This window comes from Malonomonas rubra, from assembly GCF_003247215.1.
Lineage (GTDB): Bacteria > Desulfobacterota > Desulfuromonadia > Desulfuromonadales > Geopsychrobacteraceae > Malonomonas > Malonomonas rubra_A.
In genome coordinates this window covers 1-46,686 of record NZ_QKAP01000006.1, presented here as the reverse complement: position 1 = coordinate 46,686, position 46,686 = coordinate 1, and the positions used below count along the sequence as shown (strand labels likewise).

Genomic DNA, 46,686 nt, shown 5'->3' with positions numbered 1-46,686 from the left:
CGCAAAGTCTATGGTGCGATTGCTGTAGGGTTGCTTATTATTGCCGGGTTTATTCTATTATTGATGCGCAAGACGTACGAGGAGGAAGAGTAGCGCGTTCGTACCAAGATTGCGGTTGCAATTTGCCGGGAGATAGTTTATATAGAACAGCCCGTGCGCGATTAGCTCAGATGGATAGAGCGTTGGCCTCCGGAGCCAAAGGTCACAAGTTCGAATCTTGTATCGCGCGCCAATGAATTCAAAGGGTTACGGTTTTTGCCGTAACCCTTTTTTGCGTCTGTGCCCAAATTGTGCCCGCCCGGTGCCCACCTTTTTAAAATCTGACCTTTGGCTTGTTGAAATCTACCTGCTTTGGATGTCCAACGGTCAATTTGTCATGCACCAATTATAAGAACTCGAGCTTTGATGACTGATAAATCAGGGATGTATAACAGAAATAAAATCGTGCCAAATTGATTTTTGAGTTTTTCAAGCCTAAGACTAGCTGTAAATGACCGTTGGCCGTATCCTTTACTTATTCTGATTAAATCTAAGCATTCTTGGTCGAATGCCATCCACCAATTATCACGACTGCTGACTACCAGTGTTGGGGTTCTCGCATTTCAGGATTAGTGGGAATGGTTTACGTACAGCCCCAGTAGGCCCCCAAATCAATCCAGAACATAATTTAGGATACCATCAAAGTGACCTCCTCCCATTAAGGGTCATTTTGCCCGAAATCTCTACTTTTGGCTTGTCCAATTTTCCGGGGGGAGGTCAAACGTCAACACTCCCCATTTTTCGGTCATTCACTCCTTTAGATACACAGAAATGCCTCGGTCGATTGGCCGAGGCATTTTCTTATGACCCAGGCAATACAGGATTGTTTGCCCAAATACCGCCATCAAGGTAACTCTCTACTGGAAATTGAGTATCAATGATTGCTTCATCAAAATATGTCGGTGCGGCAGAGGATGCCAATGCTGCTCCTACAGCAGATATTGATGTAAATGCCGTGCGGTCGAGGGTATGAGCAGTAGCAATAGCTTAGACCCATGGCGAGAATCGTACCTGTCGATGTTCCTGCAACAAGATCGAAATGTTTTACTAATTGATTTCCGCCGCCACTCTTAATCATTTCGTCCCATTTGGCAAGGACGGCAGCTGTAAAGGCGCCTCTGAGGCCACCCCCAGCAAGCGACAAAATTCGGAATAAACGACCATTCGAAATATTGTGACGGACAAGTGGTGCCCATTTTATTAGAAAGCTCTTATTGTCCTAAAATGAAAATCCGCGAGACGGTGGAAAACGACCATATTTCACGTTGTTATCAGTTGTGTGGTGCTGTTTACCGCTTTTTTATCCCAAAAGAAGACGTTGTGCTCTTTCTGTTGTGCCTGAAAAGCTCAGTGATAACAGGTACCTATGCTGCTCTTTTGCTTTTGGTTGGTTGGTATGCAAGTTGCGATTAAGCCGCCGAAATGGGGTGTTGTCGGGTGTTTTTGTGCAGAAAGCATCCTGCTAACCAAGATGATGGTTTCTGTAAACCATCCTAATCCATCACCAGAAGCAAGGAGGAAGGTTCGTATGAGAAAGATTGTTGTTGGTTTGTTGCTGCTCTGCCTGTCCACACCGGCCATGGCTGCTGACAGCGTGAAGGAAATGTTTGCCAGCGGGAAATTCAAGGGGAAAATCGAACTGATGCATTATACCCGGGATTTCAACAAGGGAGTCACAGACAACCAGGATCAGGCGATTGGTGGAGTTTTTTACTACAAGACCGACAGTTTCAAAGGGATCAGCCTAGGGGCCGCATTTGCGACCACAAACGACCTTGATAGTGATGACGAGAAAGGTACCTATGGTTTGCTCGCCGCTAATCATGAAAGCGTGACCCGGATACAGGAGTATTACGTTCAAGGCGACTATTTCGATACCACGGTTAAGGTCGGTGGGCAGGAGGTTTTTACTCCATTTTTGTTTATCCATCCTGTCCGCATGATGCCCAGAACTTTCCGTGGGACGTCCGTTGTTAACAAGAGTGTTGAAAACCTTAAGTTGATGGCTTTCTACCTCGATGCCGCAGCAGATTGGGACGATGAGAATTTTGTCAACATCTCGAAAATTGCAGGTCCAATTTATGCTAACGATGGCTCCGTGCGGGATGAAGCCGCAATCATTTTAGGTGCTAGCTACAAGCTTCCAATTGAAGGCTTAGATGCGGATGTCGAAGCTTGGGGCTTCAAAATGGACAAAGTTATTGATCAGTACTATCTCAAGGCTAAGTTGTGTAAAAAAATCAATGACGTTATGCTTTTTGGCTGCATGATGTACGCTGATCAAAAAGATGATGGCGATGCTTTGAGAATTCGTTCCACTGGTAAAACAGGTATCGATACATACCAGTTTGGTGTCGACGCAGGTGTTGCGGCCTATGGCTTTACTTTTGTGGCAACATACTCAAAGACCGGTGACGATCCTGTGTATGACCCATGGGGATACAGTAAAGCCATTGTTCAGCAAGTTTTAAACGCAGGTTTGCTCGCTGATGAAGATGCATATGCTGCGAGACTTTCTTATGATTTTAGCGGTTTGGGCGCCAAAGGATTGAGTACTTATGTCTTCTATGCTGAATATGACGGTGTTGCAACTCATTCGCTTGAATCGGTTGACTCGAATGAAACAAACTTTGATGTCCAGTATGCTTTTTCGGGAAGCCTCGAAGGGCTTGGATTGCGTGTAAGGCATGCCATTGTTGACAACTACTATGGTAGAGGTTTTGACGCAAAAGATACGCGTTTCATTGTAACGTATAAATTCTAGGATTTTCCAAACACAGACTAGCCGGATGTGTTTGGACTTGGTACCCCTCCCGAGATTTGCCTCTCCGGGAGGGGCTTTTTTACCTCGATTTTTGTTGATGTTTTAGAAACGTATGCTGACTTAGTTTTTTAACAGGCGTGCATTTATACTGATTTAAGCAGGATGGAAGATATTCAATGGAATTAAGTCTTTTTGTCGCTGTTCGATCGGTCCACTATTGCGGGTCGACTGAACAGTTGGATGGGGCCCCAAAAAGACCAGGCAGATAACGTGAAAAGTCGGTATGAACAATTGATATTAACAGCAGTGGGTAGGTGTCAGTGCAGATCACAGGTGCATCCCATCTCTACGGCCATCTCCTGCCAGTGGTCCATGCGCCGCTGTAGCTCCGCCTTGCTTTCCGCGTCCTCGCGTAAGGCAATGGTTGTCCAATCCATCTCGTCCAACGCAGTCACCACCTCATCGATTTTGTTGAAGGGGATGGAGATCATGCGCAGACCGGCTTTAAAAATATTGCGGCGCTTTAGTCCGTGATAAAAGCCGGTTGTAATGTGGTTGACCTTGCCGGAAATCAGCGGGTAGGCATACATCCAACTACAGCTGATAACCGGTGTCGATTTTGATTCCCAAAAATCACCGGAAATATAGCTGGTCGCACGCATGACAATATCTGCTTGCGGGATATCGGCAAAAAGGACAATGAGGTCCGGATCGAAGTCGCAGTTAGCTACCGGGGCAAAAACAACGTAATTGATCGCCCCGGGCACCAGAACCGGCAGGTTCTGGTAGAGCTTGCGGCAGCCGGCAAGGGTTTTGTAAACACCGAAATCCAGTCCGGCCTGGCCGCTGGCTGTCACCGGTGGCTTGGGGATCATTCCCAAAGCCATCTTGCCGTAGCAGACATCGTTCTCTTTTGTGACGTAAAACTTTTTGCCGCTGTCTTGCGCCTCTTTCACGTACTGACAGAACGCCAGCTGCTTGTCGCAGTGTTCAATCCCTTCCGGTTTGACCGGCAGATACTGTACGGCAACCGCGGGAATTTCCAGTTTCAACTGGGCAAACATCTTTTTTGCTTTGTCGCTTAACATGATAGTTCCATCGGACGGGGGTATTCTCAACGTATTGATAAGTAGATATTTTGCACGAGCAGGGGAAAAATATTTTGGAGATTGTGCAATTTGATTTCGTTATTTATTTTTCAGCCATGGCAGCAATCGTTTGGATCGGACGATGTTGATCAATAAAATCAACCACCTGTATTGCCAATCCCCCGACGATTAATGCAATGAGCAGGGATGGCAGGATGTCCCTGAACCAGTGGAACGAAATTTTGCACCATATGTTTTGAGGGGAGGGCTGGGTTTCCTCTTTGGATAAAACATGCTCTGCAGGGTTTGTTTCCAGTCGCATTGTCATGTTTCACCGCCTTCCATTCTTCCCCGCTTGCCTGGTCTGCAAGTTCCAGCGTTGTTATAGATTGCTTTTTAAAGGTCGAGGGCCGCGTGGTGGCCTTGGTAAATTGCCGTGGTAATGGTTGAGGCTTTGACGCAGTCGCCGATAGTCGCGATCTCTGGAGCAGCATCAAGCAACGTGTCAACAACCTCTCGGCGTGGTTTCTGGCCCAGTGCGAAAATGACGGTTTTCCCCGGTACGAGTATCTGGTTACCATCCTGATCCTCACAGAGAACTCCATCTGCCGTAACTTCACGGCCTCTATGAGAAGTTTTGACCACAACGCCCTGTTTTTTAATTTCTTCAAGCAGGAGAGGGCGGTGGCGGATGTTGGCGTCCGGTGCAAGCTCTTCTCTCATCTCGACCAGTTGGACTAATTTGCCTTCCATCGCCAGATGAACAGCCGCTTCACAGCCAGCTTGACCGCCACCAAGGATAACGACGGTTTCGGCAACCTGATCTTTTTTCAGATAATAATCGTTGACGATAATAACCTGTTCGTTGTCCAGACCGGGGATGGCTGGCACGATTGGTTCCGATCCTGCTGCAATGATGATTGCGTCAGCGTTGACTTGCGCTGCAAACTCCTTGTCCACTTCCGTATTGCAGCGGATTTCGACACCGGCGTCCTGTGCCAGCTTCGTCAGGGTCGTTCCGAGTTTGTACATCTCCTGTTTGAAGAGGATGGCTTGTTCGCTGACGAGAATGCCGCCGGTCTGCGCTGCTTTTTCACAAAGAATGACCTGATGTCCGCGTTGGGCGGCGGTCAGTGCCGCCTGTAGCCCGCCAGGACCGCCACCGACAACCAGGACTTTTTTCGAAACTGCTGCAGGGCTGATCTCCATTCCGTCCAGTTCGCGTCCGATGACCGGATTGACTGCACAGCGGCGGGTTGCAGTCATCGCTCTTTCAGCCATGCAGGTGAAACACCTCAGGCAGTGAACAATGTCGTCAGCGCGGTTTGCCATCACTTTTTTCGGTAGTTTCGGGTCTGCTAGCAGCGCCCTGGCCATCTCGACGATATCTGCTTTTCCGGAAGCGATGATCTCTTCCATCATCTCCGGATCGTTGAGGCCGCCGACGGTGGCGACCGGTACCTTGACATGTCTCTTTATCTCGGCTGCCAGATAAACATTGCTTCCATGTGGCAGGAACATCGAGGGGTGGGTTTGGCCAAACCCTCGTTGATAGGTACCGGCGGAAACATGCAGCAGGTCTATTCTAGATTCCAGCAATTTGGCAATTTCAATGCCTTCGTCCAGATCATAGCCGCCTTCGAAAAGTTCGGAGCCGCTGAGCCTGAATTCAATTGGAAAACCCGGTCCGACAGCGTTGCGGATGTTGTCGAGAACTTCCTGGGCAAATCTGCCCCGGTTTTCCAGTGATCCACCGTATTGATCTGTTCTGTGGTTGAAATAGGGGGACAAAAACTGGTTGATCAGCCAACCATGACCGCCATGAACCATGATCATCTCGAAGCCGGCTCTTTTGGCCAGGCCTGCTGTTTCGCCGTAAGCTTTAACGATGTCCTGAATCAGTTTTTCAGTCAGCGCTTTTACTTCAAGACCGTCCGGCCGTGTCCAGTCGCTTGGTCCCCACTGGTTGAGGCTGCCTTTTATGGTTTTATCGGTCAGGTAGGTTCCCGCGTACTGGCCGGAATGCGAAAGCTCAACACTGGGAATGGCGCCGTGACGACGGATGGCATCCGCCGTGTAGGCAAAGCTTGATAATGCCCCGACGGTCTTCAGGTCGAGATGGAACATGTGCGAGCCTTCAGTTTCAGGATGAACGACAAGCTCACTGACGGTCACCGTGGCGGCTCCGCCTTTGGCGCGATTCTCGTAAAAAGCTGTCGAAGCCCTGCCGATGGTGCAGTCAGCGGTAATGTCGGTACCTCCCATCGGAGCGCCGAACATCCTGTTTCTATAGTAGGTATTCCCGATCTTAATCGGCTTGCACAGATTGGGATATTTTTTTTCCATTGTCTTTCCCTCAATCCAGCCGGACAATCAAGGAAATTTTATGCCAGCTCGCTCCGCATGATTGCCCGGTAACGCAATTCGTGGATTCTGTTCGCGGTAGCAAGGCCCCTGGTGTCTGGATTGGAGTGGAGCCGGTAGTTGTTGGTGCCCATTGAACTGCTTGTTGTGCCGTAAAAATTGAGTGCCGACTCTTCCAGCGGAGATACGCCGTATTCTTTGCACATTTCTTCATACTCATCCCTGGACAGGGGAGTTGGAGGAATGGTTCTGAAGCGGCGCATGTGGGCAATGAAATCTTCCGGGTCATCTACATTGATACAGCGTAGCCAGTTTTCAGGTTCGGTTGTATGAAAGCCGGACTCTACATACCGACCGTTTTCCGCCTTTTCCATTGTTGTCCAAACGGTAGCCATTGTTTCTCCTTTTTGTCGAAATCCCCAGATATTTCGTGAGCGTCACGTCTTGAGGTTTATACAAAAGCCAAGGTAAATAAAATTTCTGCCGGCATTGGCTGGATGCGCGAGCAACGACTGCTGCTGCTAGCGCCGCTCTTCCAGGACTCGAACCGGCTCTTCTTCACTCAGGGTCGCTTTGTCGATAATGTAATCGGTTGCCTTTGTCAGCCGGATCGAGTGGATAAGTTGCTCTTTGGCTCCAGGGGTCTTTTCCAGACGCTTGAGGCGCGCATCGAAATTGAGAGCCATATCCATGATGGAGTTTTCCTGCTGCAAAAGAGCCTTTTTGATGTCTTCTTCCGTGACTTCAAGTTGCAGGCTGTCCGCTATCGCCGACAACAGCAGATTTTTCCTGACGGTTGCCTCGGCTTCCGGGCGAATTTCCTTTTTCGCGTCCTCCAGGGTCCGATTTGTCGTTTTGAGGTAATCGTCGAACTTTTTTCCGCCGACATGCTGGCGGAACTGGTTGATCTGCAGCATGATCTGCTGCTCGACCGCCTCTTCCCTGAGCGGGCAGGGGTTTTCTTCGATTAATTTTTTAATGACCGCTTGTTTGATGTTCCGTTCGGTACTTTCTTGCGCCAGTGTCAACAGGGACGTATGCACTTCGGCCGTGAACGCCTCGATCGAATCGAAAGGGAGGTTGGCGAGCAGTTTTTCATCATTGGCAGCACCTCGTTGCTGTTTTATCCCCTTAACCTGTTGATTCACATCCTCTTCCGTGACGACTACCGGGACATAGCTCGCTTCCAGCCCCTCGTATTTCACCAGAGCGATTTTGGGTTCCAGGGCAACCTGGATTTTGACGACACAGGGCGCTCCCAGCTTGGTTTCCTGCGGCATGATTTTCGGGTAGGTCATCGGAGCCAGGTCGAGCGTCTTGAGGGCGCTCATGTAGTAGGAAGGCAAAATATTGTTCAGAGCCTTCGCTGCAATCCTCTCCAGATCCGGGTGCTTGGCCATCATGGCACGGATGCTTAATGGCAAACCCTGTGGCGGTTTGTTCTCTTTCTCCGTCGCTTTCACGAATTCCGCTGTGATCGCTTTTTCGATCGTATCGGCGTCGATTTCAATTTTGAAGAGAGCTTCTTCTTCGCTCGATTTCAACATTGTGACCGTCATGGTTATTCTCCTGTTCTTTATGTGGAGTCTCTCAGAGAGCAGCGCTTTGACGAAAATCTTTAAACAAGGTCTCCTGCACATAGCAATCCGCGGAACTTTTGCTTCTGTTTACTACAAAAAACAAGCCAAACCTTACTTGGGACACGGTTCCCTGCATTCTAACGCCGTCATGTCTTGGTTTGTCGCTTATAGACTGCGGAGATGCGGCGCAGCGCTCGAAATTCATGGACTTTTCAGTGGACGGATACTGTCTCGTTTTGGGATTCCCTGTCTCATGACTGGAATAAGAGTCGTCAGATATGCGACCAGGGAAAGAAAATGCCCCATAAGTCTGTGCTGACTTATGGGGCATAAGATTCTAGGAACTGATTTGGTTTTGGATCAAACCTCGCCGCTTGCCGACGCGCGCATATAGCGTTGCAAGATGATAACGATCACGGCAATGACCAGAGCGCTTGAGCCGTTAATTGCGCAAATCTTGAAAACACTCCAGTTGCGCGACAAATAGAGACCGCCGATAACCGGAGCGATGAGGGAGCCGATCTTACCGATTCCGTAAGCCCAGCCGATCCCGGTTGCACGTGCTTCTGATGGATAGACGGCTGAGGCCAGTCCCATCAGTGAAGAGTTGCCTCCATTGACCAGCATCCCGGTGAAAATCGAAACCACGATGACGATGTAGAAACTGTGGGATGAGAAATAGCCGAAGGCAAGCATCGCGATAAAGGCACCGATAAATAGATACTTAACAACGTTGAGCTTGTTAAATTTACTCATACAGCGGCCAATGCAGAAGCAGGCGATGACCGAGCCCATGTGGATAAAGGCAAAGCCCATGCTGTATTGCTGAACCGTTGCGCCGCTCTGTTTGAGCAGGGTCGGGACCCAGGAGAACAGAATCCAGAGCAGATAGAAGCTTAAGTAGAAAAGCAGCCAGATCAGCAGGGTTGTCACCATGCGATCGCCGGTAAAGAGGGTCTTGACCGATCCTTTGCTTTCTTTGGTTGTGGTCGGCATGGTCAGTTTGACATTGTTGGCGCTCGGCAGATTCTGGTTGATACGGCTGAGAATTCCATAAGCCTTGTCCATTGCTTTCTTGGAACCGCTACCAACCAGGTGCTGGAGGGATTCTGGGAGAAACAGCAAGATTATAAAGGCGATGATCACCGGGACCAAGCCACCAATAAAATAGACGGACTGCCAACCGTAGTTGGGTAGCAGATAGGACGCTGAAAAGGCGGCGATCATGGCGCCGGTCGGCATCCCCGCCCACATGTAAAGCGACAGTGAAGCACGCAACCTGGAGGGAGCATACTCGCTGCCGAAAGCCAGTGCGTTGGGAATGGCGCCACCCATGCCGAGTCCGGCCAGGAAACGGTACAGGGCCAGCTCCTCGACACTGGAAATGTGGGAAATCATGAATGTGAAGAAGCCGAAGACCAGTGCGCAGAAAAACATGGTCTTTTTACGTCCGACACGGTCAGCCAACATGCCGATGATAACTGCGCCGAGCATCGGCCCCAGTTGGCCGGCGCTGACGGCCAGTCCTAATTCTGCCGGACTGGCATTAAGATGGGTGGCAATCTTCGGGATGGTGACCCCAATGACTGTCAGGTCGAAGCCGTCGAAAAAGACGACGGAGAAGCAGAGCAGGCAGACCCAAATCTGATAAAAGGAAAAGGGTAGATCGTCAAATGCTTCATTGACGTTAATTACTTTTTCCACTTTGGAACCTCCATTAAAGTCACGTTGACCATTGTTGATCAGAGGTAGCCGGGACAATATGACAAACGGCTAGCAGCCTTGTTCGATTTGTCGCTTTTCATGGGAGATGACACCATAGATGAGCATGTCAGTCGCCGCCACAATTGCATTATGAAACGTCTGGTTGCATCGGGTTAAATATTGATATTCAATGAGCTCATTGATCGCGCCGCGGTAGATCTGTTGTAAAATTGTCAGGTCGACCGGTCTAAATAGCCCTTGCTGAACACCTTGTTCAACGAGGTTTTGGATTTCCTGCCACCTGTCGTCAAAAAAAATCTCGAAGCTGATCCATTGCTCCGGCAGCAGCCGTTTGACATCAGCGATCAACCGCGAACTGAGCGGTCCGAGGGCTTTGGGTGACATGGTCATCAGTGCTTTCAGTTTATCGATTGTCTCCATCTGTCGTGACCGAACGATTTTCCGTACCTGCAATTGCAGGTCGGCGAGAATCTCGTCGAGTACGGATACGACAAGGTCTGTTTTAGACGCAAAGCGTTCGTAGATACAGCGCTTGCTGACGGCCAGTTGGGTTGCCAGTTCTGCGACGGTAAAATTCATCCCTTTTTCGTTCATCAAGCGCAGGGTTTCTATCTGAATACGTTCCAGCATAGTTTGTAAGCCGTTCTGCCGGTACCCGCACGGTTTCACGGGTACCGGCAAAAAGAAAATCTGATCGGGACCACCCTTGGTAGGAGGTCCCGTCAGACGCTTATTTAACTGGCAAGCGATTTTTTAGCATAGGCAGCTTTTGCTGCGGTACTTTTATTGTCCATTGTTCTGTAGATAAGAGCAAAAACAAGGCCGACTATATTCACGCCCAGAGCAATCCAGAAGGCCTGATTGTAGTCGCCGGTGGCAACTCGGACTTTTGCAGCCAGCAGCGGACCTGTTAGGGCGGCGAGGCTGAAGCCGATGAAGGTCACACCGTAGTTGACACCAAAGTTTTTCAAACCGTAACGCTCGCCGATAATCGGCGGCACCAGGCAGAGGAATCCACCGAAAACCGCACCAACACCCATACCGGAAATCGCAAAACCAGCTACGGAACTGGTGAAGGTCAGGTTAAGCATGGAGAGAGCCGAAACAACGTACATCAGCATAATGGTATTGGAACGACCGATTTTGTCGGAAAGGGCACCGAACCCAACTCGGCCGATTGCATTTGCCAAAGTAATGATACTGACAAAGAATGCAGCTTTAATCGGTGACAGGTTGAACATCAACTGACCGATCGGAGAGGCGTGGGCAACAACCATCAGGCCGGACATGGCACCACAATAGAGCATGATCATGATAACCCACCAGATTCCCTGGCTGATCATCTGGGTCCAAGTGTTATCGTTGGTGTTTGTTTGGACCTTAGAGGTTGCTGGTGGAATCCAGCCGGCAGGTTTGTAATTTGCGGGTGCTCTCTTGGTTACTGTCAGAGCAAGAGCAATGACTAAAAAGAATACGGAACCGAGGATCTGGAAGCAGGTCAGAATACCGTATTTTTCGATCAGGTAACTGGCGATAGGGGCCATGAGCATGGCACCGCAACCATAACCGGCAGCGCAGATACCTGCTGCCAAGCCGCGCTTGTCGGGGAAAAATTTAACTGTGTTGCCCATAGTGCCGGCGTAAACAACGCCGCCACCAACACCTGCCAAGGTGCTGTAGGACAGGTACAGCATGCTGATTGACGAACCTTCAGCTATGAAACCAGTTAGAATAAGACCGGCTGTGAACATCAGGCCACCGATAACGATGGTGGTTTTTGAACCTAACTTGTCTTGGATAAAGCCGCCACCGATCATGGAAACAGGACTGAGGCCATGGTTAATGGTAAAGGCCAGGGCGAGAGCCGGGGGAGCCCAGGAAAACAGGGCGCCAAGGGGTTTTGCAAAAACACTCCAGGCGTACAATGTGCCGATACAGAGATTCATGATCACGGCAGCAGCCAGTATCAACCAACGATTATAGTTTTGATCTGACATTCTCATTATCCTTCGCTTGAGAGCGGCGCAAATGTGCCTGTCGGGGGAGGCTTAAACGGAGGCGTGTTTCACCCCCGACAGGCACCGACCTTTGTTGTTTTGGGGTCGAAATGTACACCGGGCTAACTATCCCAGTGGTTTCAATATCGCTCTATTTAAGGAGCTTCCTCAGTCAGAGGAGTTTTGCAGAACGGGCAGGCCTTTTGTTTGACACCACCGATGGCTACCAGTTTTTTGCCGCATTTCGGGCATTCTTGCGGTTTTTCAACACCGCCAGGTCTAAAACACATAATACTCTCCTTTCGTTTGACACAAATACATACTACGAATAGATCTAAAGTTATTTGTGTCTATATTGTTTAATTACTTTTTTTCGTCTTTTTCTTCGTCAAAGGTGATTTCACCACCTTTGTATTCTTTAGAAGGCTTAAACTTGGTAGAGCCATAGTTCTGGCCAGGTTTTGCTGCGAGCGGATTCAGAGGCTTTTGAATCTTCTTTTTTTCGTCTGCCATGATTAAATTCCTTTCCGTTGTTAATGCGTTATTTATAAAAAGACTTCTTGGTGCTACAGTTTATTCTGTAGTAACTTCATTTTATAAATAATCTACAAACTAAACTTTTTAGAGAAACATTTATGTGTTGGACCTGCAACCCTTATTGTGGCGGTTGTAAACCACCAAAACCAAAACCCAGCAAATGCGAAAATTGCGGTACATTTAACTTTCACGATCTGACTACTTGTAGAAAGTGTAAGCAAGTTTTGCCTATAAGGTCGGGACCAGAACCTGTCTACTGTCGGTACATCGAAGAAGTTTGTGCAAAGCCTTGTCAGCGACATAAAAAAGAACCTGATAAACTGGCTGTTAGCGATTGTAAGTTTCACACACCTGTTGATTGACTCTAACGCCAGACTTTAATCTGTGGTTCATCCGTCCCGAACAACTTAGCCAACTTCAACTAACACGAATGTTTCACCTGCTTTTTCCTGGGAACCCCATCAGTAATCAGGGTTCCCAGGTTTTTTTTGCTTAAACGGTAAAGATTGCTACTCGGTTGCCCAGTTCGGCAGCCTTTTTGGCCAATTCATCCAGCGGGCCGTACTCCATGCACTTAGCGTTACAGTGCTTGACTGCGAATTTGACGTCCTCGCCCGGAGCCAGCTCAGGGTTGGAACCGACAAGCTGAGTCGGTACGGGGAGATAATCCCACTCAAATTTACCCGGAGTAACCTCCCAAGGGCCGTGCTCGAGCATTTTGATGCCGTGCTTGCCTACAGGCAGGTTCAGGATTTTTTTGATTGCCACCTCGCATGCGTGGCAGCCGGTGCACCATTGATAGTGAATCAACAGTCCGTTTTTGGTTTCTTTTTCGGACATTTTTTCCTCCAGTTCTATTCGGTTTCGTCCGCGATTATTATCGCGGGCCACGTCTGGCCGGCGACGCGCGTGAGTCTGTTGCAGTCGTCACCGGCCATGTCTCCTACGCTTAGTTTTAGACTTCGATGTTGTAGCTATCGAAGCTATCCAGACGCGAAGCTTTACAAATCATCTGCTTCATTGGACAACCGAAACCAAGCTTACCGATGTGCTTATGCGGGACCAGGGTGTTGATGTTCGACTGCCATACACCGAACAGGCTCGGCTCTTCTGCATCCTTCTCCGGGAACCACCAGCCGTGAGTCGCATGCACAACCTTCGGGTGGATGGTCGGAGTAACCTTGGCTCTGAGTTTTGCTTTGCCGAACATGTTTTCGAGCAGGACCCAGTCGCCATGGTTGATGCCGAGGGTTTTAGCTGTACTAGGATGCAATTCGACTTCCGGATCCGGATCGATCTCGCGCAATACGGCAATCTGACGGTGCTCGGAGTGGAACGAGGTGACTTTCCGTGCACCGGTGGTGAGAATCAGCGGGTACTCCTTGAACAGTTCCGGGGTGCTGATCGGGCTGTACGGCGGCTCCTTGAAGTACGGCAGGGCATCGTCACCCCAGGCTTCGAACAGGGTCGAGGAGAGCTCGACCATACCGGTAACGGTATTGAAGCCAGGCTCGCCGTCACCACGCAGCAGACCTTTTTCGTACTTTTTGTAGATGTACTTCGGCTGGAATACGCCCATCTCACGCAGCTTGTCAAAGTTGACACCGAGCTCCGGCTCAAGCTGCTGGGTGAAAAAGTCAGGAACGTCTTTGTAATCCCACATGTCCGGGTGCAACTTCTTGCCGAGTTCGATACAAACTTCGATATCGGACTTGGTATCGCCGACGCGCAGAGCCTCGTTGATGGGGCCGAGGGTGACAGCGTTACGGCCGAAGTGGGTAACGACGACGCCGTCTTGCTCGGCGAAAGTAGACACCGGCAGGAAGATATCGCCGAAAGCCATAGCGGTCGGAGTCATGAAGATATCCTGAACAACGTTGAACTCCAGGGACTTCAGAGCATGGTACCAACGGTCAGGCTGTGCCGAACAGGTCGGCGTAATGAAGTTACTACTGTTGAACCAACCCATGCGCAACTTGTACGGCTTGCCGCTTTCCAGAGTGTCCAGAGTTTCGTCCGGGTGGGTGGTTGCCATGGCAGTACTGAGGGCCGGCCATTCTGCAGCGCCGATTCGCTTTTCCCAGAGTTCTTCCGACAGGTTCCGCCGGGTTTCAACCCGCCACTTACCGAGCAGTGCAGCGGGGGGACCGATGGTCACGCCGCCGGGAACGTCGAGGTTGCCGGTGATGGCCATCAGCGACAGGATAGCGTGGCCCATCTGAACACCGTTCGGGTTCTCGTCGGTTGCCAGACCCCACTGGATCGAGCAAGGCTTAGCAGTTGCCATCCGACGAGCGCAACGACGGATCTGGTCAGCCGGAACCCAGGTGATACCAGCAACTTTTTCCGGCGAATACTCTTGAACGCGCTCTTTGAGCTCATCGAAGCCGTAAGTCCAGTTTTCGACGAAGTCCTTGTCGTACAGTTCCTCGTTGATGATGACGTTGAGGAAGCCGAGGCCCAGGGCGCTGTCGGTTCCGGGACGCAGCTGGCAAACTTCTTCGCAACGGGTACCCAGCCAGGTGATACGCGGGTCGATGTGAATCATCTTGGTGCCGCGCTTCATCATGTCGATCAGGGCGTGACCAAAGAAGCCGTCCGGGTTGGAGTAGAGAGCGTTCTTACCCCACTCGACGATCAGTTCCGGCAAGGTGAATCTCGGGTCGTCGTAACGATCTTCGTAGAAACCGGCGTAGTCGATTTCCGGATAGCCGGCGCCGAGAACGTAGTCGGTGATCGAGCAGCGCGGACCGTAGCAGGACCAGCCGCTCAGCGGGTAGCAGACGTTCGGAGTGCCGATTGAGGCAAAGCCGAGGGGGTAGTAGTAGATACAAGCCTGACGACCGGTACCACCGAAGACGATGATCGACTCGGCGCCGTGCTTTTCTTTAAATTCTTTGATTTTCGGAACAATGATGTCCCAGGCTTCATCCCAGGAGATCTTGGTCCACTTGTTCTTACCACGATCTTCCAGCTTACGCTTCATCGGGGTCAGAATACGGGAGGGGTGGTGGACGTAGTCAGCCAGAGTCAGGTTACGAACACAGAGGCGACCTTGGCTGATCGGGTGCTCTTCGTCACCTTCAACCTTAATCAGTTTCCCACCTTTGACGGTCAGCTTCATGCCGTAGCCGACCGGATGGTCTCCAGGAGGGGACCACGCAGAGGTCCTCACTGTTATGGAGCCATCCTCATTTTCTGTTTTCCATTCTTTACTCATTGCCATTGTCGTGTACCTTCCTTTCATTCTCTAATCGTTAATTACACAAACTTTCCTCGAAAATCCTTTTTCGCACCTCCTTTACGTTTTGTTGCATGAGGCTGCAGCACTGCATGCAGGCTGTATGAAAATGATTTTGAATCTGACATAGACAATTGCTATGAGTGTGCCAATCTGAAATTAAAGTTAGTGCGTCATAACTTATTGTAATAAAAGGGAAAATTAGAATTAACAAAAAGCTAAGTAAATTCTTATTTTGAGATAGGACGGACAGGTAGGATCTGGTTTTTGATAGCTAACTTATTGAAATTAAATATGTAAAGCTTTTGTCCCAAGTGGTATCAATTTAAGAACGCTGGCGATGGTCGCAAATTGGTGTTTTTGTGTTTACAAATAAACTTAAAAAACATTCGTCATAACGGGATGTTGAGTCACTAACTTGGGTGATTTGAGAGGGTTTGGGAATTGTTTTGCGATGGATCAAGAAAGGGGTGTTCTCCGGAGCGCCGAGGGGCAATCCGGAGAACAGTAAAATACGTTTATACGCGCTGGGAGCGTTTCAGGCCGTCGATATTAGTCAACTGATAAGAACAGAACGGAATCTGGCTACCGTCCTCGCCAGCCACCGTCATGCTGCACTGGCGGAGACGTTTCAAGTCCATACTCATCGCATCCATATAGTTCATGATCAGGATCGACAAGCCAGGTTCCTGGCCCGGGAACATTTTTTGCGCGATATCGGGCAGCGCGGAACCCTGCGGGCTGGACGGGTCGAAGTGGTGCAGGTAATCATGAACGCTGATGATCCGGCTCATCGGCTGAAAGCCTTGGGGTTTTGGGACAAGGTAAGTGGTCGCGTCGCAGAGCGGGTGCGAGCAGCCGGTTGGCCAGAAATCGTAGGGGGAGAGCAAGTTGCTGCTCTGCTCCGACAGTTCGTAGATGACATCCCCCATAGTCAGGGGTTTTTGGTTGCTGACCTCGAAGCGACCGGAACCGAACGCGGGCTGATAAGCTATGCCGACAATGACGTCACGATTTTCCAGGCCGAATTCAAGGACTCTGCCCATCTGGTTGTCGTTGATTCCCCTGATCACCGCCATTGCCAGAACAATCTGCATGCCGATGGCACGGCAGTTTTCAATCGCCTGTAATTTGAGTTTCAGCAGGTTGGCGCCCCGGATCTGTTTGAACACCTGATCGTCCAAGCCGTCAAACTGCATGTAGATACCGGTGGCGCCGGATGCCGCGAGCCGCTCAAGGTAGTTGCGGTCGCGACTGATGACGACACCGTTGGTGTTGACTTCAATTGCGCTGAAACCGATCTCTCGACAAAGTGCGATGATGTCAGGCAGGTCTTCGCGCACGGTCGGCTCTCCGCCGGTCAGCTGGATGCTGGTTTGCGGGCCACACTGATTCATGATGCTGATAAGCTGGCGTTCAATTTCCGCCAGCGTGAGATCGGTGGCAAGGTTCGCCTGGTTGTCGTCTGCAGCCATGAAGCAGACCGGGCAACGTAAATTGCAGCGCTGCGTCAGTTCGAGTTCGACCAGGCGCGGGCGATGTAAGTGAGATTTACAAGGCCCACAGTCCTCGGGGCAGCCCTTGGTGGTCGGTTTTGCTGTGTTCGGATGGATCTGGGGAAATTTAAAGTTTTTCAGCCAGCGATAATGCTCCTCGTCCGGCCAGAGATAAATTGAATAAGTACCGTGTTGTGAGCAGGATTTTTCCATATAGACGGCATCGTCTTTGACGACAATGCGCGCATCAATGACTTCCAGGCAGACCGGGCAAACACTTTGCGTGACTTCCAAAAGTATTTTATTTGTGATTGTATCAGCGTTGTTTGCCACGGCTGCCTGTGTCATCTGAAACCTCAGTCTTCTATGTCTGTCGGCATGAATATCGCGCTACCTTTACACGGGCTCTGCCAAAACCTTTTTCGGTGATGCCGAAAGAGAGATGTGAGTGCCGGTTTCGGCAGAGCCCAACAGTCGTGCCGCTAAATCCAATTCTTCTTCAAGAATCTTTCGTGCCCATGAGGCAGGCGGGAACGATACTGCAGTTCCCCCGGCAGGAAAGTGCGGTCGTTACCGCTGGTGACAGTCATCATCCGCATCGTCACTCCGCCGAACAGAACCAGCAGTGTTGCAAGCCCCTGGAACAAACTTACCGGAATCAGGAACATGACCAGCGGCAGCAGCGTGCCGAGGAGCATAAAGGAAATTTTGAACCTTTTCGAAAGATCACCACTGATCCAACGCTGCGCGCTGGCGGCTTCGGCTGCCGTGGTTCCGCTGGCTTTGATCCAGAGGTAGCCCGCCCACAGCAGCCCCTGGGCCAGCAGCAGGGCGGCTAGCAGCTTCGGCAGGTTATTCAGCACGGAGCCTTCAACCGGCGCGATCATTGCGCAGAGCAGATGCAGCGCCAGCGCGGTCACCAGGGAGGAGAGCAGGAACAGTCCCATGATGGCCGGGCCGACCCAGAACGGCCGCCCTTTGTGGCGTCCCAGCAGAACGCCCGGATAGGTGGCGACAACCAGGCCGGTGACCAGGTTGACCAAGGCCAGCAGCTGCCGCAGAAAGCCCCAGTCACGCCAGAAAAACAGGCCGAAATCGATGCCGAAAGAGGCATAGACAAAACCGGAAATAATGGCAAACGTCATCATCCAGGCGCCGAAGGTCAGGATCGCCTTGGGGTTCATGAAGACGCGCCAGGCCTGCAACGGGCGCCCCAGTTCAAGAATCAGAAAGCCGCAACCGACACTCATGCACAGCGGGCCGACAATGTTGGCCAGCACGGAAATCTGATTTTTACCGATAAACAGGTCGATGATGGCGGCGACGATCAGCATGGCGCCGCCCATGCCGGCGAAAAAGAAATCGACGGCGAGCATCCAACCCCAGGTTTGATGTTTTTCACTCATTTCTCAACGCCTCCATCAATAGATGTAAAAGACACAGGGGTCGGTGTTAAGTTCCTGCAGCAGCTGGAAGGAGCGGTTTTCACTGATCAGCTTGCTGACTTCACTGTTCGGGTCATCCAGGTCACCGAAGATGCGCGCTTTCTGGTGACAGGTTTCGACGCAGTGCGGGCGCATGCCTTCTTCAACCCGGTCCAGGCAGAAGTTACACTTGTTGACCGCACCGGTCTCATGATTGTGATAGCGTGCGCCGTAGGGGCAGGCCATGATACAGGAGAGGCAGCCGACGCACTTTTTGTCGACGACGTGAACGATGCCGTTCTCCGTCTGAACCGAAGCCCCGGTCGGACATGCATCGACACAGGGTGAATTGTCGCAATGCATGCAGAGCAGCGGCAAAAAGAGCATGTTCAGGTGCGGAAACGTGCCGTGCGGGCCATCCGTAGTGACCGGGTTGTAAATCATGTAGGTCGGCAGTTCATTGCGAATTTTGCAGGCAATCGTACAGGAATGACAGCCTATACAGTGCCTGGTGTCCATGACCATTGCATAACGAGCCATATCACATTACCTCCTTCAAGTCCGCTTCCTCTACTTTGTAAACCCGGCAGAGCAATCCGCGGTTCGCCCAGGATCCACTGTAGGGGTCACAATAATCATCCGCTGTACTGGTCAAGACGTTTCCGTTCGACTCCAGTGCCCCGCCGAGTTCGCCACCGAGATCGAAATCGCGCATATCCTTTTCCGGGTACCACCAGCAGCGCTGGGTATAGATCACTTTCGGGTGGATCGCTTCGGTCAGATTGGCGCGTTGCCGCATGCGCCCGCGTGCGGTTTCGATCCAGACCCAGTCGCCGTCTGTGATGCCCATTTCCTTTGCCGTTGCCGGATTGATGTCCATGAACGGCGAATGCCGCAGGAAGCGCATATCCTTGATCTGGAAGTGCTCCGAGTGGTGGAAGGGCATGAAGCCGCCGCCGGTGGTCAACACCAGAGGGAATTTCGCCGCCAGTTCCGGGTTGTCGATTTCGTTTTCCGAAGGTCCGACATACTGCGGCAGCGGTGGCAGGCCGAGTTCCTTGAGGGTGGTCGAGTAGAGTTCGACCTTGCCCGAAGGGGTGGCAAAACCCTGGCGTTTGTACTTGTAGTATTCCCGCTCCGGGAAGTGGAAGCGGATTTTCTCGACGAACTCATCAAAGCTGCTGACCGCGTGGCCGATCGGCGCAATTGCGCTGAAATATGCCTCCTCAACGGTCTTCCAGGGCCAGTTTGCTTCCTGCCCCAGGGCTACGCCCAGGTCGCGCCAGAAATTGAAGTCGTTGCGGCGCTCGTACATCGGTTGGATCGCGCGCTGCGAGGTCAGCATGAAGTCGGCGCAGCCGTAGCTGTTGGTGATGATCGGCCGCTCCAGGGCGCCGGCGATCGGCATGATGTAATCGGCGAACATGGCGGATGGCGTGACCCAGTACTCGCAGGCGACCATGAAGTCCACCTTGCGCAGGGCTTCCAGCACGACGCTGGTTTCGCCGTAGGAGGCCAGCGGGTTGGTTGCCGAGATCAGCAGGGCCTTGACCGGGTAGGGGTCGCTGCTGGCGATGGCGCGGAACACGGACGGCGGGTGCGCTTCGCACATCCACTCCGCGGTCGGGGCCTTGCCCCAGGTTTTTTTCGTCAGCTCGCTGATCTTGCTGTAACCGGGCCAGGTGACCATCGGGAACTTGTCGGCGCCGATCTGCTTGGCCTTTTGCTCGTCCGACAGGAATTCATTCCCTTCCAGTTCCTCGTCCGTTAGATAGTCTTGCGAGGGGCCGGTCAGCAGGTCGGCGCCGGGGCGATCGAGGTTGCCGGTCAGGGCGCGCAGGAGGGCGCGGGCATGCATGGTGGCGCCGGCCGGTTTGCCGATCTGGTCGACCGAGGTGCCCCACTGGATGTTGCCCGGTTTGTTGTTGGCGTACATATAGGCGCCGGCGCGGATCTGATCGGGGGTCAGCCAGGTCAGTTCGGCAGCCCACTCCGGTGAAAAATCAACGACATGTTCAGCCAGTTCGTTGAATCCTTCACAGTACTCCAAGACGAATTCCTGATCCATCAGGCCTTCATAAATGATGACATGAATCCAGGCCAGGGCCAGGGCCAGGTCGGAACCGGGGCGCAGCGGCAGCCAGAGATCGGCTTTGGAAGCGGATTCCGTGAAGCGCGGATCGATGACGATGACCTTCATGCCTTTGTCTTGCAATTCGGCAACGTGATGCGCTTCCGGCATGCCCGAGGCGCCGGGGTTCTGCCCCCAGAGGACGATACATTTACTGGCGCCGATATCCAGGTCGAAGGGGCACCAGCCGTAAATGGCGGTTTCCACCATAAAGGTCGGAATCCAGCACAGGTGCGAGTTGTGGAAGCCGTTCGGGCTGCCGAACAGGTTCATGAAGCGGCGACGCGCCCAGTCATCGGTGCGCTGGGTACCGCCTGCGGTGGCAACGGCTTCGGCGCCGAACTGTTCGCGGATGCTCGACAGCTTGGCGGCGATTTCCTGAATCGCCTGGTTCCAGGGAATCTGCTGCCACTTGCCTTCACCCTTCTTGCCGACCCGTTTCAGCGGGTAGTTAACCCGGTCGGGGTGGTCCAGGTGCTTGAGGGCAATATTGCCGCGGCAGCAGAGGCCGCCCTGGTTGGTCGGGAACTCGGGATCACCTTCAATACCGAGAACCTTGTTGTCCTTGACGTAGGCCAGCACGCCACAATTCTGGTGGCAGAAGTAGCAGGCCGATTTTTTTACTTCGATGCCTTCCTGGGTTAAATCAACTTTTCCGATCATAACTCCTCTCTTGTAGCTCTCAATCGAAGGTTTCTCCATGCTGCTGACCAGCCGTGGTCGTGGCAGCGCTCAGTAGGCGAATTATTTCAAAGGCTTAGGGGGACGGCCTGGTTGCTCGCGATACGTTTTTGATCGCTTGATCTGGGCTTTGTGCAACTAGCAAGCCAAAGAATGGATGATTATTTCGAAGAGGGGACAGCGTCGCCGCCAACTTGGTGTCAAGCTTAGAAAACTAGCGGAATGCAGGGAAACCGAACGCGAAAAATTAACCCGCTCCAGGTTGGCTGGAAGCCTCAGGCCGATAGGAGTAAAAATCCTTTTCTGCGATCGGGGTTTCATTTTGAGACCGCTGACGCGGAGTACCAGGTAGGCTTTTGGGGATATTTCAGGGCATAAGAAAGCCCCAGCGTTTAGGCAAGGGCAAGGCAAGAAGGACTGGGAGATCTGAATTGCAGGTCAGGGAAAGGACTCAGGAGATGGGGATATTGTATTCCTTGAGTTTACGGTAGAGAGTGGAACGGCTCAACCCGACCATTTCCGCCGCAGTCGGGATGCAGTTGTTGGCACGCTGCAGGGCGGCTTCAATCGCCTCTTTTTCTATGGTTTTCAAGTCAAATGTTTGCGGTGCTGTGCCGCTGAATCGAGGAGTGCTGCTTCCGGTGACAGGCGCGGAGTTCTGAAGGACATAGCTGGGGAGGTTGCATGGTTCGATCGTTTCGCCGTTTGCGGTGTTGATCGCGTGGTGTATCGAATTCTGCAATTGTCTGACGTTTCCCGGCCATCGGAATTGAGTGATGATTTTCTCCGCTTCGGGGCTGAGTTGTGGCTCCGGCCAGCCCATGCGCTCACAATAATTGTGGATGAAGAGTTTGCTCAGCAGGGAAATGTCCTTGCCGCGTTCCCTCAACGGTGGAATAAATATTCCGAGCACGGAAATGCGGTAATAAAGGTCTTCGCGGAAGGTATTTTCCTCGACCATTTTCAGCAAATCTTTGTTAGTAGCGGCGACTAGCCGGAAGTCAACTTCTTTGTAGCGATTCCCACCGATCCGCATGACATGTTTATCCTGCAGTGTGCGTAACAGGATTGCCTGATGTTCCAGAGGCATGTCGCCGATTTCGTCAAGAAACAGGGTGCCGCCATCGGCCAGCTCTATTTTACCCGCTTTGCCGCAGCGTTCGGCGCCGGTGAAACTGCCACCTTCGTAGCCGAACAGTTCACTACCGACCAGTTCGCGGGGCAGGGCGGCACAGTTGACGGCCATGAAGGGACCATTCGGCCGATAGGCGTTATGAATGGAGTGGGCAAACAGTTCTTTACCTGTGCCACTTTCCCCTATTAGTAGAATATTTTCTGGTGAATCGGCAAAACGGCGAGCCTGGACAATCGTAGATTTAATCGCCATGCTTTCGCCGAGAATATCCTCGAACTTAAAGAAGGCAGCCCTTCCCATCCTGTTGTTTTGTTGATTCAGCAGCTTTTCGCAGCTGATAAATTTCAGAATGACGACATCAAGTTTTTTTGTGTACTGATTCAGGACCGGGCGTACCGAAATTCTGTAGGGTCGTGCTTTGAGGCCTTCGACCTTGATACACTCGTCAATGGTGAAGCTTTCGCCTGAACCCGCGCGGCGCATGATGGCAGAATCGGAGGTGAGAAACTCACTGATATTACGGTTGCCGCTTTCTTCAGGGCGGACTTTAAAAATTCTGATCGCTTCGCTGTTAATCTGAAGAATCTTGCCCTTATTGTTAACCGCGATCATTCCTTCGTCTATGAAAGCAAAAGATGCGCTGAGGCTTTCGTGGGCGCTCGCCATTTTGTCTCTGGCTTTTTGCAGCTCTTCACTCAATTTGGCGACTTCGTTCCTGGTTTTTTCGTAATCGGCGGAGTGATTCACTAATTTGATTTTTGTTTCGATCGAGGTTGCTACTGAAGAGATCAGGGCCAGGGTGTGCATGTAGAGGTGGTTGATTCTGTCATCTTCCAGATCTTCGACCAGTGGAGGGCTGAGAATGACAACGGCTGCCGATATCGAGCCATCGTCGCCCATGATCGGTGCAGCTGAAGCAATCCGGTTTTGCAGCGGGATGCAGTAGTTTTCCGGCCCAATCAGTTGAACCGGTCGTTTTAGATGGAAGCAGAGGCCGTGAGCAGTTGTGCCTTCCGTTTCTTCGTTTGCCAGAATACCGATGCGTGAACCTTTGTCGGCAACCTGATCTTCAACCCAGACTCCTTCGTGGCAGAGAATCATGCCTGATTCGTCAAACAGGTAAAACAGGTAGCCTAAGGCCACCATCTTGTCTCTAAAGGGTGCAACCTGCTCGTTAGTGATATTTATGAGTTGTTTATGTTTCGCACAAAGCTTGGTGAGCTGGCCTTCGTTAGGGATTGTGACTATTTTGTGTGGATTTACCCCCAACTTGCGCGATCGCATCCAGGATGCAGCGACGTCCTTGTCCATGCAAGAATACTGACTAGGATCGGCGGAAGGGTTATTCAAAAATTCTTCTTTGCAGCGAAGGATTTCGTGCCATCGTTTTTTGGTCAGTTTTTCTTTGTCGGCATTTGCAAAAAGGACTTGAGTTCCTAAAACGTCTGAAATCTGCTCCCGCAATGCCATTTGTCGTTCTCCTTAGCTAATAAGTTAAGTCGGACTTGATTATAATATGCAAATTCTGCGCCTGATGAAAATGATGGCACTGCATACTGGCCTGACCGGGCCAATAATAGATTGAATTCACCTATTTGGTTCTATGTGTCCATAACTATTAGAAAAAACAGCAATTGCCAAGCAAGGTCATAAAGAAACAATAACATATTTCCGGGTGATTATAAATGGGCCCTTATTCTACAGAAAAGGCCCCATCTTACCCATGTTTCAGTCGCCCAGAAATTGTAGGATCTCCTTCTCCGGCCCCCAAATGGGTGCTGTTTCAAAATGACACAGCTCCTTTTATCAATCTCAAAATAAAACAATCTCCAAGACTCGATAAACCTCCTACTTAGCTGCTTCATGACTGCTGCACAAGCAAGAGCAGCATGAATTCGGGGACTTATAAAAATCTGCACACGGTGGCACTCTTATTGCTCATCCATCAGGCAGAGGTGCAGGGCGTAGGCTTTATGTGCCTGTTTTCTGTAGTAAATTTAACTTGTTGTGAAGTTTTTAGATTTGTTTGTGCCGAAAAGAATCCGGATATTGGAGAACGACATGCCTTATCAAATCGAATTCGCAACTGCCGCTGATGAAGAAAGCCTGCGCAGTATTTTCCTTGCGAGTGATATGGCACTTGTGGGTGACATCGAAGACCACGTTGTTATCAAAGATGAAGCCGGGACTTACGGCGGCGGCCTGCTCTACCAACTGGATGTAGACTTGTTTCACCTGCTGACGATTGTCGTACAGAACGATGGCCGCAGCCGGGGACTTGGAAGCCAATTGCTTCAGGCTTTGCTGCAGAAACCTTGGAGTTATTGCCGTGACAGCGTTGTTGAACCGGCTCAGAGCTACCGTGTGACGACAGTTTCGCGAGGCGTCAGCAGAAGCTTTTACCAGAAAAACGGTTTGCTCGACTGTGACTTTGATGAACTGACTGAGCCATTTGCTCGCCAATGTCAGTTCTGTCCCGATCAGGCTGAATGCAGTTCGGCAGCGATGGTCTACCAACGCTGACTGATCAAGATTTCTTGATGTAACACATGAGGTTGATATGGGAAGTTCATTCAAAATATTAGGATCAGGTGCCGGGCCTGGCGTACCGTCGTTTTTCTGCGAATGCAGAGGCTGCCGAGAGGCACGCCTCGATGGACGCCATTGCCGAACACGCAGTGGGGCGCTGCTTCGCACGGATGCCAGGAGTTATCTCATCGACACTTCTCCCGATCTGAGATTTCAGCTACTCCAGGAACAACTCGATAGCATTGACGGAATTTTTCTGACTCATTGGCACTATGACCATTTCGGCGGGCTGGGCGAGATGGAATATTACGTCAAACTCGACCGGAAGGAACCTATTCCGCTCTATCTGCCACCGACTGCAGTCGACAGTTTCAGGGCTGCGTTTACCTATTTACAGGATATCCTGGATCCTCAACCTTGGGAGTTCGCAACAACATACAACCTCGGCCACCTAGGAATTACTCCCCTGCCAGCCAATCACGGGGTGGAAACTGCTGGTTTCCTGATTGAGTCAGAGAAAGCGAAACTGGCCTACTTCCCAGACACCTCGGGCTTGCCAGAAGCGACCAAGGTGAAGATGAACGCGATTGATTGGCTGATCTGCGATGCCACTTTCAGTGATTTTAACTGGTTTCCCGACAGTCATATGTCGATGAGCGAGGCAATTGAGCTCGGACAAAGTGTCGGGGCAAAAAAAACCGTCCTGACACATATGGCAATCCATTACAGCAAACCGGTCACAGTAGCAGAGCTTGAATGCCGCCTGACCGATGTGCCGAATGTCTTACTGGCCTATGACGGCATGCAATTCAACTTGTTGAGAGGGGTTAGATGAAGATTTCGCTTGGATGTAAACCCCTTGCGATCCCGTCGCCAGTCTGGGTGATCGGTAGTTATGGATCATGCGCGCAACCGAACATCATGGTTGCTTCCTGGGGATCGATTTGCTGTACAACCCCGGCCTGCGTCGCGGTATCCCTGAAAGTCAGTCGTGCAACCTATGCCAATATTGTTGAGCATCAGGCTTTTACCGTCAGTGTCCCATCAAGAGATTTTCTGTTTGAAACCGACTTTATCGGCAACGTTTCCGGAGTTTCGGTCAACAAGTTTTCGGCGACCGGGTTAACCGCTGTCAGAAGCAATGTGGTCGATGCCCCATACGTGCAGGAATTTCCTCTGATCATGGAATGCTCTCTGCTGCATATGCTGGAGATCGGTTCGCACACGCAATTTATCGGCCAGGTGATGGATGTCAAGGCCGAGGAGGAGGTTCTTGGAGAAAACGGCCTCCCTTCGGCGGAAAAGATCAGCCCGCTAATCGGCAGTGCCGGAGAACGCGCTTATTACTCCATCGGGAAATGGCTTGGGCAGGCACAACTGGTCAACAATTGGCTGGCAGAGAACCTTTTTACCTGCGAACGGCTGGCCGATGGGGCTGACATAGACTTTGGCAATTTAGAATTTGGCAATTTACCTCTAGTAACCCCTGATTGTTTCAAAGCGAGAAAATCATGAAACTGATCGATTCCTTCGGCCGCCAAATCAACTATCTGCGCCTGTCAATAACGGACCGCTGCAATTTGCGCTGTCGCTACTGCATGTCGACCGACGGGGTTGCTACCTGTTCGCATAAAGAGATCCTCTCTTACGAGGATTTGCAACTGATCGCGGAAACCGCTGTCTCGATGGGGATCGAAAAAATTCGTGTAACCGGCGGAGAGCCGCTGGTGAGGGAAGGGGTGGTGCCGTTTCTGGCCAGGCTTTCCGGCATCGACGGGTTGCGCCACCTGGCGATTTCCAGCAACGGCATCCTGCTTTCGAAGATGGCGCAGGATCTCTATCTGGCAGGTGTGCAGCGCCTGAATATAAGTATCGATTCTTTAGAGGAAGAAAAATACCGGCAAATTACACGTGGCGGCGAGTTGAAAATGGTCTTTGCCGGGCTGAAGGCGGCAGAAAAAGCCGGCTTTCCCGCACCTAAGATTAACGTGGTGGCGATGCGCGGATTCAATGACGACGAAATAATCGCTTTCACCGAGTTGACCAAAACTCACGGCTATTCGGTCCGTTTCATCGAATACATGCCGACTCTGGAGCTTGCGGGGTGGCAGCAGCAGGTGATCTCGGGACAGGAGATTCTCGACCGGATTTCCCGTAGGTATGCTCTGGAGGAGGTTGAAAAGGGGGCTTACGCAGGGCCTTCAAAGGATTACCGGATACCTGGCGCCTTTGGCACCATCGGCATCATCACCGCCGTTTCCGGGCATTTCTGTGCCACCTGCAACCGCATCCGTATCACCTCAACCGGCAAAGCCAAAAGCTGTCTTTTTTCCAACCAGTCAACCGATCTGGTCCCCTGTCTGAGACTCGGAGACAGAACTGGGGTCAGGAGGAAGCTGGAAGAGCTGGTTTGGAACAAACCGGAATGTCACTCCATTTCTATCGATGGCTATAAGCACGATAACTTTTTAATGTCACAGGTCGGGGGCTGATAGCCTCCGGTCAAAACCGGCTGAACAGAAAAAGGATTAACGTTATGGGCGAAGTAAACAAAAAAACACTGGTATTCGAGACGAAGATTGAAGACATCGAGCTCAACATCGATATGTCAAACGAGCTTAAGGAAGAGCTGCAAGCGCTGGGAGTAAAGTTCTACGAAGTCTACCACCTGGCTGAGAGTTTTGCTCACAAGCTGCTGGAGGACAAGCAAGACGTTGAGTTGCGACTGGAAAACGAGGATACCAATGCGTTTATCGAACTCGATATTAAATGGGAAACAGAAAAGAAGGTGCTGATCAATGTTTTAAAAGTTGATCTGAAAAAAGTCGACCACGAAGGACTTCCGGTCCGGCCACAGGGCGCAAGGTTTGATTTCGGTGCAATCGAAGCCGAAGCTCAGGCTCTGGAAGCACAGGCACGGGCTAATTGATATTCTGAATAGGGTTTGCTCATGCTAGCTCAGCAGATCACAGCACAAAGACGCCAGGCGCTGCTCCTGTTCATCCAGGGGAAGTGCAAAGGCAAGTCTTTCGGGTTCGGGCGCCGGATGGACCAATCGATCCATCTGGCAATGCTCTACCGTACCTTCGATCTGCTGCAAAGTTTTCAGCAAGCCGATATCGTGGTGGTTCAGGACGGCGACGCGCCGGCTTTGGCTGGTGCCGTCTATCTGCCGCAACGCGGAGCCGACCTGAGGGAATCTTTCGAGGCCGCGTTGCAGGATACCTTCGCTCTCGGTTACGAGCGGGTGGTGGCGGTCGGCGGCGACATCCCGACTCTGGATCGCAACGATATCGAAGGAGCCCTGTACAACGCTGGGGTTGTTCTCGGCCCCAGCCGGGACGGCGGTTTTTACCTGGCCGGTTTGGCAAAAGAGGATATCCAGTTTTTTAACAACCTGCCCTGGCGACAGCCGCACCTCTTCTCCCACTTGCTCAGTCGTTTTGCTGCCGCCGGTCGCAGCTGTCATCAACTGCAACGCCGCAGCGATATCGACCATGCCGGAGATGGCCGGAAAAACGCTTCCCTGCTGCTCAAGCTGGTTCGTATTTGGCTGACAATTTTCTCATCCATCCATTCACTCTGCGCCGGAAAAGATCGGTTTTTTGCCGATCGGATTCCGGAGCCGCGCTATTCCTCTCTCCCCCCACCAGCCGCCATCGTTTTTTGACAATGGCGTGGCAGTTCGGCGATTCACAATCAAGAACTGCCAGTTCTCGACCCTGAAGCGAATTCACATCGGGCAATCCTTTGCATCCTTTGCACGGTGATCTGTGTCTTTCGCCTGGGGACGGTCTTCTGTTTATCAGGTTGTAAAAGGGCAGGTTTTATGCGTGTTTCTCGGGGATTTCTGGGCGAGCTGCTCGGAACATTTGTGCTGGTGCTGTTCGGCTGTGGGGCCGTTGCCATATCGGTGCTGTTCGGTTCCCTGCAAGGGCTGATGCAGGTTGCTCTGGTGTGGGGAATCGGCGTCGGTTTGGCGATCTACCTGACCAGGCACCTGTCATGTGCGCACCTGAACCCGGCGGTGAGCCTGGCCATGGTTTTGGGGCGTCGGATGTCGCCCCGCAAGCTGCCGTCCTATCTTTGTGGGCAGTTTTTCGGCGCGCTGCTCGCCGGCCTGGTGATTTATCTGCTGTTTTCTCCTTCCATTGTTGCATTTGAAACGGCTTACGGCATCGTGCGCGGTTCGAGTGAATCGACCCAGCTGGCAATGATTTTCGGCGAGTACTATCCGAATCCGGGCAGCACTGCCGTGGTCTCCCTGCCTCTGGCGATGTGCGCCGAGGCGCTTGGCACCTTTTTGCTGGTGCTGATGATTTTTGCCCTGACCGAAGGCTGCAACATCGGACGTCCCGATAGCGCCTTGGCCCCGGTCTTCATCGGCCTGACCGTCACCCTGGTGATCTGCCTGATAGCGCCGCTGACCCAGGCCGGTCTCAACCCTGCCCGTGATTTGGGACCACGCATCATTGCCTGGTTGGCGGGTTGGGGGGATGCCGCCTTTCCCGATCGCTGCGGCGGTTTTTTCTGGGTTTATATGCTGGCGCCGGTTATTGGCGGCCAGTTGGCAGCGCTTTTCTTTGTCCATCTACTTGAGCCCGCGATGAGTCAGGTTCCCACCCGAATCTGCGGCAGTAGCCATAAACAATAACTGGAGATCAGCAAATGTCTTGTCGCTTAATTTTGGTTGGAGGCTTTCTCGGGGCAGGTAAGACGACCCTGCTCTGGGAAGCCGCGAAGCAATTATCCTCCCGTGGCTTGAAAGTGGGTTTGATTACCAATGATCAGGCCCCCGATCTGGTCGATACCAGTCTGTTGTCACGCCTGGGCGTGGGGGTGAGCGAAGTCAGCGGCAGCTGTTTCTGCTGCAATTTTAAAGGGCTGCTGCGGGCAATGGCTGAGCTGAAGGAAAACTTTGCCGCCGATATTCTTATCGCTGAACCGGTCGGCAGCTGCACCGACCTGGCGGCAACCATCATTCAGCCGCTCAAGGATCAACTTAAAGGGGAACTGAAGATCAGCCCGCTGACGGTGCTGGCCGATCCCTTCAAGCTCACGGAAATTCTGGCCGGGAAAACCGCCGGGCTGCATGACAGTGCCGCCTATATCTACCGTAAGCAGTTGGAAGAAGCCGATCTGATCGCCATCAGCAAAACCGATCTGTTCACGATGAAGATGGTGAGTGACTTGGTCGCGCAGGTCAAACGGGAATTCCCTGCCGCCCTGGTTTGCACGCTGAGCGCGGAAAGGGGATTTGGTCTGGATGCGTGGCTTGATGTCGTCACTAACAAAACCGATGCCGGCAACAAGTTGCTAAAGGTCGATTACGACCGCTATGCCGAAGGCGAAGCGGTCCTCGGCTGGCTGAACGCCCGTTTCTCCCTGCGTGCGCCAAACGCTGACTGGCGCGGTCTGGCAACAAAAATCATCGCCGGTTTGCAGCAGAGTCTTGGTGAACGGAACGCACCGATCGGGCATGTCAAGTTGATCCTGGAAAGCGGTTCGCAGGCGCTTTTTGCGAACTTGACCGAGTCTGAACAAGAGCCAAGGATTCGCGGCACTGTCGCGCAGAGTTCTGCCGCCGCCATGACGCTGAACGCCCGGGTGCAGACCGCGCCTGAGCAGTTGCAGCAAATTGTGCGTGAGACGTTGGCAAACGAACTGCGTGGCATCGACGTGACCGAAGAGAGTTTGAGCTGTTTGCAACCCGGCCGGCCGGAGCCGACCTTCCGTTACGCGTCGCAGGTCGCCTAGTTTCTGGCCAGGGCGAAGGGTACGGTGAAATTCGGCCGTTTTTTGAAAGCGAGAAGATCATGAAGATGAATAAACAGGGAAGCAGCTGGGCGGATTTTTCCTCAAGCTACCAGCGCATCGATTTTGCGGGAACGCCAATCTACGTCAATCCGCATGCGCCGGACTGGTTTGTGCCGACGAGCGCAGCGGCAACCGCCATCGAACGTGCTCTCGCCGGCCATGGCGAAGGGGAGCTGTCACCGCAGTTGCAACTGACTCAGCTGATCGACCGGCTGCAACCGAAAAGCGCAGCTCCTTACGCCGGGCGCGCGGCCGTGCGACAGCTGGAAAGTCTCAAAGAGTGCTGGCTGCACATCACCAATCGCTGCAACATGAACTGCCGCCATTGCCTGTTCACTTCGGGAGAAGGGGATTGCGCCGAGCTGTCGCGCGCCGACCTGTTCTCGGCGATCGACCAGGCTCGCGAGCAGGGTTGCCGTGTGTTCTATTTCACCGGCGGCGAGCCGTTGGTGCACCCCGATTTCACCGCGGCCAGCGAACGGATTCTGAACGATGCCGAAGCCCACTTGGCGATTCTGACCAATGGCAGGGCTTTGCCCAAATATGAGGGCTGGTTGCGGCAGCAGGATCGCGCCCGGCTGCATTTTCAGATCAGCCTCGACGGTATGCAGGGCAATCATGACGCCCTGCGGGGCAGCGGCAGCTTCGCCGAACTGGAGCAGAACCTGCGGTGGCTGAAAACCATCGGTCTGTCCGCGTCATTGTCGATGTCGATCAACCGCAACAATGTTCACGAAATGAGCGCCGCGGTCGACTTCGCCGCGCAGCGGGGGATTGCCAACCTGCATTTCATGTGGCTGTTCCTCAAGGGGAAGGCGGGGCACGAGCTGTTCGTTCCGCCCCAGGAAATTTTCCGCAGCGCCCGGCATGCCTATGAAAAAGCCGCGTTGCTGGGGGTTGGCATCGATAACTTCAGCATCATGCAGAGCCAGGTGTTCAATTTCAGCGGCATCCGCATCGACCTCAACAACGCCTGCTGGGAGAGTCTGGCGGTCGGGCCGGACGGGGCGATCTACCCGACCCCGGCAATGGTTTTCGAGGACGATCTGCGTTGCGGCCATCTGCGCGACGGCTTGAACCAGGTCTGGCGCCTCAGCCCGCTGATGGAGCGGATCCGTTCGCTGTCGCTGCTCGACAGCCCGGAGCTGGCAGAAAACCCGCTACGGTTTCTGCTCGGAGGCGGCGATATCGACCACAGCTACCTCTCCTCGCGGGAATTCGTCGGCAATGATCCTTATCTGCCCCTCTATCGCGACATGGCCCTCTATCTGATCGCCCGCGAGGCTGTGCAGTTTCCTGACCGACCGACGCTGTCGTTGCGAGCGCGCATGGGCGAGCGGGTCGACGAGTGCGACGAGAGCGGCAATTCGGTCTGCTTCACCCACTCCAACTGTGTTCTCTCCCTGTCGGACGGCGACGGCCACGCCTCGATCCGCTCCTTCTATTCGCAGGCGGCCGAGGAGGTCAATGAGGATATCGTCAACCCGGTGCATTACGCCAGCGAGTTGATCGAGCATATCCCGGAGACGGCGCGGGTGCGCAGTTACGGTTGCGGCAGCCCGGTGATGGATTGCAACCTGCAGCCGGGCGAGACGCTGGTCGACCTCGGTTCCGGCACCGGCGTGGAGTGTTTCATCGCCGCCAAACAGGTTGGCCGGCGCGGGCAGGTTTACGGGGTCGATATGTCCGATACCATGCTGGCGCAGGCGAACTCGGCGCGGCGCAAGGTGGCCGAGCAGCTTGGCTATGACAATATCGAATTCAAAAAAGGCATCCTTGAACAGCTGCCTTTGAACAACGGCTGCAGCGATGTCATTATCTCCAACTGCGTTATCAATCTGGCGCTCAATAAGCGGCAGACGTTCAAAGAGATTTTCCGCGTGCTCAAGCCGGGTGGACGGCTGCTTATCTCCGATGTCGTGCACAACACCGAAGTGCCGCTGGAAATCAAGCTGAACGAGAAATTGCGCGGCGAATGCATCGGGGGAGCTTTGCACGAACGTGACCTGTTCGGCATCCTGAACGATTTCGGTTTCGAGAACATCAGCATCGTCAAGCGCTATCTCTATCGCGAGATCAAAGGCTACCCGTTCTACTCCCTGACCTATATGGCCTTCAAGCCGGGGGAGAAGCAGGAGACCCGCCTGCTCTACCGCGGACCCTTTGCCGGCGTGGTGACCGACGACGGCCAGTTGATTCAGCGCGGCTGCAGCACGACCGTAGCCTTGCCGAAGAAGCTGCAGATGGGCACGGAGGTGATGCTGCTCGACGAAAAAGGGCAGGTGACCAACCTGGAGCAGGAGATGAGTTGCTGCTGCCTGCCCGATTCCGGTTCCCAGTCCCAGTGCGATTGCGAGCGGCCGCAGGTCGAGAGTGAACATAAGTCGGGTTGTATGGTGTGCGGCGAACCGCTGACGATTCTGACCTCGCCGCGGGAGCTGACCTGTCACTATTGCGGCAAGCGGGAGCGGGTAGAGTGTGCTTGCGAACAGGGACATTTCGTCTGCGACCAATGCCATATCCAGGCGGCCGCGGACAGCATCCGCGAGGTTTGCCTGACCACCAAGGAAAAAGACGTGCTCGCCATTTTCAAAGAGCTGCGCGAGCGGCCGGAATTTCCGACCCACGGGCCGCATCATCACCCGATGATCCCGGGGATTCTGCTGGCGGCCTACCGCAACAACGGTGGCAAGATCAGCGATGAGCAGATCATCACCGGGATCAAGCGCGGCACCCAGGTGCCGGGGGGGAGCTGCTCCTTCTTCGGTATCGATGGTGCGGCGGTCGGGGTCGGCATCGCCTTCTCCGTTATCCTGCAGGCGTCCCCCTTCACCGGTGAACTGCGTCAGCAGGTGCAGAAAATCGTCATCCGGGTGGCCGAGAAGATCGCCGCGTACCCCTTTGCCCGTTGCTGCCAGCGCGATTGCTGGCTGGCTTTACAGGAGGCGGAGGTGATTTCGCAGGAACTGGCCGAGGGTATTATCCAGGCACGAGAGCCGTTCTATTGCGAACAGTTTGTCGGCGCCGACCATTGCGCCGGGAAAGCGTGTCCGCTGATGCCGACAGCGGCCAATATCCGGCTGCGGCGGGCGATATAAATGGTGTCTGCTACGGTGGAACAGTTGCTGCGTGCTGGATTGGTTTGGTCACTTGACTCGTTTTTGAAAACATCTTCCCCCACGAAAAGAGATGGATAAACCAGATGGAAGAGTACCGAGGAGTTGATGTCAATCTGCTGATCGATAATTGCGACGTTCCGGCTAAAAACTATACCGATATTCATGACCCCGGCAGATTGACAGAACGGGTGGGGTGGACCCCGGTTGCCGCGGTGGCGGATGTCGAGCGGGCGGTGTAGGCCGCCCAATAGGCATTTTTGCGTTGGCGAAAACTGCTCGCCGAGGAGCGGATCGCGAAAGTCATGACGGCGGCGGATGAGTTAGAATTAACCATCCCCGAGCTTGCGCCGCTGCTGGTGCGGGAACATGGCGGCCTTCTGAGCGAAGCGAACATGGATTTTATCGCCGGCTACGGTTTTGGGGAGATATATGCGGCGGTCGTTGCCGATTTCATGCAGCCTGAACAGAGCGAGGACGAGGTCAGCTGGATAAGTGTTGAAAAAAATCCCAAAGGGGTTGTCGTCGCTATCGTGCCCTGGAATATGCCCGTGGTCCTCACCATGACGAAGTTGGCCCCGGCGCTGATGACCGCTCCATTGTCGTGAAGCCTTCCCCCAACGCACCGCTTGCTTTGACTCTACTACTGAAAAAAATGGCGTCCCGGTTGCCGGCGGGCGTCATAAATGTTGTGCATGGTGATGAAAATACCGGTGTTGCGCTAACCGGGCATGCGCTCGTGAAAAAAGTGGCCTTTACCGGCGGCTGTGTTACCGGAAAGAAAGTGATGGCGCCGGCTGCATCCACTCAGGAGGACTAAACTCATGTCTAAACGCAAAGTTCCAAAAGACTTCGAGCTCAAACCAGAAGATCATGATGGTTTTGACATAAAGGATTTAAAATGTCACGCTTGCAGCGGCTACGGTAATTGTGGCTATCGGATGTATCGATTGTTGAATGGAAAACCAGTACTTATATGTCAATTACGCAGACAGCAACTTATTGAAGAACGAGACCAACAGAGAACAAAAACATCAGAGTGACTCGCCCCTACAATTTTAAATAATTTGTTGTGTTTTATTAGCAATTCTGAAAATACAATGTGGTCCACAAGCGGACTTCTTCCCCTTGTCGCCACGCTTCCGGCCAAAACCGATTTTCGTAAATCCTTTGAAATTTTGTTAGAAGGAAGTTGTCTCAAATATTTCGAGTTTTGAGGCTCATTTCGGGACCAATTTAGCTCACATATCTGGAGATATGAAACAAGAAGTTAAAAGCCCCGACTCGCCATGAGCTGAGGCTTTTTATGTGATTTTCACCAGAAGCCATCGTCAAGTTGCTTAGGGACTGACACTTCAGGCCATTGCTTCGGCCCGCACCATCGCTTCGGTTCGCAGCAACGGTAACAGGATCAGGCTGGCCAGTAGCGAGCTGGCAACTGCCAGCATGAAAGCCCAATAATAGCCGCCGGTCGTGTCGATAAGCCAGCCACCAAGGATGGGAGAAAACACCGAACCTACGCCGTGAAACAGGGTCCAGAGACCGATGATCGCGCCAGCGCACTGCTTGTCAAACAGATCCCTGGCCGACGCCGCATAGATCGCCCACAGCGAGCCGTAGCCGATGCCGAAGAACACCGCTGCCGCCAGCAGCGCCGCAAACCCGTTGGCATACGCCATCAGGGCCGCGCCGGTTGCGGTCAGCAAACCGCAGAGCATCATGATCTTGATCCGCCCGGTGCGGTCGGACAGATAGGCCAGGGCCAGTTTGCCGATCGCCCCGGAGGCCGCGATAACCACCAGCAGGCCGCTGGCGACAGCATAGCCCAGGGTCAGATTCTGGATGGCGAAGCTGGTCATGAAGGTAAAGGGGATCAGGATGGAGAAGCTGATCAGCAGGTAAGAGAAGCCGATCAGGTAAAAGCGATCATTGCGGAAAATCGTTTTTGCGGTGTCGCGCAGGGAGGGCGCTGGCCCCGCCGGCTGGGCGGCAGGCTGGGGGATTGCCGGCGTCGGCGGGTGGCTTTTGATACACAGAAAATTCAGCGCGGCGACCGCTAGGGCCGTGATCCCCAACCAGACCCAAACGGCCTGCCAGCCGCCGTTGGCGATGATGACCGGAATCAGCAAGCTCCAGGTGGCGATTCCCACGGTTGTTCCAAGATCCACAACCGAGACGCTGAAGCCGCGTTGCTGCGGCTTGACCCAGCGCATCACGACCGTGACCACGGGCGCCCAGCAAGCCGAATGGCCGATCCCGGCGACGGCGAAAAACAGCGCGGCCTGAAGGACGCTTGATGCCTGTGACATCAGCAGGGCGCCGATCCCGAGAATCGCCACGAAGATTGTCAGGATGTGTTTGCTATCGAGGCGGTCGCAAAGGAAACCGAAGAATGGGGAAAGGCTGGTCGCCGTAACGAAATAAGCGGAGAAAATCATCCCCGCCTCGGTTTTCGATATGCCCAGGGAGGTGAGCATGTACGGCAGGATCAAGCCGTAGGAATAGCGGATCCCGAAAGCGATGAACAGCGTGCAAAACCCCGCGGCAATAACCGCAACGCCCCGTCGCGACATGCTGGAAACCTCCTGAAGACGGACGCAACGGCTGCGGCCTGGTTGCGTGCGCAAAACATATTATTTGTTTCCGGGACATCCCAAAAATATCAGCTTCGTGCCGATTCCGCCGGTGACCGCGTCGATGCGGGCGTTGGCGAAGCCTTTGATGGCACGCTGAACATATATCGCCATTCCCTCAACGTTCAGCAGCTCGTATTCGCCAACGCGTATCGGTTCAGGCAGGCCCCATCGCACGGACGGGGTGTCTCGCGACTGAGCGCTGCCTCAGCTGTAACACACCTGGGTTATCAGGCTGACGGTGGCATTCCCCCCTTTTTCCATAATAATTTTTTGCGCTTTGGCGGTTATTTTCAGCTGCACGGTGTCCTCCTTGGGCTCGACACGGCAGCGCCCCGGACAGTGTTTGCCCTGGGGCGCTTTTGTCGATCAAATATTCGGCGGCAGGTAGATTTTGTTGCGCGAATCGCCGATGGCTTTCTCTCCCAGCTTCTGCAGCCCGGCGATCAGTTCGGGCAGTTGCTGACGTGGGATGCCCATGAACATCAGCTCGTCGCCGATATCCGAACTGGCGCGGCAGCCGTAGCAGCCGAGGGAGAGGTTGAAGCGCTGCGTGGTGTAGGGCAGCAAGGTGGTCTCGACGCACTGGGCATTGTAGCCGCTGACCTTGAACTCGAAGCGTTTGCCGGTGCTGTACGAGGCGCTCATGGTCAGCCACATCAACTGCTCCGGCTTGGCGATAACGGCGATGACATCGGGGGTGACCTGCGCATCCTTCAGCGGACTGACCAGCGTCGCCAGGGTCGATTTCTCCGGTAGGCGCGGCCGCTCCCTGATCATCTGCTTGGCGGCGTCCATCGAGGCCAGTTTCCTGAAATGGAGGTACATCTCACCGCTGGCGAGTTTGGGCGGAATTTCCGTCAAGCCGAGGATGTGGGTGCCGTCCGGGCAGGCGTGACATTGCGCCGGCATCAGCACCGACTTACCGCGGCGCGCCATCATCAGCGATTGGCAGTAGCGCAATTTCACCCGCGGCATCGGCACTGCCGGCAACGGCTGGTCCTTGCCGATCAGGGAAATGGCGACCGGGTTCCAGCGCAGACCGAGGGTTCGCGTCAGGATCTCGTGCCATTGCTGATACTGCTGCCGCTTGGCCGGGTCGAGCGGCGGTGCCGTTGGCTTGAAGGTTGCCTCTCGCTCGGCGGCTTCTTCCGCGCTTTCGATGATGCGGATCGCATTGGTCGGGCACTGGCCGACGCAGGTGTCACAGGCCCAGCAGGCAGAGGGGGTCTTCGCCTCGGCCAGTTTTTTCCCGCCGTTGCTGCCGAGCTGGAAGACATCGACCGGGCAGAAGTTGACGCACATGCCGCAGCCGGTACATTGTTCGGCTGATATCTGGACATCAGGCATCGATTAACTCCCGGGGGTCATGATCGGTGTTCGGCGGAGTGGTGACCGTCAGACCGGTATTTTTGGCCCAGTTGATGAAGCGTTGCGGCACCACGACTTCGGGCTGGAATTGGGCGGTGTAGGATTGCGAGTGCGCCAGGCTGAGGGCATGGGCGAGGTCTTCGACGTTGTCGATGTCGGCCACGGTTTCGAGCGCGGCGACCGGGATCTCCTTATCGTTGCAGATGTCGATGATGGCGTCGAGGGCGGAGACGCCGGCTTCGTTGTAGAACACGCCGTCAAAGTCCATCGGCGTGTCTTTGGTCAGGCCGACCAGCGAAACGCCGCAGGCCTGGCAGGGACAGTGGACCAGGCCTTTGTTGTGCGACTGCTGGAAACGGTCGAGCCAGTGGAACGCCTGCATGATATTGGCGGTCGTCATCTGTGGCTGGTCGCCGCCGACGGCGACGGCGGCATCGTAGCCTTGCGCCCAGAGCTGCTGGAAAGCATCGTTGAAATGCTCGTTGAAGTTCTGGCCCTGATCGGCAATGAATTTCAGATCGATATTGCGCTGATCGATATCGTCGAAAATCTTTTTCAGCCGGGGGTGGTCATGCTCCGGGGTCGCGCTGATGACGAAATCGTACTTTGCGCCCGGCTTGCTGCTCGCGGCCCTGCTCAAGGGCGCGGAAACCGACTTCGGCCGTATCCAGCATGACGGCGCGGTACAGTTCGGCGGCTTCTTCCGGGGTGAAGATGCCACCATGTTCCGTGGTCAGGCGGGTTTTGGTGAGACCGGGGGTCGGAACCTTGGTAAAGAAAATCAGGGCGTTTTTCATGTTACTCATCGTTAAACTCCTTTTTATGCGAGTACCTGTTCGGGTTGATCGGCATTGATGGTTGCCTGCTCGGCAGCGAGAGCAGGGGCTAGGCGGCAAAGGATTCGGTTGTAGGTCCACTGCCCCAGAATCGGGTCTGCTGACTCGAAAGCGGCGGTGGTCAGGTTGTTGGCATTGGCGACAAAAGCGCCACCCAGTTCCGGTGCGGCCAGGGATTGTTGCGGAAACCACCAGCCGTAATCGACGTTGACCACGTTGTCTTTCATGTTGATGATTTTCAAAGTGAAGGTCGCCTCGCCGTGCGGGGTCGCGACGGTCACCAGTTGCCCTTCCGCCAGGCCCAATGCCTTTGCGGTGGTGGGGCTGACTTCGGCTTCCGGGACTGCTCCCGGTTTTTCCAGGCTTTTCAACCAGCGGAAAGAAGAGGCCCAGTGGGGCTGCTTGCGGCCGCCGGTGATCAACAGTAACGGAAACTCCGCCGACGGTTCAGCCTGCGGCTGATGGAACGGCAGCGGGGAGCTGCCGACCTGATTGAGGATTTCGGAGTAAAGCTCGATTTTACCGCTGGGCGTGGCGAAGCCGGGCTGGCCGTCTGCCTGATAGCTCTGGTGTTTGTGGTATTGCGGCGGCGGCGCGTAAAGGCCTGTCTCGCAGAAGTTTTCCCAGCTGATGCCGAGGGAGGTGGAAATGTGGTCCAGACTGGCGGTGAAGTCGTCCCAGGGCCAGTATTCCTTTTGCCCGCAGCGTAGCCCCAGTTCGCGCCAGAAATCGAAGTCGCAGCGGCGTTCGAAGAGGGGAACGATCGCTTGCGGTCCACCGTAGGCGATATTGGCAACCCCGGCGTTGGTTTGCAGCACCGGTCGCTCCAGGCTGCCCGCCATCGGCAAAATGTAATCCGCCAGCGAGGTGACCGAGTTCGGGAACAGCTCCAGGGCCACCAGCAGGTCGAGGCTCTGCAGCGCCTGCCCGATCAGCTGGCTGTCGGCCTGACAGATCAGCGGATTGCTGCCGCTGACAACCAGGGCGCGGATCGGATAGGGGCGGCTTTCCAGCATGGCGCGCCAGACCAGATTCGGTTGCGCCGAGGTCAGGTAGCGGGCGGGCAATTGTTTGCCGTGCTGCAGGGTGTAGCGGGTCAGCAGCTCGTAACCCGTATAGGTTTGCAGCTGAATCCGTTCCCGGCCGAGCTGTTTTTCCCGTTGACTGGCGGGCAGCAGGTCGGTCCGTTCCAGATCGATTTCCGGAATATATTCCGGCATATCGGACAACAGCGAAGCGCCTGGGCGGTCGACGTTGCCGGTCACCCCTTTAAGACAGGCGATTCCGCGATGAACCTGAATGCTGTTGGCGCCGATCTGGTCGATGCCGCGACCGTGAAAGATCGAAGCAGTGCCTGCGCTGGCATAGGTTCGGGCGACCTGGATGATTTTTGCTGCCGGCAATCCTGTCACCTGGGCGACCCGCTCCGGTGAGTAGTCGACAACCTGCTGCTTGAGCTGGTCGAAACCGTGGCACCAGCTGTCGACAAATTGCTGTGCGTAGAGGTTCTCATTGATGATGACGTGCAGCAGCCCCAGCGCAAGGGCGGCATCGGTACCGGGGATCGGCGCCAGCCAATGCTCGGTCAGGCGAGCGGTTCGCGTTTCCCTGGGGTCGATGACGATCAACGGTTTGCCGGTACGCCGGTACGCCAGCACCTGGCGCCAGAACAGCGAGTTGTCCGACTCCGACGGGTTGACGCCCCAGAGGATGGCGCACTCGGTTTTTTCCGGGTCGATTTCGTTCTCCAGCGGCCAGCCGAAGGTCAGGCTGTTGACCCAGATCGACGGGTTCCAACAGATCTGGCCGATGCCGACGTTGTTCGGGCTGCCGAACAGGTTCATAAATCGGTGCAGCGGCCAGAAGGTCGTGTGCGGGCCACCGATCGCGGTGGCAAGTGTTTCCGCGCCGAAACGGGCTTTCAGCCGCAGCAGTTTGTCGCTGATTTCATCCAGCGCCTGGTCCCAGCTGATCCTGCGCCAGCTGTTGGCGCCTCGCTCCGCCGAGCGTTTCAGCGGGTAGTTGATGCGCTTGGGGTGGTTGAGAAATTCCAGGTTGCTATGGAAGCGTGCGCAGCCGTTGACAATCCCCGCATCGTAGGGGTAGCGGCTGGGGTCGGGGTGCAGTTCGACGATCTGCTCATCGACAATCCTGGCTTCAAGGCCACAGAGGTAGCTGCAGAGGCGACAGTTGGTTTTTGTGGTGCGGTGTTGCATGAATGGCTCCCACGCTGGAAAGCGAGATACTTTACGAAGACTAAGCGACCGTTTGGTTTTCCTGATCCTCAGACAACAGTTGCATATTGCGTTCACCCAGATCGCCTTGCCACATCTGCTCCAGCCGCTGTTGGACTTCTTTGTGGTTGAGGCGGAGATTGAAGACCAGCTCCAGGATGTGAACGATTTGCAGTTGGACAAACCCGGTCTGCCGGGAATCGACTGTGCTTGCCGGCAGCTTTGGTTGCGCTGATTCAAGCCGCTTGACGCAGCCCATGCAGGCGCTGGCGCAGTAGGTTGCCTCACTTTGCCGGGCCTCTTCGAGCCGAGTTGCGGCTCTTTGGTTGGTCAGCTCCGGGTCGGCTATCGATACGATCCCGCCGGCGCCGCAGCAGATCGTCGACTCTCGGTTGTGGGGCATCTCGACGAGCGCATTGCCGTCTAGCAGGGTGCGCATGGAGCGGCCGATTTCTCCGCTATGGCGATCGGGGCAGGAGTCATGCACGGTGACAGTGCCATCCCGTGGAGCGATCTTTATTCCGGCGTCTGCCAGCAGCTGGTAAAGAGATGTCACTTCCATCCCGGGGAATTTCCCCTGCAGGTGGTAGTAGCAGTTGGGGCATGCGGTGACGATCTGCTTGACCCCGGCGTTCGTGAACTCCGCGTTCAGGCGCTGGAGGTGTTGTCGATGCCGCTCGGACAGGCCGATGCATTCCAGCGGCAGACCGCAGCAATCTTCGCTCAGACCGACATTCATGCCTTGTTGCTGCAGCCAGTAAAAGGCAGTCCTGGTAAGCCGTGGTGAGTAGCTCGCCAAGGTGCAACCGGGGAAAAACAGAATCGGACTGCGGGACAGGTGGAATTTCTGATAATCGATCTGCCAGGTCGTGCGATACAGGCTGAAAAGATGATGCTCCTGATCGACGTGCAGCAACCTGTAATCGTCGCCATCGACGCTGCCGCCGTCGGCCAGCATCTGCCGCGCGGCCAGCATCAATTCATCGGGGGCCAGACCCAAAGGGCATTTGTGGCTGCACAGCCCGCACAGAGAACACCTTTGCACCGCTGCGACGAGGTTTGCCGAGTATTTTTTTCTGCTGGAAAGAATCTGTGCGATTGTCGCCGGCGACAGGTTCAGTTTTGTCAGGACGTCGCACTCTTCAAAACAGAGTCCACATGAGGTGCATTCCTCCGCGAATCGCTTAAGAGTTTGTTTGGTCTTGAAGTCGAGTACGTGCATTGGCTCACTGGGCTCCGAACTCGTGGGATGAGACGATCGACGGCTCCGTTTGCTGAATTCCGAGAGCCGCGTAATCTTCTGGCCGATTGATATTTTGAAACGAATGTTCCGCATCCGGGATATGGCGATAGGCGCATACCGGCAGAAAATAGGTCCAAATATCCTGCAGAACGTTTTGTATTTTTATGTCTCCGGTTCTGATGGCCCGTTCCAGTTGCGGCAGGCAGCGGCGATGATAGAGCGCGTGCAGCGGTTCGAGCCCCATCCGGCTGAAGGGAACGACGGCGTCGTAGGTCGGGTCGGTTTGGCACAGCAGGGTGATCAACTCGGGGCTGAGCAACGGCATGTCGCAGGGCACAACGAAAATCCGCTCGGTATGACTGGCGCTGAGCGCCGCATGGAGTCCGGCAATGGAGCCGACTCCGGGATAGATGTCCGGCTGGCAGCGGCAGTTCAGGAACGCATATTCCTCCGGAGTATTGGTGATCAGGATGACTTCGGAGAAAAGCTTCGCCATGGTGCGATAGGTCTTTTCGATCAGCGGGATGCCCCCCATGTCGAGGAGGGCTTTATTCCGGCCCATCCTTCTCGATTGCCCACCTGCCAGGATAACCCCGGTAATCGACCCATCCAGCCGGATCCTTCCGGCCGGAGAATCGCTGTCGCTGTGCTCGGCCCCTTGTCTGGCTTTTCCGGCTGGCGCGGCCGATATTTTTTCAACGGCGGCAGGAAACTTTGTTTGGGAAAAAGTCTGAATGCCGGTTTTCGATAGGTACATCGCCAATCCTTGTTCGATCGCGTATGGTGAGCGCGGTAGCCGCGTTAATGGAAGAAATTGGCAAGGATCATGCCATGCTGCAAAGGCTGCCGTGGAGGACGCTAAAACCTGCGGAGATGGTTGCCGGACGGTAGAATTAGCGGCGTTGAGCGGTTGTACGCTCTGGGTGTTCATTTTTGAGACGCGGCAGCTTGGTTGTCTCATATTGAGACGGAGCGGTGGCGGTGTCCTTCGCTTACGCCGCTGGCCAGCGCGTGAAATGCCGCTCGTTTTTAGGCTGCTGGCAAGGGAACGCGACCTCACCGTTCCGTTACTCTTCAGTTGTATTTTTTCCTTTTGATCAGGGTACGATGATTGCAAAATCAGGTCCGCGGCCCTTTGCAGAATCAACCCGGCCGGAAAAGGTGGAATGGAAATGATACAGAAAGTTTGCATCTATGGTGTCGGCGCGGTCGGAGGGTTCATCGGCGGTTTGCTGGCCAACGTAGGTTGTGAGGTCAGCGCGGTCGCTCGCGGCGCCACGTTGGAAGCTTTGCAGGCCGATGGGCTGAGTGTTCAGATGGGCGAGGAGATTATCAGCGCATCGGTCACTGCTTCAGATGACCCGGCTGAGCTTGGGCTGCAGGATCTTGTGGTCATAGCGGTGAAAGCGCAGTCGATGGTTGAGGTTGCGGAGAAGATCGCTCCGCTGATCGGCCCGAAAACGATCGTGCTGACAGCGATGAATGGCGTTCCCTGGTGGTTTTTCCAAGGGACGGGCGGCGAGTATGCTGGTCTGCAGCTGGACTCCGTCGATCCGGCGGGGAAGATATCAGCGGCAATTCCGGCCGACAGGATAGTCGGAGCAGTTGTCCACGGCAGTTTTACCTCAAATGGTCTCGGCTTCGTGCACAACATCTTCGGCAAGAGGCTGATTATCGGCGAACCGGACGGCGAGGACTCGAAACGCCTGCATGCCCTGGCGGATTTGCTGGACAGGGCTGGAATGGAGATCGAAACGAGCTCGGTCATTCAACGTGACATCTGGTACAAGCTGTGGGGGAATATGACCATGAACCCGGTTTCGGCGCTTACCGGAGCGACCTGCGACAAAATACTGGATGACCCGCTGGTCAATCGTTTCTGCCTCAAGGTTATGGTGGAGGCGGCCGCAATCGGAGCGAAAATAGGTTATCCCATCAGTCAGACCGGGGAGGAGCGCAACGCCGTGACCCGGCTGCTGGGAGCTTTTAAAACCTCGATGCTGCAGGATGTCGAGGCGGGCCGCTCTCTCGAACTCGATGCCCTGGTGGCGAGTGTCCGCGAAATCGGCTTGAAGGTTGGGGTCGCTACGCCCGAGATAGATACGTTGTTGGGGCTGTCCCGCTTGTTTGCCCGTGAGAAGGGGCTATATCCTGTCGCTGAGTGAGCATGGGAAAGACGATCAAGCAGGAATATCCGCACGCAGTGGTGAAAGTAGATATGAAGTTTTGAACGGACATGCTGACATCGGAGCTGATAGGGACGGTTGCTTCTGGAAGAAGTTAACCGCGGGGATTGTCGCGGACAACTATCGCCTCGGCGTCTGGCTGGCAGTTATTTCCGCGTTCGGTTTCTCTTTCAAGGCGATTCTGATCAAGATCGCTTACGCGCTGCCGCAACAGGTTCCGGTCGACGCCGTGACCCTACTGTCGCTGCGGATGCTGATTGCGCTGCCGCTGTTTTTACTGCTCTACCGGTCGTCAGGAGCGGGCGCACCCAAGCTAAGTTCCCGTGACGTAGCGGTCATCATCATCCTTGGAGCTGTCGGCTACTACGGCGCGAGCCTGTTTGATTTTTTCGGTTTGGTTTACATCTCCGCCGGGTTGGAGAGGGTGATCCTCTTTACCTTTCCTCTTTTGACCCTATTTTTTGATGCGGTTTTTTCCGGCCGGAAAATCAGAGGCTATGAGTGGCTGGCGGTGCTGATCTGTTATGCGGGGATCGGTCTGGCTTTCGTCCACGATATGGGCGCGTCCAGTGTGCAGAAGAATGTCTGGCTCGGCGGCGGATTCATCTTCCTGTCGGCACTTTGTTACGCATTTTACCTTTCGGGCGGGCGGCATCTGATCGCCAAATATGGATCTTCCCGGTTTGCCTGCCTGGCCCTGATCGTTTCCACCCTGGCCACACTGGTTCACTTTCTGCTCACACACCCGTTGAGCAACCTGATTCAACCCTGGCAGATCTACCTGCTGGCATTGGTGATGGCAGCCTTCTCCACCGTTATGCCGGTTCTCGCCCTGGCCGCAGCGGTGCGCCGTATCGGCAGCTCTCCGGCGGCGCTGATCAGCAGTCTCGGCCCGGTTTTGACGATCTTTTTCGGCTGGCTGCTGCTGGACGAAGCCGTTTCGCTGTTACAGATGGTCGGCACCTTGCTGGTTATCGGCGGCATCTGGCTGGTGAGCGAAAAGGGGCGCAAGGCAGCCGGTTGAGAGCCGGAAACGGGCCTGCGCTCGTTAGAACATCAGCCTGTGGCGAACTGCTTTCGGCGCGTGCGAAACCAGCGAGGCGATAAGGAATGCCACCGATACGCTGGGGATCGCCGGCAACCAGCCGTGGTGAGCGAAGCCGACCAGGACCAGCTTGAAAATCGTGGTCAGTCCGAAAACTTCGCGTAAAAACTGCCGGTGTCTGATTGCTTCAACTCCGAGCAGCAGAAATCCGCTTATCGCGGCGACCAAGAGGGAAACCTTCCAGGCGTGGGTATTGTCCGGGCTCAGGATGTAGGTGGCCAGAAACACGGCAGCGCCGATCTGATGAACGGCGCGGGAAGCGAGCGAAACATAGACCATCCAGTAGGGCCGGTCGGCAATGATTCCAAGTTTGTCGTGTTTGTTCCTTCTTTTTTTCGCTGTCGTATCCACTTCTTCCTTTCTCAATGAAGGTGCTGCTGAGACGGTTGCAGGTAGGATTCGACGATAAAATTTGTGATCTTTTGTGGCTGGTTGATGTCAAACAGCGGCAATGACGACTGCAGGTCACAATCGGTCGCAATAGCGATAAAGTTCTCGGCATTCTCCTGCTGCGAGAGCGGCGTGTAGCCGACCTCTGAGCGATAAACTTCTATTTTGTTCGGCGCGCTCTCTTTCCATCCCTCAACAATGACGATATCCATCGCGGAATAATAATCGGAGACAATGCTGTCTACGCTGGGAGCGCACTGCTGATTTTTAATCATCGCCAGGGTGCTGCTGTCGGTGATACAGGTGATGGCTGACCCGGCTTGAGTCATTTTCCAGCTGTCTTTCCCCGGGCGATCGATTTCGAAGCTGTGGCCATCATGCTTGATGGCACCGACTTTATAGCCCTGGCCGGTCAACTGTTTGATGACTTCGGTGACCAGGGTGGTTTTCCCGCTCCCCGAATAGCCGGCAAAGGATACGACCGGAGGCGAACCTTTCCGCGGCAGGTGAATTCCGGCGCAGTCGGATGGATCCCCTTTGATTTTGGCCACCCCGTGATCGATTGCCGGCCAGACCGCGGCAAGGTTTTCCACCGCGGCTTTCGGGCTCCCCGGCAGATTGATGATCAGGCAGTTGTTGCGGATGCCCGCTGTCCCGCGCGAAAGAATCGCCATGGGAGTAATTGCCAGGCTTTTTTGCCGCATCAGTTCACCAAAACCGACCAGTTCCTTTTCGATGATACTTTTGGTCGCTTCCGGGGTGACGTCTCGCGGCGAAACACCGGTTCCGCCGCAGGTGATAACCAGGTCAGCGAGAGCGACGTCGCACCAGGTGGCCAGCTTTCTTTGAATGATCGGAAAATCATCCGGGATGATGTCGGTTATGATGGTTTCCACGCCATTGGTGGCCAGCCAGGTGCGAATGGCCGGACCGCTGGCGTCCTCTCTTTGCCCGGCGGCGCCCTTGTCGCTTAGAATCAGTATTGCAGCTTTCATGTTGAGACTATCCCGGTTTTGGCTGTTGT

Annotated in this window: 45 protein-coding genes and 1 tRNA gene; 17 read left to right on the top strand and 29 right to left on the bottom strand. The window is 54.1% G+C overall.

Annotated elements, in window-relative coordinates:
* Nucleotides 1-155: 155 nt before the first annotated feature.
* Nucleotides 156-232: transfer RNA gene (locus tag Q7J88_RS00365), tRNA-Arg, on the top strand.
* A gap of 608 nt (nucleotides 233-840) precedes the next feature.
* Here the strand turns inward: Q7J88_RS00365 and Q7J88_RS15280 are convergent.
* Nucleotides 841-960 (bottom strand): hypothetical protein, encoded by a 120-nt coding sequence (locus Q7J88_RS15280; RefSeq protein ID WP_369681929.1) that lies wholly within the window; start codon nucleotides 958-960, stop codon nucleotides 841-843.
* Nucleotides 929-1,183, bottom strand: coding sequence for a patatin-like phospholipase family protein (locus tag Q7J88_RS15275; RefSeq protein ID WP_369681928.1), 255 nt, complete (start codon nucleotides 1,181-1,183; stop codon nucleotides 929-931). Before Q7J88_RS15275 ends, Q7J88_RS15280 begins: the two co-directional genes overlap by 32 nt.
* A gap of 252 nt (nucleotides 1,184-1,435) precedes the next feature.
* On the opposite strand from Q7J88_RS15275, the gene Q7J88_RS00360 reads away from it, so the two are divergent.
* Nucleotides 1,436-2,803 (top strand): OprD family outer membrane porin, encoded by a 1,368-nt coding sequence (locus Q7J88_RS00360; RefSeq protein ID WP_303720166.1) that lies wholly within the window; start codon nucleotides 1,436-1,438, stop codon nucleotides 2,801-2,803.
* Between the two features lie 317 nt (nucleotides 2,804-3,120).
* Here the strand turns inward: Q7J88_RS00360 and Q7J88_RS00355 are convergent, their stop codons facing one another.
* The 17 genes from Q7J88_RS00355 to Q7J88_RS00275 all read right to left on the bottom strand — a co-directional run bounded on the left by Q7J88_RS00355 (nucleotide 3,121) and on the right by Q7J88_RS00275 (nucleotide 23,513).
* Nucleotides 3,121-3,891 (bottom strand): DUF169 domain-containing protein, encoded by a 771-nt coding sequence (locus Q7J88_RS00355; RefSeq protein ID WP_303720165.1) that lies wholly within the window; start codon nucleotides 3,889-3,891, stop codon nucleotides 3,121-3,123.
* 103 nt (nucleotides 3,892-3,994) lie between these two features.
* Nucleotides 3,995-4,219: a hypothetical protein gene (locus Q7J88_RS00350; protein ID WP_303720164.1), complete on the bottom strand. Its 225-nt coding sequence runs from the start codon at nucleotides 4,217-4,219 to the stop codon at nucleotides 3,995-3,997.
* A 68-nt stretch (nucleotides 4,220-4,287) separates the two neighbouring features.
* A complete protein-coding gene (locus tag Q7J88_RS00345) occupies nucleotides 4,288-6,237 on the bottom strand; it encodes an FAD-dependent oxidoreductase (protein WP_303720163.1) in 1,950 nt (649 codons plus the stop codon).
* A gap of 38 nt (nucleotides 6,238-6,275) precedes the next feature.
* Nucleotides 6,276-6,650 carry a hypothetical protein gene (locus Q7J88_RS00340; RefSeq protein WP_303720162.1) on the bottom strand — a complete coding sequence of 125 codons (375 nt, stop codon included), beginning with the start codon at nucleotides 6,648-6,650 and terminating at the stop codon, nucleotides 6,276-6,278.
* 126 nt (nucleotides 6,651-6,776) lie between these two features.
* Nucleotides 6,777-7,814, bottom strand: a complete 1,038-nt coding sequence (locus tag Q7J88_RS00335; RefSeq protein WP_303720161.1) for a trigger factor — start codon at nucleotides 7,812-7,814, stop codon at nucleotides 6,777-6,779.
* A 381-nt stretch (nucleotides 7,815-8,195) separates the two neighbouring features.
* The gene (locus Q7J88_RS00330; RefSeq protein ID WP_303720160.1) at nucleotides 8,196-9,539 is read right to left on the bottom strand and encodes an MFS transporter; all 1,344 of its coding nucleotides are present in this window, start codon (nucleotides 9,537-9,539) and stop codon (nucleotides 8,196-8,198) included.
* A gap of 69 nt (nucleotides 9,540-9,608) precedes the next feature.
* Complete coding sequence (locus Q7J88_RS00325) at nucleotides 9,609-10,190, bottom strand: TetR/AcrR family transcriptional regulator (RefSeq protein WP_303720159.1); 582 nt, start codon at nucleotides 10,188-10,190, stop codon at nucleotides 9,609-9,611.
* Between the two features lie 104 nt (nucleotides 10,191-10,294).
* Nucleotides 10,295-11,557 carry an OFA family MFS transporter gene (locus tag Q7J88_RS00320; protein ID WP_303720158.1) on the bottom strand — a complete coding sequence of 421 codons (1,263 nt, stop codon included), beginning with the start codon at nucleotides 11,555-11,557 and terminating at the stop codon, nucleotides 10,295-10,297.
* A 155-nt stretch (nucleotides 11,558-11,712) separates the two neighbouring features.
* Nucleotides 11,713-11,847: a hypothetical protein gene (locus tag Q7J88_RS00315; RefSeq protein WP_303720157.1), complete on the bottom strand. Its 135-nt coding sequence runs from the start codon at nucleotides 11,845-11,847 to the stop codon at nucleotides 11,713-11,715.
* Between the two features lie 73 nt (nucleotides 11,848-11,920).
* Nucleotides 11,921-12,070, bottom strand: coding sequence for a hypothetical protein (locus Q7J88_RS00310; RefSeq protein WP_303720156.1), 150 nt, complete (start codon nucleotides 12,068-12,070; stop codon nucleotides 11,921-11,923).
* Between the two features lie 516 nt (nucleotides 12,071-12,586).
* Nucleotides 12,587-12,934: an oxidoreductase gene (locus Q7J88_RS00305; protein ID WP_303720155.1), complete on the bottom strand. Its 348-nt coding sequence runs from the start codon at nucleotides 12,932-12,934 to the stop codon at nucleotides 12,587-12,589.
* A 115-nt stretch (nucleotides 12,935-13,049) separates the two neighbouring features.
* Nucleotides 13,050-15,314, bottom strand: a complete 2,265-nt coding sequence (locus Q7J88_RS00300) for a molybdopterin-dependent oxidoreductase (protein WP_369681930.1) — start codon at nucleotides 15,312-15,314, stop codon at nucleotides 13,050-13,052.
* A gap of 539 nt (nucleotides 15,315-15,853) precedes the next feature.
* The gene (locus tag Q7J88_RS00295) at nucleotides 15,854-17,179 is read right to left on the bottom strand and encodes a radical SAM protein (RefSeq protein ID WP_303720153.1); all 1,326 of its coding nucleotides are present in this window, start codon (nucleotides 17,177-17,179) and stop codon (nucleotides 15,854-15,856) included.
* A 134-nt stretch (nucleotides 17,180-17,313) separates the two neighbouring features.
* A complete protein-coding gene (gene nrfD / locus Q7J88_RS00290) occupies nucleotides 17,314-18,237 on the bottom strand; it encodes an NrfD/PsrC family molybdoenzyme membrane anchor subunit (RefSeq protein ID WP_303720152.1) in 924 nt (307 codons plus the stop codon).
* Between the two features lie 15 nt (nucleotides 18,238-18,252).
* Nucleotides 18,253-18,795 carry a 4Fe-4S dicluster domain-containing protein gene (locus Q7J88_RS00285; protein ID WP_303720151.1) on the bottom strand — a complete coding sequence of 181 codons (543 nt, stop codon included), beginning with the start codon at nucleotides 18,793-18,795 and terminating at the stop codon, nucleotides 18,253-18,255.
* Nucleotide 18,796: 1 nt separating this feature from the next.
* On the bottom strand, nucleotides 18,797-21,049 hold the full coding sequence (locus Q7J88_RS00280) for a molybdopterin-dependent oxidoreductase (RefSeq protein WP_303720150.1): 2,253 nt from the start codon (nucleotides 21,047-21,049) through the stop codon (nucleotides 18,797-18,799).
* A gap of 469 nt (nucleotides 21,050-21,518) precedes the next feature.
* Nucleotides 21,519-23,513 (bottom strand): sigma-54-dependent Fis family transcriptional regulator, encoded by a 1,995-nt coding sequence (locus Q7J88_RS00275; protein ID WP_303720149.1) that lies wholly within the window; start codon nucleotides 23,511-23,513, stop codon nucleotides 21,519-21,521.
* Between the two features lie 750 nt (nucleotides 23,514-24,263).
* On the opposite strand from Q7J88_RS00275, the gene Q7J88_RS00270 reads away from it, so the two are divergent.
* The 13 genes from Q7J88_RS00270 to Q7J88_RS00210 all read left to right on the top strand — a co-directional run bounded on the left by Q7J88_RS00270 (nucleotide 24,264) and on the right by Q7J88_RS00210 (nucleotide 34,707).
* Entirely contained in the window at nucleotides 24,264-24,725 is a 462-nt protein-coding gene (locus Q7J88_RS00270) for a GNAT family N-acetyltransferase (protein ID WP_303720148.1), read from the top strand.
* A gap of 37 nt (nucleotides 24,726-24,762) precedes the next feature.
* Nucleotides 24,763-25,566 (top strand): MBL fold metallo-hydrolase, encoded by an 804-nt coding sequence (locus Q7J88_RS00265; protein ID WP_303720147.1) that lies wholly within the window; start codon nucleotides 24,763-24,765, stop codon nucleotides 25,564-25,566.
* On the top strand, nucleotides 25,563-26,246 hold the full coding sequence (locus Q7J88_RS00260; protein ID WP_303720146.1) for a flavin reductase family protein: 684 nt from the start codon (nucleotides 25,563-25,565) through the stop codon (nucleotides 26,244-26,246). Before Q7J88_RS00265 ends, Q7J88_RS00260 begins: the two co-directional genes overlap by 4 nt.
* On the top strand, nucleotides 26,243-27,223 hold the full coding sequence (gene moaA / locus Q7J88_RS00255) for a GTP 3',8-cyclase MoaA (RefSeq protein WP_303720145.1): 981 nt from the start codon (nucleotides 26,243-26,245) through the stop codon (nucleotides 27,221-27,223). Before Q7J88_RS00260 ends, moaA begins: the two co-directional genes overlap by 4 nt.
* Nucleotides 27,224-27,267: 44 nt before the next feature.
* Nucleotides 27,268-27,660: a hypothetical protein gene (locus tag Q7J88_RS00250; protein WP_303720144.1), complete on the top strand. Its 393-nt coding sequence runs from the start codon at nucleotides 27,268-27,270 to the stop codon at nucleotides 27,658-27,660.
* A 21-nt stretch (nucleotides 27,661-27,681) separates the two neighbouring features.
* On the top strand, nucleotides 27,682-28,401 hold the full coding sequence (locus Q7J88_RS00245; RefSeq protein ID WP_303720143.1) for a DUF2064 domain-containing protein: 720 nt from the start codon (nucleotides 27,682-27,684) through the stop codon (nucleotides 28,399-28,401).
* Between the two features lie 159 nt (nucleotides 28,402-28,560).
* Nucleotides 28,561-29,385 carry an MIP/aquaporin family protein gene (locus tag Q7J88_RS00240; protein ID WP_303720142.1) on the top strand — a complete coding sequence of 275 codons (825 nt, stop codon included), beginning with the start codon at nucleotides 28,561-28,563 and terminating at the stop codon, nucleotides 29,383-29,385.
* A 14-nt stretch (nucleotides 29,386-29,399) separates the two neighbouring features.
* Nucleotides 29,400-30,488 carry a GTP-binding protein gene (locus Q7J88_RS00235; protein ID WP_303720141.1) on the top strand — a complete coding sequence of 363 codons (1,089 nt, stop codon included), beginning with the start codon at nucleotides 29,400-29,402 and terminating at the stop codon, nucleotides 30,486-30,488.
* Nucleotides 30,489-30,547: 59 nt separating this feature from the next.
* Complete coding sequence (locus Q7J88_RS00230) at nucleotides 30,548-33,646, top strand: DUF5714 domain-containing protein (protein WP_303720140.1); 3,099 nt, start codon at nucleotides 30,548-30,550, stop codon at nucleotides 33,644-33,646.
* Nucleotides 33,647-33,750: 104 nt separating this feature from the next.
* Nucleotides 33,751-33,906, top strand: a complete 156-nt coding sequence (locus Q7J88_RS00225; protein ID WP_303720139.1) for a hypothetical protein — start codon at nucleotides 33,751-33,753, stop codon at nucleotides 33,904-33,906.
* Between the two features lie 18 nt (nucleotides 33,907-33,924).
* Nucleotides 33,925-34,272, top strand: coding sequence for an aldehyde dehydrogenase family protein (locus Q7J88_RS00220; protein WP_303720138.1), 348 nt, complete (start codon nucleotides 33,925-33,927; stop codon nucleotides 34,270-34,272).
* Nucleotides 34,269-34,484, top strand: a complete 216-nt coding sequence (locus Q7J88_RS00215) for an aldehyde dehydrogenase family protein (protein WP_303720137.1) — start codon at nucleotides 34,269-34,271, stop codon at nucleotides 34,482-34,484. The genes Q7J88_RS00220 and Q7J88_RS00215 overlap by 4 nt, the downstream gene beginning before the upstream one ends.
* 4 nt (nucleotides 34,485-34,488) lie before the next feature.
* Nucleotides 34,489-34,707, top strand: coding sequence for a hypothetical protein (locus tag Q7J88_RS00210; RefSeq protein WP_303720136.1), 219 nt, complete (start codon nucleotides 34,489-34,491; stop codon nucleotides 34,705-34,707).
* Nucleotides 34,708-35,019: 312 nt separating this feature from the next.
* On the opposite strand, the gene Q7J88_RS00205 is transcribed toward Q7J88_RS00210, so the two are convergent.
* From Q7J88_RS00205 to Q7J88_RS00170, 8 genes are all read right to left on the bottom strand, one after another.
* The gene (locus Q7J88_RS00205; protein WP_303720135.1) at nucleotides 35,020-36,237 is read right to left on the bottom strand and encodes a nitrate/nitrite transporter; all 1,218 of its coding nucleotides are present in this window, start codon (nucleotides 36,235-36,237) and stop codon (nucleotides 35,020-35,022) included.
* A gap of 60 nt (nucleotides 36,238-36,297) precedes the next feature.
* Entirely contained in the window at nucleotides 36,298-36,474 is a 177-nt protein-coding gene (locus tag Q7J88_RS00200; protein ID WP_303720134.1) for a hypothetical protein, read from the bottom strand.
* Between the two features lie 192 nt (nucleotides 36,475-36,666).
* Entirely contained in the window at nucleotides 36,667-37,647 is a 981-nt protein-coding gene (locus Q7J88_RS00195) for a DUF169 domain-containing protein (RefSeq protein WP_303720133.1), read from the bottom strand.
* The gene (locus tag Q7J88_RS00190) at nucleotides 37,640-38,308 is read right to left on the bottom strand and encodes a DUF2064 domain-containing protein (RefSeq protein ID WP_303720132.1); all 669 of its coding nucleotides are present in this window, start codon (nucleotides 38,306-38,308) and stop codon (nucleotides 37,640-37,642) included. Before Q7J88_RS00190 ends, Q7J88_RS00195 begins: the two co-directional genes overlap by 8 nt.
* Nucleotides 38,238-38,474 (bottom strand): hypothetical protein, encoded by a 237-nt coding sequence (locus Q7J88_RS00185; RefSeq protein WP_303720131.1) that lies wholly within the window; start codon nucleotides 38,472-38,474, stop codon nucleotides 38,238-38,240. The genes Q7J88_RS00190 and Q7J88_RS00185 overlap by 71 nt, the downstream gene beginning before the upstream one ends.
* A gap of 14 nt (nucleotides 38,475-38,488) precedes the next feature.
* Nucleotides 38,489-40,720 carry a molybdopterin-dependent oxidoreductase gene (locus tag Q7J88_RS00180; RefSeq protein ID WP_303720130.1) on the bottom strand — a complete coding sequence of 744 codons (2,232 nt, stop codon included), beginning with the start codon at nucleotides 40,718-40,720 and terminating at the stop codon, nucleotides 38,489-38,491.
* 40 nt (nucleotides 40,721-40,760) lie between these two features.
* Nucleotides 40,761-41,960: a (Fe-S)-binding protein gene (locus Q7J88_RS00175; RefSeq protein ID WP_303720129.1), complete on the bottom strand. Its 1,200-nt coding sequence runs from the start codon at nucleotides 41,958-41,960 to the stop codon at nucleotides 40,761-40,763.
* Nucleotides 41,961-41,964: 4 nt separating this feature from the next.
* Nucleotides 41,965-42,738, bottom strand: a complete 774-nt coding sequence (locus Q7J88_RS00170; protein WP_303720128.1) for a molybdenum cofactor guanylyltransferase — start codon at nucleotides 42,736-42,738, stop codon at nucleotides 41,965-41,967.
* Nucleotides 42,739-43,153: 415 nt separating this feature from the next.
* Here Q7J88_RS00170 and Q7J88_RS00165 point away from each other — a divergent pair, with 415 nt between their 5' ends.
* Both Q7J88_RS00165 and Q7J88_RS00160 read left to right on the top strand, forming a co-directional pair.
* Nucleotides 43,154-44,146, top strand: coding sequence for a 2-dehydropantoate 2-reductase (locus Q7J88_RS00165; protein WP_303720127.1), 993 nt, complete (start codon nucleotides 43,154-43,156; stop codon nucleotides 44,144-44,146).
* 61 nt (nucleotides 44,147-44,207) lie between these two features.
* On the top strand, nucleotides 44,208-45,191 hold the full coding sequence (locus Q7J88_RS00160; RefSeq protein ID WP_303720126.1) for a DMT family transporter: 984 nt from the start codon (nucleotides 44,208-44,210) through the stop codon (nucleotides 45,189-45,191).
* A 24-nt stretch (nucleotides 45,192-45,215) separates the two neighbouring features.
* On the opposite strand, the gene Q7J88_RS00155 is transcribed toward Q7J88_RS00160, so the two are convergent.
* Both Q7J88_RS00155 and mobB read right to left on the bottom strand, forming a co-directional pair.
* Nucleotides 45,216-45,638, bottom strand: coding sequence for a hypothetical protein (locus tag Q7J88_RS00155; RefSeq protein ID WP_303720125.1), 423 nt, complete (start codon nucleotides 45,636-45,638; stop codon nucleotides 45,216-45,218).
* Nucleotides 45,635-46,686, bottom strand: a 1,052-nt coding sequence (mobB, locus tag Q7J88_RS00150; protein WP_303720124.1) for a molybdopterin-guanine dinucleotide biosynthesis protein B, incomplete at its 5' end; no start/stop codon positions are given. The genes Q7J88_RS00155 and mobB, both read right to left, overlap by 4 nt.

Bases quoted from the DNA above. Each gene is read 5' to 3' on its own strand.
- Q7J88_RS00360 (WP_303720166.1), top strand. From the start codon at position 1,436: ATGCAAGTTGCGATTAAGCCGCCGAAATGGGGTGTTGTCGGGTGTTTT.
- Q7J88_RS00355 (WP_303720165.1), bottom strand. From the start codon at position 3,891: ATGTTAAGCGACAAAGCAAAAAAGATGTTTGCCCAGTTGAAACTGGAA.
- Q7J88_RS00350 (WP_303720164.1), bottom strand. From the start codon at position 4,219: ATGACAATGCGACTGGAAACAAACCCTGCAGAGCATGTTTTATCCAAA.
- Q7J88_RS00345 (WP_303720163.1), bottom strand. From the start codon at position 6,237: ATGGAAAAAAAATATCCCAATCTGTGCAAGCCGATTAAGATCGGGAAT.
- Q7J88_RS00340 (WP_303720162.1), bottom strand. From the start codon at position 6,650: ATGGCTACCGTTTGGACAACAATGGAAAAGGCGGAAAACGGTCGGTAT.
- Q7J88_RS00335 (WP_303720161.1), bottom strand. From the start codon at position 7,814: ATGACGGTCACAATGTTGAAATCGAGCGAAGAAGAAGCTCTCTTCAAA.
- Q7J88_RS00325 (WP_303720159.1), bottom strand. From the start codon at position 10,190: ATGCTGGAACGTATTCAGATAGAAACCCTGCGCTTGATGAACGAAAAA.
- Q7J88_RS00320 (WP_303720158.1), bottom strand. From the start codon at position 11,557: ATGTCAGATCAAAACTATAATCGTTGGTTGATACTGGCTGCTGCCGTG.
- Q7J88_RS00315 (WP_303720157.1), bottom strand. From the start codon at position 11,847: ATGTGTTTTAGACCTGGCGGTGTTGAAAAACCGCAAGAATGCCCGAAA.
- Q7J88_RS00310 (WP_303720156.1), bottom strand. From the start codon at position 12,070: ATGGCAGACGAAAAAAAGAAGATTCAAAAGCCTCTGAATCCGCTCGCA.
- Q7J88_RS00305 (WP_303720155.1), bottom strand. From the start codon at position 12,934: ATGTCCGAAAAAGAAACCAAAAACGGACTGTTGATTCACTATCAATGG.
- Q7J88_RS00300 (WP_369681930.1), bottom strand. From the start codon at position 15,314: ATGAGTAAAGAATGGAAAACAGAAAATGAGGATGGCTCCATAACAGTG.
- Q7J88_RS00295 (WP_303720153.1), bottom strand. From the start codon at position 17,179: ATGACACAGGCAGCCGTGGCAAACAACGCTGATACAATCACAAATAAA.
- nrfD (WP_303720152.1), bottom strand. From the start codon at position 18,237: ATGAGTGAAAAACATCAAACCTGGGGTTGGATGCTCGCCGTCGATTTC.
- Q7J88_RS00285 (WP_303720151.1), bottom strand. From the start codon at position 18,795: ATGGCTCGTTATGCAATGGTCATGGACACCAGGCACTGTATAGGCTGT.
- Q7J88_RS00280 (WP_303720150.1), bottom strand. From the start codon at position 21,049: ATGATCGGAAAAGTTGATTTAACCCAGGAAGGCATCGAAGTAAAAAAA.
- Q7J88_RS00275 (WP_303720149.1), bottom strand. From the start codon at position 23,513: ATGGACAAGGACGTCGCTGCATCCTGGATGCGATCGCGCAAGTTGGGG.
- Q7J88_RS00270 (WP_303720148.1), top strand. From the start codon at position 24,264: ATGCCTTATCAAATCGAATTCGCAACTGCCGCTGATGAAGAAAGCCTG.
- Q7J88_RS00265 (WP_303720147.1), top strand. From the start codon at position 24,763: ATGGGAAGTTCATTCAAAATATTAGGATCAGGTGCCGGGCCTGGCGTA.
- Q7J88_RS00260 (WP_303720146.1), top strand. From the start codon at position 25,563: ATGAAGATTTCGCTTGGATGTAAACCCCTTGCGATCCCGTCGCCAGTC.
- moaA (WP_303720145.1), top strand. From the start codon at position 26,243: ATGAAACTGATCGATTCCTTCGGCCGCCAAATCAACTATCTGCGCCTG.
- Q7J88_RS00250 (WP_303720144.1), top strand. From the start codon at position 27,268: ATGGGCGAAGTAAACAAAAAAACACTGGTATTCGAGACGAAGATTGAA.
- Q7J88_RS00245 (WP_303720143.1), top strand. From the start codon at position 27,682: ATGCTAGCTCAGCAGATCACAGCACAAAGACGCCAGGCGCTGCTCCTG.
- Q7J88_RS00240 (WP_303720142.1), top strand. From the start codon at position 28,561: ATGCGTGTTTCTCGGGGATTTCTGGGCGAGCTGCTCGGAACATTTGTG.
- Q7J88_RS00235 (WP_303720141.1), top strand. From the start codon at position 29,400: ATGTCTTGTCGCTTAATTTTGGTTGGAGGCTTTCTCGGGGCAGGTAAG.
- Q7J88_RS00230 (WP_303720140.1), top strand. From the start codon at position 30,548: ATGAAGATGAATAAACAGGGAAGCAGCTGGGCGGATTTTTCCTCAAGC.
- Q7J88_RS00225 (WP_303720139.1), top strand. From the start codon at position 33,751: ATGGAAGAGTACCGAGGAGTTGATGTCAATCTGCTGATCGATAATTGC.
- Q7J88_RS00210 (WP_303720136.1), top strand. From the start codon at position 34,489: ATGTCTAAACGCAAAGTTCCAAAAGACTTCGAGCTCAAACCAGAAGAT.
- Q7J88_RS00205 (WP_303720135.1), bottom strand. From the start codon at position 36,237: ATGTCGCGACGGGGCGTTGCGGTTATTGCCGCGGGGTTTTGCACGCTG.
- Q7J88_RS00195 (WP_303720133.1), bottom strand. From the start codon at position 37,647: ATGCCTGATGTCCAGATATCAGCCGAACAATGTACCGGCTGCGGCATG.
- Q7J88_RS00185 (WP_303720131.1), bottom strand. From the start codon at position 38,474: ATGAGTAACATGAAAAACGCCCTGATTTTCTTTACCAAGGTTCCGACC.
- Q7J88_RS00180 (WP_303720130.1), bottom strand. From the start codon at position 40,720: ATGCAACACCGCACCACAAAAACCAACTGTCGCCTCTGCAGCTACCTC.
- Q7J88_RS00175 (WP_303720129.1), bottom strand. From the start codon at position 41,960: ATGCACGTACTCGACTTCAAGACCAAACAAACTCTTAAGCGATTCGCG.
- Q7J88_RS00170 (WP_303720128.1), bottom strand. From the start codon at position 42,738: ATGTACCTATCGAAAACCGGCATTCAGACTTTTTCCCAAACAAAGTTT.
- Q7J88_RS00165 (WP_303720127.1), top strand. From the start codon at position 43,154: ATGATACAGAAAGTTTGCATCTATGGTGTCGGCGCGGTCGGAGGGTTC.